Source organism: Paenibacillus jilunlii, assembly GCF_900102965.1.
Lineage (GTDB): Bacteria > Bacillota > Bacilli > Paenibacillales > Paenibacillaceae > Paenibacillus_AQ > Paenibacillus_AQ jilunlii.
Map to the genome: position 1 here is coordinate 230,687 of NZ_FNGM01000005.1, position 57,671 is coordinate 288,357.

Annotated in this window: 54 protein-coding genes and 1 other RNA gene (2 of these 55 running past the window's edge); 7 read left to right on the plus strand and 48 right to left on the minus strand. The window is 51.5% G+C overall.

Annotated features, from left to right (window positions below; all coding sequences use genetic code 11):
• From BLQ82_RS11705 to bshC, 8 genes are all read right to left on the minus strand, one after another.
• On the minus strand, nt 1-1,480 hold the 5' portion of the coding sequence (locus tag BLQ82_RS11705) for a UDP-N-acetylmuramoyl-L-alanyl-D-glutamate--2,6-diaminopimelate ligase (protein WP_062527785.1). Its footprint begins 8 nt before the window's first position; the window shows 1,480 of its 1,488 coding nt (coding positions 1-1,480); the start codon lies at nt 1,478-1,480; the stop codon falls past the left edge of the window.
• Between the two features lie 35 nt (nt 1,481-1,515).
• The gene (locus BLQ82_RS11710; RefSeq protein WP_062527017.1) at nt 1,516-3,444 is read right to left on the minus strand and encodes a stage V sporulation protein D; all 1,929 of its coding nucleotides are present in this window, start codon (nt 3,442-3,444) and stop codon (nt 1,516-1,518) included.
• Between the two features lie 94 nt (nt 3,445-3,538).
• Nucleotides 3,539-5,755: a penicillin-binding transpeptidase domain-containing protein gene (locus tag BLQ82_RS11715; RefSeq protein ID WP_062527015.1), complete on the minus strand. Its 2,217-nt coding sequence runs from the start codon at nt 5,753-5,755 to the stop codon at nt 3,539-3,541.
• A 47-nt stretch (nt 5,756-5,802) separates the two neighbouring features.
• Nucleotides 5,803-6,195, minus strand: a complete 393-nt coding sequence (locus BLQ82_RS11720) for a hypothetical protein (protein ID WP_062527013.1) — start codon at nt 6,193-6,195, stop codon at nt 5,803-5,805.
• A 23-nt stretch (nt 6,196-6,218) separates the two neighbouring features.
• Nucleotides 6,219-7,172, minus strand: coding sequence for a 16S rRNA (cytosine(1402)-N(4))-methyltransferase RsmH (gene rsmH, locus BLQ82_RS11725; RefSeq protein WP_062527010.1), 954 nt, complete (start codon nt 7,170-7,172; stop codon nt 6,219-6,221).
• A 39-nt stretch (nt 7,173-7,211) separates the two neighbouring features.
• Nucleotides 7,212-7,649: a division/cell wall cluster transcriptional repressor MraZ gene (mraZ, locus tag BLQ82_RS11730; protein ID WP_020427850.1), complete on the minus strand. Its 438-nt coding sequence runs from the start codon at nt 7,647-7,649 to the stop codon at nt 7,212-7,214.
• 215 nt (nt 7,650-7,864) lie between these two features.
• On the minus strand, nt 7,865-9,136 hold the full coding sequence (locus BLQ82_RS11735) for an adenosylhomocysteinase (RefSeq protein WP_062527007.1): 1,272 nt from the start codon (nt 9,134-9,136) through the stop codon (nt 7,865-7,867).
• 42 nt (nt 9,137-9,178) lie between these two features.
• Complete coding sequence (gene bshC / locus BLQ82_RS11740; RefSeq protein WP_062527005.1) at nt 9,179-10,810, minus strand: bacillithiol biosynthesis cysteine-adding enzyme BshC; 1,632 nt, start codon at nt 10,808-10,810, stop codon at nt 9,179-9,181.
• Between the two features lie 61 nt (nt 10,811-10,871).
• Here bshC and BLQ82_RS32370 point away from each other — a divergent pair, with 61 nt between their 5' ends.
• Nucleotides 10,872-11,021 carry a hypothetical protein gene (locus BLQ82_RS32370; RefSeq protein WP_163704271.1) on the plus strand — a complete coding sequence of 50 codons (150 nt, stop codon included), beginning with the start codon at nt 10,872-10,874 and terminating at the stop codon, nt 11,019-11,021.
• Here BLQ82_RS32370 and BLQ82_RS11750 read toward each other — a convergent pair.
• The 8 genes from BLQ82_RS11750 to BLQ82_RS11785 all read right to left on the minus strand — a co-directional run bounded on the left by BLQ82_RS11750 (nt 11,005) and on the right by BLQ82_RS11785 (nt 19,070).
• Complete coding sequence (locus tag BLQ82_RS11750) at nt 11,005-11,925, minus strand: ABC transporter ATP-binding protein (protein ID WP_062527000.1); 921 nt, start codon at nt 11,923-11,925, stop codon at nt 11,005-11,007. The genes BLQ82_RS32370 and BLQ82_RS11750 overlap by 17 nt on opposite strands.
• Complete coding sequence (locus tag BLQ82_RS11755; RefSeq protein WP_062526998.1) at nt 11,922-12,917, minus strand: ABC transporter ATP-binding protein; 996 nt, start codon at nt 12,915-12,917, stop codon at nt 11,922-11,924. Before BLQ82_RS11755 ends, BLQ82_RS11750 begins: the two co-directional genes overlap by 4 nt.
• 13 nt (nt 12,918-12,930) lie before the next feature.
• Nucleotides 12,931-13,860, minus strand: a complete 930-nt coding sequence (locus tag BLQ82_RS11760; protein ID WP_036706687.1) for an ABC transporter permease — start codon at nt 13,858-13,860, stop codon at nt 12,931-12,933.
• Between the two features lie 21 nt (nt 13,861-13,881).
• A complete protein-coding gene (locus tag BLQ82_RS11765; protein ID WP_062527783.1) occupies nt 13,882-14,814 on the minus strand; it encodes an ABC transporter permease in 933 nt (310 codons plus the stop codon).
• A gap of 224 nt (nt 14,815-15,038) precedes the next feature.
• Nucleotides 15,039-16,757, minus strand: a complete 1,719-nt coding sequence (locus BLQ82_RS11770; protein ID WP_062526995.1) for a peptide ABC transporter substrate-binding protein — start codon at nt 16,755-16,757, stop codon at nt 15,039-15,041.
• 150 nt (nt 16,758-16,907) lie between these two features.
• A complete protein-coding gene (locus tag BLQ82_RS11775) occupies nt 16,908-17,294 on the minus strand; it encodes a DUF3397 domain-containing protein (RefSeq protein WP_062526994.1) in 387 nt (128 codons plus the stop codon).
• A 6-nt stretch (nt 17,295-17,300) separates the two neighbouring features.
• Complete coding sequence (locus BLQ82_RS11780) at nt 17,301-18,278, minus strand: ketopantoate reductase family protein (protein WP_062526992.1); 978 nt, start codon at nt 18,276-18,278, stop codon at nt 17,301-17,303.
• A gap of 141 nt (nt 18,279-18,419) precedes the next feature.
• Entirely contained in the window at nt 18,420-19,070 is a 651-nt protein-coding gene (locus BLQ82_RS11785; protein ID WP_020427860.1) for an RsfA family transcriptional regulator, read from the minus strand.
• Nucleotides 19,071-19,413: 343 nt separating this feature from the next.
• On the opposite strand from BLQ82_RS11785, the gene BLQ82_RS11790 reads away from it, so the two are divergent.
• Together BLQ82_RS11790 and BLQ82_RS11795 are read left to right on the plus strand one after the other, a co-directional pair.
• Nucleotides 19,414-19,650: a DUF2626 domain-containing protein gene (locus BLQ82_RS11790; RefSeq protein WP_020427861.1), complete on the plus strand. Its 237-nt coding sequence runs from the start codon at nt 19,414-19,416 to the stop codon at nt 19,648-19,650.
• A gap of 169 nt (nt 19,651-19,819) precedes the next feature.
• Complete coding sequence (locus BLQ82_RS11795) at nt 19,820-20,953, plus strand: coiled-coil domain-containing protein (RefSeq protein WP_244280768.1); 1,134 nt, start codon at nt 19,820-19,822, stop codon at nt 20,951-20,953.
• On the opposite strand, the gene BLQ82_RS11800 is transcribed toward BLQ82_RS11795, so the two are convergent.
• The 3 genes from BLQ82_RS11800 to BLQ82_RS11810 form a co-directional block, all read right to left on the minus strand.
• A complete protein-coding gene (locus BLQ82_RS11800; RefSeq protein WP_062526990.1) occupies nt 20,945-22,177 on the minus strand; it encodes an extracellular solute-binding protein in 1,233 nt (410 codons plus the stop codon). The two genes, BLQ82_RS11795 and BLQ82_RS11800, sit on opposite strands and share 9 nt — an antisense overlap.
• Nucleotides 22,178-22,427: 250 nt before the next feature.
• On the minus strand, nt 22,428-22,637 hold the full coding sequence (locus BLQ82_RS11805; RefSeq protein ID WP_062526988.1) for a hypothetical protein: 210 nt from the start codon (nt 22,635-22,637) through the stop codon (nt 22,428-22,430).
• A gap of 417 nt (nt 22,638-23,054) precedes the next feature.
• The gene (locus BLQ82_RS11810; protein WP_062526986.1) at nt 23,055-24,386 is read right to left on the minus strand and encodes a PhoH family protein; all 1,332 of its coding nucleotides are present in this window, start codon (nt 24,384-24,386) and stop codon (nt 23,055-23,057) included.
• Nucleotides 24,387-24,492: 106 nt separating this feature from the next.
• Between BLQ82_RS11810 and BLQ82_RS11815 the strand changes: the two genes are divergently transcribed.
• A complete protein-coding gene (locus BLQ82_RS11815) occupies nt 24,493-25,065 on the plus strand; it encodes a YhcN/YlaJ family sporulation lipoprotein (protein ID WP_062526984.1) in 573 nt (190 codons plus the stop codon).
• 131 nt (nt 25,066-25,196) lie between these two features.
• On the opposite strand, the gene BLQ82_RS11820 is transcribed toward BLQ82_RS11815, so the two are convergent.
• The 6 genes from BLQ82_RS11820 to BLQ82_RS11845 all read right to left on the minus strand — a co-directional run bounded on the left by BLQ82_RS11820 (nt 25,197) and on the right by BLQ82_RS11845 (nt 30,871).
• Nucleotides 25,197-25,652: a PNPOx family protein gene (locus BLQ82_RS11820; RefSeq protein ID WP_062526982.1), complete on the minus strand. Its 456-nt coding sequence runs from the start codon at nt 25,650-25,652 to the stop codon at nt 25,197-25,199.
• Between the two features lie 70 nt (nt 25,653-25,722).
• Nucleotides 25,723-26,811 carry an LCP family protein gene (locus tag BLQ82_RS11825; protein WP_062526981.1) on the minus strand — a complete coding sequence of 363 codons (1,089 nt, stop codon included), beginning with the start codon at nt 26,809-26,811 and terminating at the stop codon, nt 25,723-25,725.
• An 84-nt stretch (nt 26,812-26,895) separates the two neighbouring features.
• A complete protein-coding gene (locus BLQ82_RS11830; RefSeq protein WP_062526978.1) occupies nt 26,896-27,192 on the minus strand; it encodes a YlaH-like family protein in 297 nt (98 codons plus the stop codon).
• 191 nt (nt 27,193-27,383) lie between these two features.
• Complete coding sequence (gene typA, locus BLQ82_RS11835; RefSeq protein ID WP_062526977.1) at nt 27,384-29,228, minus strand: translational GTPase TypA; 1,845 nt, start codon at nt 29,226-29,228, stop codon at nt 27,384-27,386.
• A gap of 253 nt (nt 29,229-29,481) precedes the next feature.
• Complete coding sequence (locus BLQ82_RS11840; RefSeq protein ID WP_062526975.1) at nt 29,482-29,994, minus strand: hypothetical protein; 513 nt, start codon at nt 29,992-29,994, stop codon at nt 29,482-29,484.
• A gap of 217 nt (nt 29,995-30,211) precedes the next feature.
• Entirely contained in the window at nt 30,212-30,871 is a 660-nt protein-coding gene (locus BLQ82_RS11845; RefSeq protein WP_062526973.1) for a TerC family protein, read from the minus strand.
• 160 nt (nt 30,872-31,031) lie between these two features.
• Here BLQ82_RS11845 and BLQ82_RS11850 point away from each other — a divergent pair, with 160 nt between their 5' ends.
• Nucleotides 31,032-31,721: a TerC family protein gene (locus BLQ82_RS11850; protein WP_062526971.1), complete on the plus strand. Its 690-nt coding sequence runs from the start codon at nt 31,032-31,034 to the stop codon at nt 31,719-31,721.
• Nucleotides 31,722-32,005: 284 nt separating this feature from the next.
• Here BLQ82_RS11850 and thiI read toward each other — a convergent pair whose 3' ends face one another.
• From thiI to BLQ82_RS11880, 6 genes are all read right to left on the minus strand, one after another.
• Nucleotides 32,006-33,232 (minus strand): tRNA uracil 4-sulfurtransferase ThiI, encoded by a 1,227-nt coding sequence (gene thiI, locus BLQ82_RS11855; protein WP_062527777.1) that lies wholly within the window; start codon nt 33,230-33,232, stop codon nt 32,006-32,008.
• 75 nt (nt 33,233-33,307) lie between these two features.
• Nucleotides 33,308-34,459: a cysteine desulfurase family protein gene (locus tag BLQ82_RS11860; RefSeq protein WP_062526969.1), complete on the minus strand. Its 1,152-nt coding sequence runs from the start codon at nt 34,457-34,459 to the stop codon at nt 33,308-33,310.
• A gap of 126 nt (nt 34,460-34,585) precedes the next feature.
• Entirely contained in the window at nt 34,586-35,296 is a 711-nt protein-coding gene (locus tag BLQ82_RS11865) for a lytic transglycosylase domain-containing protein (protein ID WP_062526967.1), read from the minus strand.
• 218 nt (nt 35,297-35,514) lie between these two features.
• Nucleotides 35,515-35,916, minus strand: a complete 402-nt coding sequence (locus tag BLQ82_RS11870; RefSeq protein ID WP_062526965.1) for a hypothetical protein — start codon at nt 35,914-35,916, stop codon at nt 35,515-35,517.
• 11 nt (nt 35,917-35,927) lie between these two features.
• Nucleotides 35,928-36,149: a DUF1540 domain-containing protein gene (locus BLQ82_RS11875; RefSeq protein ID WP_039837010.1), complete on the minus strand. Its 222-nt coding sequence runs from the start codon at nt 36,147-36,149 to the stop codon at nt 35,928-35,930.
• A 167-nt stretch (nt 36,150-36,316) separates the two neighbouring features.
• Nucleotides 36,317-36,814 carry a YpuI family protein gene (locus BLQ82_RS11880; protein ID WP_062526963.1) on the minus strand — a complete coding sequence of 166 codons (498 nt, stop codon included), beginning with the start codon at nt 36,812-36,814 and terminating at the stop codon, nt 36,317-36,319.
• A gap of 208 nt (nt 36,815-37,022) precedes the next feature.
• Here BLQ82_RS11880 and BLQ82_RS11885 point away from each other — a divergent pair, with 208 nt between their 5' ends.
• Nucleotides 37,023-38,912 carry a S8 family peptidase gene (locus BLQ82_RS11885; RefSeq protein ID WP_062526961.1) on the plus strand — a complete coding sequence of 630 codons (1,890 nt, stop codon included), beginning with the start codon at nt 37,023-37,025 and terminating at the stop codon, nt 38,910-38,912.
• Here the strand turns inward: BLQ82_RS11885 and pdxR are convergent.
• A complete protein-coding gene (gene pdxR / locus BLQ82_RS11890; RefSeq protein ID WP_062526959.1) occupies nt 38,875-40,344 on the minus strand; it encodes a MocR-like pyridoxine biosynthesis transcription factor PdxR in 1,470 nt (489 codons plus the stop codon). The two genes, BLQ82_RS11885 and pdxR, sit on opposite strands and share 38 nt — an antisense overlap.
• 92 nt (nt 40,345-40,436) lie before the next feature.
• Here pdxR and BLQ82_RS11895 point away from each other — a divergent pair, with 92 nt between their 5' ends.
• Nucleotides 40,437-41,672 (plus strand): aminotransferase-like domain-containing protein, encoded by a 1,236-nt coding sequence (locus BLQ82_RS11895; protein WP_062526957.1) that lies wholly within the window; start codon nt 40,437-40,439, stop codon nt 41,670-41,672.
• Nucleotides 41,673-41,765: 93 nt separating this feature from the next.
• On the opposite strand, the gene rnpB is transcribed toward BLQ82_RS11895, so the two are convergent.
• The 16 genes from rnpB to BLQ82_RS11980 all read right to left on the minus strand — a co-directional run.
• An RNA gene (rnpB, locus tag BLQ82_RS11900) (RNase P RNA component class A) lies at nt 41,766-42,181 on the minus strand.
• A 62-nt stretch (nt 42,182-42,243) separates the two neighbouring features.
• Nucleotides 42,244-43,359 (minus strand): Nif3-like dinuclear metal center hexameric protein, encoded by a 1,116-nt coding sequence (locus tag BLQ82_RS11905; RefSeq protein WP_062526955.1) that lies wholly within the window; start codon nt 43,357-43,359, stop codon nt 42,244-42,246.
• Nucleotides 43,335-44,111, minus strand: coding sequence for a tRNA (adenine(22)-N(1))-methyltransferase (locus BLQ82_RS11910; protein ID WP_062526953.1), 777 nt, complete (start codon nt 44,109-44,111; stop codon nt 43,335-43,337). Before BLQ82_RS11910 ends, BLQ82_RS11905 begins: the two co-directional genes overlap by 25 nt.
• A complete protein-coding gene (locus BLQ82_RS11915) occupies nt 44,108-44,932 on the minus strand; it encodes a hypothetical protein (RefSeq protein WP_062526951.1) in 825 nt (274 codons plus the stop codon). The genes BLQ82_RS11910 and BLQ82_RS11915 overlap by 4 nt, the downstream gene beginning before the upstream one ends.
• 86 nt (nt 44,933-45,018) lie before the next feature.
• The gene (rpoD, locus tag BLQ82_RS11920) at nt 45,019-46,152 is read right to left on the minus strand and encodes an RNA polymerase sigma factor RpoD (RefSeq protein WP_020426386.1); all 1,134 of its coding nucleotides are present in this window, start codon (nt 46,150-46,152) and stop codon (nt 45,019-45,021) included.
• A gap of 40 nt (nt 46,153-46,192) precedes the next feature.
• A complete protein-coding gene (gene dnaG, locus BLQ82_RS11925; protein WP_062526949.1) occupies nt 46,193-48,013 on the minus strand; it encodes a DNA primase in 1,821 nt (606 codons plus the stop codon).
• A gap of 38 nt (nt 48,014-48,051) precedes the next feature.
• Nucleotides 48,052-48,531: a YaiI/YqxD family protein gene (locus BLQ82_RS11930; RefSeq protein WP_244280769.1), complete on the minus strand. Its 480-nt coding sequence runs from the start codon at nt 48,529-48,531 to the stop codon at nt 48,052-48,054.
• Nucleotides 48,532-48,726: 195 nt separating this feature from the next.
• The gene (glyS, locus tag BLQ82_RS11935; protein WP_062526947.1) at nt 48,727-50,805 is read right to left on the minus strand and encodes a glycine--tRNA ligase subunit beta; all 2,079 of its coding nucleotides are present in this window, start codon (nt 50,803-50,805) and stop codon (nt 48,727-48,729) included.
• Nucleotides 50,798-51,685, minus strand: a complete 888-nt coding sequence (glyQ, locus tag BLQ82_RS11940) for a glycine--tRNA ligase subunit alpha (protein WP_020426382.1) — start codon at nt 51,683-51,685, stop codon at nt 50,798-50,800. The genes glyS and glyQ overlap by 8 nt, the downstream gene beginning before the upstream one ends.
• Nucleotides 51,686-52,121: 436 nt before the next feature.
• Nucleotides 52,122-52,877: a DNA repair protein RecO gene (gene recO, locus BLQ82_RS11950; protein WP_062526943.1), complete on the minus strand. Its 756-nt coding sequence runs from the start codon at nt 52,875-52,877 to the stop codon at nt 52,122-52,124.
• A gap of 36 nt (nt 52,878-52,913) precedes the next feature.
• Complete coding sequence (locus BLQ82_RS11955; protein WP_074648172.1) at nt 52,914-53,057, minus strand: YqzL family protein; 144 nt, start codon at nt 53,055-53,057, stop codon at nt 52,914-52,916.
• Nucleotides 53,058-53,165: 108 nt separating this feature from the next.
• Entirely contained in the window at nt 53,166-54,059 is an 894-nt protein-coding gene (gene era, locus BLQ82_RS11960) for a GTPase Era (RefSeq protein WP_020426379.1), read from the minus strand.
• Between the two features lie 745 nt (nt 54,060-54,804).
• A complete protein-coding gene (cdd, locus tag BLQ82_RS11965; protein WP_062526941.1) occupies nt 54,805-55,224 on the minus strand; it encodes a cytidine deaminase in 420 nt (139 codons plus the stop codon).
• Between the two features lie 195 nt (nt 55,225-55,419).
• Nucleotides 55,420-55,815: a diacylglycerol kinase family protein gene (locus BLQ82_RS11970; RefSeq protein ID WP_062526938.1), complete on the minus strand. Its 396-nt coding sequence runs from the start codon at nt 55,813-55,815 to the stop codon at nt 55,420-55,422.
• Nucleotides 55,815-56,312: an rRNA maturation RNase YbeY gene (gene ybeY / locus BLQ82_RS11975; RefSeq protein WP_062526936.1), complete on the minus strand. Its 498-nt coding sequence runs from the start codon at nt 56,310-56,312 to the stop codon at nt 55,815-55,817. The genes BLQ82_RS11970 and ybeY overlap by 1 nt, the downstream gene beginning before the upstream one ends.
• Nucleotides 56,309-57,671: the 3' portion of an HD family phosphohydrolase gene (locus tag BLQ82_RS11980; protein WP_062526934.1), read on the minus strand. 893 nt of this gene lie beyond the right edge of the window; only the last 1,363 of its 2,256 coding nucleotides appear in the window; its start codon lies off the right edge, out of view; it ends in the stop codon at nt 56,309-56,311. The genes ybeY and BLQ82_RS11980 overlap by 4 nt, the downstream gene beginning before the upstream one ends.

The window sequence follows — 57,671 nt, forward strand, 5'->3', positions numbered from 1 at the left end:
TTCGGCCCCTTATAACTTCTTTGGCGACGACGCGGTCATCGAAATCATGAACCACTCCGCCGATCAGCTGATAGGTCTCGTGACCTTTCCCCGCAATCAATACTACATCGCTGGGGCTTGCCATTTCAATAGCTTTTCTGATGGCTTCCCGGCGGTCCACAATCATGTCGTAGCGGTCCTGGGCCACTCCATCTTCCTTCAAACCTGCTTCAATATCCTTCAGGATCAGCTGCGGATCTTCGGTGCGCGGATTGTCTGAAGTCACGAAGACGTGATCACTGTATTTTGCAGCAATTTTGCCCATCAGCGGACGTTTGGTCGTGTCTCTGTCCCCGCCGCAGCCGAAGACGGTAAGCACCTTGCCGGCGGCAAACTCGCAAACTGCCCGCAGCACATTTTCCAATCCATCCGGGGTATGGGCATAGTCTACAATCACTGCGAAGTCCTGGCCTTCGTCCACTGACTCCACACGTCCGGCCACTCCGGCTACCGACTCAAGGCTGGCCTTGATCTCCAATAGCGGCACATCCTCCAGCAAAGCGGCGGAAATCGCCGCCAGCGCATTATACACATTGAATTTGCCGACCATCCGCAGTGAAATGTCAGCCTCTCCCTTAAACGTATCCACATGGAAAAAAGTTCCTTTGGACGTGATGGAAATTTGCGAAGCCCGGACATTCGCAGGACTATCGATGCCGTATGTAATGACCTCTGCGGCAGTTTGTGCGGCAAAATAGACGCTTGCCTCGTCGTCTGCGTTCAGCACGGCGTATTTGCGCTCCTCTTTCCAGGGCGAAATTACGTTCCCGAGCCGGGAAAAAAACAGCCCTTTGACCGCGCGGTACTCCTCCATCGTATGATGATAATCCAGATGATCCTGGGTCAAATTGGTAAATATAGCGGTGCGGTAATCGGTCCCCTTCACCCGCCCCTGCTGGAGCGCATGGGAGGAGACCTCCATCACACAGCACTGTACCCCTTTTTGGACCATATCGCTTAGCGTACGCTGCAGCTCAAGTGATTCCTGTGTGGTGCCTGAGGCAGGAAAGGTCTGCCCGTCATAGCGCATCTGTATCGTTCCAATCAGGCCAGTCTTGATGTTCTGATCCTGCATAATGCGCTCAATCAGATAGGTAGTTGTCGTTTTGCCGTTCGTGCCGGTCACGCCGATCATTCTCATCCGGCTGCTCGGTGAGCCAAAAAAAGCATTCGACAATACAGCCATCGCAAACCGGCAGTCATCCACCACTATCTGCGGCAGATCAATATCAAGCCTGCGCTCACAGACAAGAGCAGAAGCACCATTCGCGGCAGCCTGCGGGGCAAAATCATGCCCGTCCACCGTAAAGCCCGGCAGGCAAATGAACAAATCACCGGGCTTGACCCGGCGTGAATCCGCCTGAAGGCCCGTAATCTCCGTTTCTCCATTCCCATATAGACGTGAAGCCGCAAGACAAGAAGAAAATTCATTTACTTTCATAGCCATCCCTCACTCTTCAAAGAAGATATCCAACATTATTTCCCATCTTCAGCACCCATATAAATCCGGATGGTCGAACCGCGTTCGACTCTGGCACCCGCTTTTGGCGCCTGGTTGATTACTGTATTGCCTGTTCCGGATCGTGCGAGTGTAAAGTTCATATTCAAATCCTCGTAAATATCCTGGACGGTGGCCCCTGTAAGATCGGGAACCGTCACAATCGGAGTTTCACCGTATTTATAGGTTTTGGGAAGCTGGTCTTTACGTTCCGGAACCTTCATGTAATGCAGGGAATCCTCTAAGATATTTTGCACGATTGGAGCTGCCACAACGCCCCCGAACTGAATACCCTTCGGATTATCCACTGCCGTATACACTACGATCTGCGGATCATCCGCTGGTGCAAAGCCGATAAACGATACAATATGTTCCGTAGGAGAATACCGGCCGTTAATTACCTTTTGTGCCGTCCCTGTCTTGCCTCCCACACGGTAGCCGTCAATAAAAGCCGGCCGGCCTGTGCCTTTGGCAACCACGCTCTCAAGGGCAGCACGCACCTTCTTCGAGGTTTCCTCCGAGATGACCTGACGCACCATCTCCGGCTCCACCTCTGATACCGTCTCCCCGGTATCCGGATTGATCCAGGCCTTGGCGACATGCGGCGTGTAGAGCCTCCCGCCGTTAATGGCCGCCGAAACCGCGGCTATCTGCTGAATCGGCGTGACGGACACCCCTTGCCCAAATGCAGTAGTCGCCAGCTCAACCGGCCCCACCTGCGCAGGCTTGAACAGAATTCCGCTTGCTTCCCCGTTCAGATCAATGCCGGTCTTGGCGCCAAAGCCGAAATCACGGATATATTTGAACAGGCTATCTTTGCCCAGCCTTTGTCCCAGCGCTACAAAACCCGGATTACAGGAGTTCTCCACCACTTCAAGGAAGGTCTGGCTGCCATGCCCGCCTTTTTTCCAGCAGCGCAGTTTGGCTCCGCCGACCTCAATATACCCGGGATCAAAAAAATGCTCATTCTGCAAATCCACCTTGCCCTCCTGAAGCGCAGCGGCCAAAGTGATAATTTTGAAGGTGGACCCTGGTTCGTAAGTCATCCAGATCGGCAGGTTGCGGTTATAGACCCCGGCGTCATATTCCTTATAAGCCCCAGGTTCATACCCCGGTCTGCTGGCCATCGCCAGAATCTCGCCATTCTTAGGGTTCATCGCAATCGCCCAGCTGCCCTGAGCCTGATATTTCACCATCGCCTGATCCAGCTCGCGTTCCATAATGGACTGGATCTGCTTGTCGATCGTCAGCTGCAGATTAAGGCCGTCCTGGGGAGCTGAATATTTTTCCGAGGACCCCGGCATCAGCCTGCCCCCGGCATCGGACAGATATGAGATATCGCCGGCGCTGCCTTGGAGCAGCTTGTCATATATGCTCTCTACCCCGGTTATGCCCTGATTGTCGATACCGGTGAAGCCAAGAATATGGGCCGCCAGATCGCCGTAGGGATAAAACCGCTTGTTGTCCTCAGCCACAACGATGCCCGGCAGCTGCAAATCACGGATGCTCGCAGCCAGCTCCATCGTAATTTTGCGGCCCCCGGGCTGTAGCTTCACCGATGACTGACTTTTGGACAGCAAAGTGATCAGCTTCATCTCGCTCATGCCGAGCAGTGGAGCCAGCGTCTGTGCTGTTTTTTCCTTTTCCTTCACTTGTACGGGAACTGCATAAACCGTCGGGGAGCTGATATTATAAGCGAGCGCAATCCCTTCCCGGTCCAATATTTCACCGCGTTTGGCGGTAAAGGGAATATTGCGGCGCCACTGGCTTTCTGCCTTGGCACTCAGTTTTTCGCCTTCGGACAGCTGCACATAGGCCAGCCGCACGGCCAGAGAGCCGAACAACACGGCCAGTCCCAGCAGCGTCCACAGCATTCTCCGGCGAGTGACGACTTTTGAAACCTTCATTCCGTTCCCCCTCTTTCGCTGCTCTAGACATGAGCTCTTATCTTCATGACTATTCAGGACAAACAGGGGTTAGAACAAGCCTATGCCGCAGGCTCTATTCTTCCGGCTTTTCTTCCTCCACAGGAGGAACAGGAATGTTCTCGCCGTATTCATTTACAGGATTGAGCTTGAGTGTAACCAGTGTCTTGCCATTCTTGAGTCCTTGGGCCTGCTCGGACACATAACCTTCGCCCTCCACGGCAATCCCCACTTTGAGCAGGCTGAGAACTTCCAGAGCGTCCCGCAGCGACTGCCCTTTCAAATCCGGGATCACGAGTTTGTCCCCCTGCTGGCTCAGCAGATAAATGCGCTGTCCTGATGCCAGTGGTGTCCCTTTTTCAGGATATTGGCTGACGACGGTTGTACCCTCGCCCACCGCTTCAAAATCAAAACCCTGATCAATCAGCAGCTGTCTGGCCGCCTGCATCGTTTTGCCGGTCAGCTCCGGCGCGGAACGTTGGGCGGGAGCAGCAGCCTTAACCGTTTTGGAAGTGCTGTCCGCAGTCTCCGTACTCGCCTTGGGCACTCCCATATAAGGCAGCGCCTGCGAGACAATCTCCTGGAATACTGGAGCAGCAACCGCTCCCCCGCCTTCCCCGTCCTGCGGCTCATCGATAATAACGATCACCGCAATCTTCGGATCATTTACCGGCGCATAGCCGATAAATGAAGACAGCACCTTGTTCCGGTCATAATCTTTACCGTTGACCTTAATCGCAGTACCGGTCTTACCCGCCACACGATAGCCTTCAATGTAGGCATGGCGTCCGGTTCCTTTGACTTGGTCAGCAACCACCTGTTCCAGGTAGCTCCCTGTTTTCCGGGCGCTTTCCTTCGAAATGACCTGGCGCACCACTTCAGGCTGGGTAACAGTTTTCTTCCCGGTATTCGGGTCGGTAATCTCCTTGACGACATGCGGAACCATCAGTTTGCCGCCATTGGCGATGGCTGCCACAGCCGTCAGCTGCTGAATGGGTGTAACCAGCACCTTGCCGTGGCCGTAGGCCAGGGTTGCATTTTCGACAGACCTGTTCGGGTCAGGATTGACAATACCAATAGTTTCTCCCGGCAGGTCAATTCCAGTTTTTTCATTGAAGCCAAAATCATCGATATACTGCAGCAGCCGTTCCGGACCAAGCATCTCAAATCCGAGCTTAACGAAGGCTACGTTGCTGGAGCGCTTCACGCCATCAAGGAAACTAATCCTCCCCCAGCCTACTCTGTTGATATCATGGAGCGCCCTACTGTACCCCTTGATGTAGATTTGACCGGATTGAAATTTTTCCTCAGGATTGAACAGCTTCTCCTCCACGGCTCCAGCCAGTGTAACAATCTTAAATGTTGAACCCGGTTCATACCTGGATTTGACGGCATGGTTATAGAATCCCCCCGCATCTTTGGTATTCCAGAATTCATTCGGGTTGAAGGTAGGCATATTCGCCAAACCGAGGATTTCCATCGTATTCGGATCGGCGGCTATGACACTAATCGTCTTGGGCCTGTATTTGTCATACGCCTTTTGCATTGCTTGTTCAATATAGTGTTGAATCGTGCTGTCTATCGTCAGCTTGAAATTACTCCCATTTACCACGGGCTGGTAGGTATCCTGGGAATTGGGAAGCTTGATCCCCTTGCCGTCACTTTGATAGGAAAGCTTGCCGTCCGTACCTTTGAGCTGCTTGTCAAAATATTTCTCCAGCCCCATAATCGCATTGCCGTCTCTGTCGGTATAGCCCAGGATATGCGCGGCAAGCGTATCTTTGGGATAATAGCGCTTCTGCTCCGTGACGTAACCGACTCCAGTCTCCCGGATATCATGCTTCTTGCCTAATTCCTCATAAAAGGCAACGACCTTATCCTTAAGCTCCTTGTTGATCTTCCAGCCTTCGTTGCGGATTTCGCGGTTCTTAAGATACTTGCCATCCTTATCCTTGGCCTCAACTAATTTCTTAAGCTCATCCTCCGGCTTGCCCAGCAGCTCATGCAGCCCATCGATTACTTCCTGCCCGATCCCCTGCTCTGCAATAACCTCAGGGCTAACGACAATGGTATACGCCGGGACATCGCTGGCCAGAACATTGCCGTTGCGGTCCTCAATCTCACCCCGTACCGCCTTGATCGTTGCGGAATGAGCCCACTGCTTGGCGGCCTTCTCCTGCCAGTACTCGCCATTCAGCACCTGCACCCAAAACACCCGGGCGACTAAAACAAGAAAAAAGAGGGTAATACACCCTCCTATAAACAGCGTGCGAAGTTTTATTCTTTTTAACATAAACCAACCTCACATACTCAATTATTGCGATTGCCGCCAATCGCTGATTAATGGTCGCCTTTAGTGGCTGTACTGCTCAGGGGAACATAGATGGTTGAATCCTCGGAAGGCTTGGTGTATCCAAGCTCTGCCGCCCGCTGGGCCACCGACTGTTCAAGCGTCTGCTTCTCCATCTGAAAGGTGGCAATATCCTTTTTGGTGGAGGATATCTTGGCATCCAGCTCCTGCGCCTGCAGATTCAAATCGTAAATATGCACATAACGCCAAATCAGGGTGGCAGCCACCAGTACAAACACGCCCAGTGTCAGCATGTACAGCAGCTTCTCCTGCAGCGGCAGCACCATTCGTCTCGTGACTACTTTCGTCTTCTCGCGGTAAAGCCTGTCTGCCTCTTCTTTTCTTTTGGGTTGAACTGCTAAGTTGCCGCGGGTATAGGCCATCTCTGACTCTCCTTTATCGTTATTTACAATTTCTCTGCAATCCGCAGCTTCGCCGAACGGGCGCGCGGGTTCAGCTCCAGCTCTTCCTCTGAAGGCACGAGCGGCTTGCGGTTAATCAGCTTCAGGGTGCCTTCCGCACCGCATACGCAAAACGGAAAATCAGGCGGACACGTGCATCTGCTTAAATAGCCGCTGAAAATCTGCTTGCAGATCCGGTCCTCCAGCGAGTGAAAGGTGATAACCGATACTCTTCCTCCGGGTGCCAGGCAGCGCACTGCTGCGTGAAGCCCTTCCTCAAAAGCACCAAGCTCATCATTCACCGCGATCCGCAGACCCTGAAAGCTCCGTTTGGCAGGATGTCCTCCCGTTCTGCGCGCAGCTGCCGGAATGCCTTCCTTAATCAGCTCCGCCAATTCTCCCGTGCTCTCCACAGGGTGTTCTTCTCTCCGCTCTACAATCTTGCGGGCAATCCGCCGTGAGAACTTCTCTTCTCCATACTGGAAAAGCACACGGGCAATCTCCTGTTCAGGCCAGGTATTGACTATTTCGGCTGCGGTCAACTGAGCGGACTGATCCATCCGCATGTCCAGCGGAGCATCGTGATTATAGCTGAATCCCCGTTCCCCTTCGTCAAACTGGGGCGAGGATACACCAAGATCGTACAGAATGCCATCTACTTGGGGGACACCGTCCTTTTGCGGAACAAAAGGGAGTTCCTTCAGCACTTGCTCGAGATCGCGGAAGTTGGTTTTCACCAAAACCACCTTCTCGCCGTATTCGGCGAGCCGCTCCCTTGCATTCTCCAGCGCCCAGTCATCCTGATCCAGACAGATCAGCCGGCCTTCGCCGCTGAGCCTCCCGGCAATCAGAGAGCTGTGACCGGCTCCGCCGAGCGTGCAGTCTACGTAAATGCCATCCTTCTTGATGTGCAGCCCTTCTGTTGCTTCTTCCTTAAGCACCGTGATGTGGTGAAACAAGCTGCATCCCTCCAGGGCAGTATTCGAATATTGTATGTGTTATAGATCGAAGTTGAAATCCACCAGTTTCTCGGCAATCTCGTTGAACGTTTCCTCTGACTGTTCGAAGTACTGCTCCCATAGCTCCTTGTTCCAGATCTCCACCCGGTTCGAAACGCCCAGAATTACACAGTCCTTGTCCAGCTTGGCATATTGCCGCAAATTCCCCGGCAGGTTAACTCTGCCTTGCTTGTCCCACACACATTCGGTCGCTCCCGAGAAAAAAAAGCGGCTGAAGGCACGGGCATCCGATTTCATCAGTGAAAGGCTTTTGAGCTTTTGCTCCATGATTCCCCATTCTTCCATGGGATAAACAAATAGACAAGTGTCGAGGCCGCGGGTCGCTACGAAGGAGGTCCCGAGCATGTCACGGAACTTGGCCGGAATAATGATGCGGCCTTTGTCATCAATGCTATGCTGGTATTCCCCCATAAACATGATTATTCCCCACCCCTAATTACCGATTCCCCACTTTGCCCCACTTTACACCACCTAAGCATAATAGATTCGCCATTAAAAATCAAAAACCTTTTTCCGGGCCGAGGTAATTTTTTCTTGTTTGTCAAGTCGGCCAAAAAATATACTCTCTGAAATGTCAAAAAAGGTGCCCGAACCATTCACATGGCCCGGACACCTTGCTTCAGTTCTATAGGTTAATCGTTCAGATTCCAGCTGTCGAGGTATTCGACCTGTGCCGGAGTCAGGCTGTCAATGGAAATCCCCAGGCTCTCCAGTTTGAAGCGGGCTACCTGTTCGTCGAGATTGTAAGGCACATTCTCAACCTTGACGCCGATGGTCTTGTAATTGTCATTCACATATTTAAGCGAAAGGGCCTGCAGCGCAAAGGTCGTATCCATAATTTCAGCCGGATGGCCGTCGGCAGCTCCCAGGTTCACAAGACGGCCTTCAGCGAGCAGATACAGCTTGCGTCCGTCTTTCAACTGGTATTCTTCGATGTTCTTGCGCACGGTTCGCTGGGATACCGATCTGTCGGACAGTTCAGGCTTATTCACTTCAACGTCAAAATGGCCGGCATTGCACATAATCGCGCCATCCTTCATCACATCATAATGCTCTCCGCGGATGACGTAACGGTTGCCTGTCACCGTAACGAAGAAATCACCGTGTTTTGCAGCTTCCAGCATCGGCATTACATGGAAGCCATCCATGTGGGCTTCCACCGCTTTAATCGCGTCCACTTCGGTAACGATCACATTGGCGCCAAGACCTTTGGCCCGCATCGCCACACCTTTGCCGCACCAGCCGTAACCAACCACAACGACTGTTTTACCCGCTACAATCAGGTTAGTGGTGCGAACAATGCCGTCCCATGCTGATTGGCCTGTCCCGTAACGGTTGTCGAACAGATACTTGCAGTAGGCATCATTAACGGCTACCATCGGGAATTTCAGGATGCCCTGCTTCTGCAATGCTTTCAGCCGGATAATCCCGGTAGTGGTTTCTTCGGCACCGCCGCGAATGTTCTCCATCAGGTCCGGACGCTCGGAATGCAGCAGCGTGGCAAAATCACCGCCGTCATCAATGATCAGGTCCGGTTTACTTTCCAGAGCCTTGATATTCAGCGCCTTAAACTCTTCCGGTGACGGATTGTATTTGGCGAACACCGTAATGCCGTCTTCAACCAGCGCCGCACATACATCATCCTGGGTGGACAATGGATTGGAGCCGGTAATCGTAACCTCGGCACCGCCTGCCTGAACAACCTTTGCCAGATAAGCTGTTTTTGCTTCCAGATGAAGGGTGATCGACACTTTCAAGCCTTTGAACGGCTGCTCCGCTTCGAACTGTTCACGGATACGGTTAAGCACCGGCATATGCTGGCGAACCCAGTCGATTTTGAGATGCCCTTCCGGGGCCAGCGTCATATCCGCCACAATACTGTTTTCCTTCGACAATGAACTCATGATGATACCTCCTGAAAGTTTTATAAACATAGGCTTTAATTATTACATATAGATCATGCGGTGGGTTCCGCTGTAATCCGCAGGGATCGACATCAGTTCATCCAGCCACGCAGGGCCGTAACGGTTCAGATAATACATTACATTGTATACTCTTTCCTGCAGTTTACCCAGCGGCAACAGTGACAGCTCAATCCGCTCCCACTGCCGGAGCGCAGCTTCATTCTGCTTCTCCATCGCATCCCGGGCCTTGGCTTGAAGGAATGAGATCTGGTCCAGAATCTTGTCTTTGTTGTTTGCTCCCAGTTTAAGCAGTCCCGCCTGAATGGAACCCAGCTGTTCAATCAGCGGCTCATACATGGCTGAGAAAGCAGCCTTTGTATCTTCAAAACGCTGTTCCAGCCCCAACTCATCCTGAGCCGCGAGCCATTCTTTTCTTTTCTCGTCCAAGCCCTCAAGAACATCGCCAAAAACAAGCTGATACTTGTCCATGTGCTTATGCAGTGTGCCTTCCACGACTGTGAATGACATGCGCGGAATAATCAGCGGCATCCGCTCACCCACTACCTCAAATGCCAGCTGCGGAATAGCCCAATAGGCGATTTCACCTTGTCCCAGAACCGTAGCCAATACCGGCAGCACATAATCCTGCATCAGCGGTCTCGTCAGCACATTGTTGCTGAACTGCTCAGGGCGGGCTTCCAGCTGTTCCAGCAGTTCCTCCCGGGAAAAGGAAACCGTACCCTTGCGGTCTGTGAACCGCCCCTCCACTTTATGCAGCAGTAGGCGTGTTCCTTCTTGGATATAAAACAGATTGGCGCTGCCAGCAGCAACCGCAGCCTGAAGCTCATAGCCACTGTCTGTAATCTGTCCTGCCGCAGCTTGATAGGCCGCCTCCAGCTCATCGTTGTGTTCAATCAACGTTTGGAACATGGGGGCTTCCAGCCTGCGCAGCTCAGGATCTGCCGAATCCAGCAGAATAAGGCCAAATCTGCCGAACAGCGAGCCCATCAATTTGGCAAAAGCTTCGCTCAAGCTGCCTGCAGCAGCTGAAGATTCGCGGATAACTTCCATAATTTGCGGTTTGAATTCACTGTCCTGCAGCAAGCCGTCCAACTGCCCAATGATGTGCTGCCAGCTCTCTTCCTCCACCTTAATACTGCTGACGGAAGAACGGAGGTCCTCCGGTTTGTCCAGCTTAAGCCTGGCAATCTCTCCTGCGCGGTTCAGGACAAAGGTATGGTTGACCTCATCCCAGTCATGATCCTCCCCGGCAATCCAAAACAGGGGAACAACACGCCGCCCGAGCTGCGCGGCTGCTTCCCTTGCCGCCTGAATGGTTGTGATGGCCTTATATATGACAAAAAGCGGACCCGTCAACAAACCGCTCTGCTGGCCGCCGGTAACAACCAGCGTACCCCGCTGCTCCAGAAGCGCCAGTGAGTCCATCACTGCCGGATGGGGGTTCCACTTCAAATTATATTGCCGTAAACATTCAGCAATCCCGGCACGGTCAGCCCGCAGCTCTTCCGTGCTGTCCAGCCATGCTGCACGTTCCGCTCTGCTCTCCTCGCTGCGGAAGTCCCCACCGTACAAATGTCCTACCTTTTCATAATGATGTATATAGTCGCGGGCGAGTGCTGATCCCCCCGGGAGAGGTTCGGGTATTACATTCATGTGCAATTGCCTCCTGTTCTATGTACTGCTATATGTAATCATTAAGCCGGATAAACTCTTTATGATTGTATCCAAAGTTAGGGGCGGCGTCAAAGACACCTTGCTGGCGAAAAATAATAGGCGAGAGCTGAACGCTCCCGCCTTAGATGATGCTGCACTAAAATATGATAATGCTGCAGAATTGAACGGTCTGCTTATGCGTATTGCTTAGCAACGAAGTGCCCTTTTGAAACTTCGACCAATTGATAATCGCTGTCATTGGTTTTTTCGCCTGCAGCATAAATCGGAGTACCCAGTTCATCATGCAGATGAATGCGTTGCTTGTTCGCTTCAACCTCCGGATCCGGGACCGGAATCGCCGACAACAGCGACTTCGTATACGGATGAATCGGGTTGGCGTACAGTTCTTCACTTTCAGCCAGCTCAACCATTTTACCAAGGTACATTACGGCCACCCGGTCACTGATATGCTTCACCATGGACAGGTCATGTGCAATAAAAAGATATGTCAGTCCAAGACGGTCCTGCAATTCCTTCAGCAGATTGACCACCTGCGCCTGAATCGATACGTCCAGTGCGGAGATCGGCTCATCGCAGACGATGAATTTGGGATTCACCGCGAGCGAACGGGCAATCCCGATACGCTGGCGTTGTCCACCCGAGAATTCATGCGGATAACGTGTGGCATGGTCGTGGTTGAGCCCAACCATATCCAGCAGCTCTTCAATCCGTTTTTTGCGCTCTGCACGGCTTCCGGCCATCCCGTGAATGTCCAGCGCCTCACCAATGATATCCGAAACCGTAAACCGCGGATTCAGCGATGCATACGGGTCCTGGAAAATCATTTGCATATCACGGCGCATAGCCTTCATTTTGCCCGGAGACAATTTGTAGATATCCGTACCATTATACTTCACGCTTCCGGCAGTAGGTTCGTAAAGACGAAGCACTGTCCGGCCGGCAGTGGTTTTACCGCAACCGGATTCCCCTACCATCCCAAGGGTTTCGCCTTCGCGAATCGTGAAATTAATATTATCAACAGCCTTAAGAACTTTTCCCTTGCCGACATTAAAATACTTCTTAAGACCTTCAACTTCAATCAGGTTCTTACTCAAACGAACTGCACCTCCTTGGCCATCGAATGCAGATTCCAGCAGCGCGCCGTATGCGTTTCGCTGAATTCTGTTGCACCGGGATCGATTTGTTCGCAGACATGCATCGCTTCACTGCAGCGAGCTGTGAACGGACAGCCGACCGGCGGTTTGATCAGATCCGGGGGAGTACCGATGATCGGGATCAGCGGCTCGCCCTTCTTTTGGTCCAGACGCGGCATCGACCGCAGCAACCCTTTGGTATACGGATGCTGCGGGTTCTTAAAGATTTCCCATCTGGTACCCGTTTCCACCACTTCACCAGCATACATGACGATGACCCGGTCACACATTCCGGCAACAACGCCGAGATCATGTGTAATCAGAATGATGGAGGTCCCCAGCTTTTGCTGCATATCTTGCATAACTTCCATGATCTGCGCCTGAATCGTTACGTCAAGCGCTGTGGTCGGCTCATCTGCGATCAGCAGCGCCGGGCGGCAGGCCAGGGCAATGGCGATCATTACACGCTGGCGCATCCCGCCGGAGAATTCGTGGGGATATTGGTTAAAGCGAGCCTCCGCATTTTTGATGCCAACTAGCTTAAGCATCTCAACACCACGCTCTTTCGCTTCGGCCGCTGACATTTTCTGATGTTTGATCAAAACTTCGGTTATCTGTTTGCCCACCTTGATCATTGGGTTCAAAGAAGTCATCGGATCTTGAAAGATCATGCCAATATCTTTGCCGCGAATACTTTCCATTTGCTTCATGCTTTTGTCCAGCAGATTCTGTCCCTGAAAAATAATCTCGCCTTTTTTCACTTTGGAAGGAGGCGTAGGAATAAGCCGCATAATCGATTGCGCGGTCACACTTTTGCCGCTGCCGGATTCACCGACGATGGCTACTGTTTCACCTTTGCCTACTTCAAAATTCATCCCACGGACAGCTTGTACTTCTCCGCCTTTTACAAAAAAGGAAACATGCAGATCCTTGACTTGCAGAATGGGTTCCATCAATATTCACCTCCTATTTCTTCAGCTTAGGATCCAGTGCATCACGTAGACCATCACCAAAAATGTTAAAGGAAAGCATGGTCAAGCTTATCAGTATCGCCGGGAACAGGAAGCGCCACGGATAATAAAGCCAGCCAGTCAGTGAATCATTGATCATCGAACCCAGTGAAGCGATTGGAGCCTGTACCCCAAGACCGAGGAAGCTCAGGAACGCTTCGGCAAAAATAGCATTCGGTACGGACAGAGTAATCGTTACGATAATAGGTCCTACAGCATTTGGCAGCAGGTGGCGGAACAAAAGTCTTTTGGAGCCGGCACCCATGGAGCGCGAAGCCAGAACAAACTCACGGTTCTTGAGCTGCATAATCTCACCGCGGACAATCCAGGACATGGTAATCCAGCCCGTAATGGTCAGCGCCAGAATGATCGTCCCTAAGCTTGGTTCCATAACGACCAGCAGCAGGATAACCACCAGCAGATAAGGAATGGAATACAAAATTTCCGATATTTTATTCATAACATTATCTACACGGCCGCCAAAGAAGCCCATAATCCCGCCATAGATAACGCCAATGAACAAGTCGATGGCCGCAGCCGCCAAACCAACAATCAGTGAGATGCGTGCTCCATACCATGTACGGACAAAGATATCACGTCCCAGATCATCAGTGCCAAACCAATGGTCGGATGAAGGCGGTTTATTGGTGCTGAGCAAATCGTTAGAGTAGTAATTATATTTTGAGAACAACGGACCAATCAGTGAAGCCAGAACGATCAATCCAAGAACAATCAATGCGGTCATTGCCATTTTATTTTGGCGCAGGCGCTCCCAGGAATCCCTCCAAGCTGAAAGACTTTCCCGCTGAATAACCTCTGCCTGCTTCTCATCAATACCGATTTTCTGAAAATCTTCCGGTTTCAGGTTCGCATCCAGCGAACCCATATTTTTGTCAGATGCCAATCTTTAGCCCTCCTTTCCTCCAGTTAGTTTGATCCGCGGATCTATAAGTACATAAGCTATGTCTGTAATAAAGCGGGCCACCATGAGCAGAATACCATAGAAAATAGTAATCCCCATTATCACGGTATAATCACGGACACCGATGGCTTCCACAAACTGTTTACCGATACCACCGATACCAAAAATCTGCTCAATAACTACAGAACCGGTTACAATGTTAGCAGTCATAGGTCCCATGTAAGTAACAATCGGCAAAATCCCGTTGCGGAGAACATGACGGCTCAAAATAGCAAACCAGCTTAGACCTTTAGCCTTAGCCGTCTTGATATAATCTGCGTGCAGCACCTCAAGCATGCTGGAGCGGGTCAGACGCGCAATAAAGGCTATCGGCTGTGCCGAGAGCGCTGCTACCGGAAGGAAATAATACATGGGGCCCTTAAACCCTGAAACCGGAAACATATGAAACTTATAAGCGAACACATACTGCAGCAATGACGCGACAACAAAGCTCGGAACCGCAATCCCTAACACCGCCAGCACCATCGCAGCGCTATCAATAAATTTGCGGTGATAAAGTGCCGCCAGCATGCCGAGAATAACACCGACAATAACCGACACGATAATTGCGACAACTCCCAGCTTTAAGGACGCTGAAAAGGTCTGTCCGATCAAATGGGTTACATCCTGATTCAGCCGTTTCATGGATACACCCAGATCTCCTTGGGCAATCTCACCTAAATACTTAAAATACTGATGATAGAGCGGCTTGTCCAAACCATATTGCTCGTATAAACGCGCTTTAATTTCCGGCGGAACTTTTTTCTCGGAAGTAAACGGGTCCCCTGGAATAGCTTTCATCAGAAAAAAAGTCGCTGAAACAAGCACAAACAGCGATACAAGCATATAGAAAAATTTATTGGCAACATAACGAACCATCCCCATCAACACCTCCCCTGACAATTTTTTGTAGACATACAATAGAATTTTATTCAAAAAACGACGATTTGTCTATTTTCTAATTTTGTAAACTTGTGAAAACATTAACAAAAAGCCGCAAATACAAAAAAAAGGGATATATATGGAATTCCACATATATATCCCGAAGTGTACAGCTACCTTCAGATGAGTAACTATTTAATTTGGATGCTTAAGACTGATTCTTAGTGCTCGAGCAGATAGCCGCGAGTGAAGTCAACAGCACCACTGAAGTCAAGAGTTACACCTTTGAGGTATTCTTTAGTCAGGGAGTTGTTAGTGTAGTAGTAGATCGGCATGATAACCATATCGTCCTGAATCAGCATTTTTTCAGCTGCTGCAAAGTCTTCTTGGCGTTTTGCCAGGTCAGAGTTTGTTTTCGCATCTTTGATCAGTTTGTCATACTCAGGGTTGGCATAGCCGGCATCATTGTTACCGCCGCCTGTTACAAACATATCCAGGAAGGTCATTGGATCATTGTAATCCGCTGTCCAGCCGGCACGGGCGATCTGGTAGTTCTGGCTTTGACGGTTATCGATAAATACAGCCCACTCTTGGTTCACAGTGTTTACAGTAATACCAAGATTATTTTTCCACATATCAGCAATTGCCAGAGCAATCTTCTTGTGGTTTTCACTTGTGTTGTAGCTCAAATCAACTGGAGGAAGAGCAGTCAGACCTTCTTCTTTCAGACCTTCGGCAAGCAATGATTTAGCTTGTTCTACGTCTTCTGTGAAGTAGCTGTCTTTAACAGTATTGCGGTATTCACCGTCAACACCAGCAATCCCCGGTGGCACTAAACCAAATGCAGGAAGCTGTCCGCCCAGGGTAATGTTATCGATCAGGGCTTGACGGTTGATTGCCATAGTTAGTGCTTTACGAATCTTAACGTTGCTGAAAGGTTTTTCGGTAGTGTTGAAATAGTAGTAATAAGTTGCTGCGATACCTTTGGAAACAAACTCATTAGGAAGCTCTTTTTTGACTATAGGAAGTTGCTCTGATGGAATTTCACCATTAGGGTTACCGGCACGGTCAAGCTCGCCGTTTTTATAGCTCAGCAATTCAGTTGCGCCACTGTTAACAATGGAGAAGTCAATTTTGCTAAGTTTAATGGAAGCTGCGTCCCAATATTTTTCGTTTTTAGTCACTTGAATGGCTTGGCCAGTAGTCCATTCAGTCAGTGTGAATGCACCGTTGGTGATCATCGTGTCTTTGTTAGTTGCCCACTTCGGATTACCCTCAATGGATTTGTGCACAGGGTAATAAGTATAGAAGGACAGCAATCCAAGGAAGTAAGGTGTTGGAGATTTCAGCGTAACTTCAAGAGTTTTCGCATCAACGGCTTTTACGCCCACTTGGCTAAAATCTGTAACTTTTTTAGTGTAGTATTCTTCAGCATTTTTCAGGTAGTACAACTGATAAGCGTAAGGTGCAGTAGGATTTGTGTTAGGGTCGAGCACGATTTTCCATCCGCGAACGAAGTCTGCTGCTTCTACAGGATCGCCATTGCTCCATTGAGCATCACGCAGGTGAAAGGTATATACCAGACCGTCAGCGGAAATGTCCCACTTCTCAGCAATGCCCGGCTCAGCTTGACCAGTTTCGTCATTCATGCGGGTCAAACCTTCATACATGGTTTTCAAAACAGTATTTGCCTGGCTGTCTTGAGCTTGCGCCGGATCAAATGTAGGTGGTTCTGAAGTCAGGTTGACTCTAAGTGTTTGGTCAGCGGCCAATTTCTCGTCACCGGTTGCGGTGCCTGTGTTCGTGCTGCCTTCATTGCCTGGCGCGTTAGTCGCCGCAGCGTTGCCGTTGTTTGCTTTGTTTCCGCCGCAGCCAGCAAGCACTGTGCCGATCACGAGAACCAATGCAATCATGAGCAATAGACTTTTACTCTTCTTCATCTAGCAGTTCCCCCTAAATAGAATGTGGTATATGGTTTATGATTATACAACCAGTGGTCAAAAAAATCTAGAGCAATATTTTCTGAAAACACATTTTTTTTAAAAGTTAAAAATTTTGTGACATTGACGCTTTACCGGAGCAATGGAACATTACATGGCTTGTGATATGTAATGGACAAGGCCTACGACCATAAAGAGCACGTACATCGTTCCCATAAAAAAGAATGACAGCCTCCAAACAGCCCGAAATAACCGTTTTCCGTCCACGTTGCCTTTGAGGCGATTCTGGGCGCCTCCAATCAGTCCAGCGGATATTAATACAATAAGTAGTATAAGATAAAACCCGAAATTCGATTTGAAAATGGTATTGAACAAGGCCGACACGGAAAAAAATAAAAATACAGTCGTAATATCCATAGCGAGCAACAAGGTATTTCTTTTTTCTTTTCTGAGACCTACCCCTATGAAATATACAATTAAAAAAGGAACAACCGGAATAACGCTTAATGAAATGAACGAATTCCGCAGCAATTCCAAACAGCCTCACCTCTCCTTCACATTCATGCCTTCTACCAACCGGCAAATCCAGCGGTGTAAAGGGACCGCGATACCTGCTCTATCTGCCATCTCCACAATACTCCCGTTAATCCAGCGAATTTCCGTTGCTCTTGAAGCCAGAACATCGGCCAGCATCGATGAAGTGTTGCCCGAGGTCGCCCGGCAAACCTCCAGTATGTCCTCCCACGCATCAACGTCATATGCGATGCCGCAGGCATCATATACATTTGCGGCCTCGCGGTACAGTTCTTTCATTAACTGTATACGTTCCCCTGAGGCCGTCAGCTCGCCGTTCTGAATTCGCCAGATCGCTGTAAGCGGGTTAATCACAGCATTGATTAGCAGCTTCCGGTAAATCATGGTATCCACTTCTTTCGACATCCATGCGCGGAATCCTGCTGCAACAAGTGCCTTAGTCAAACTAATTGCCGCTGTTTCCTCTTCCAATCCTCCTTTTGCTGCATTTGTGGTTATGTTGCTTCTTTTCCCTATAAATGTTTCCCCGGTCCCTGCATGAATAACTTCTGTGAATGATTTCCGCTTAGCCGCTTCCGTTGTCACTGCCGCCCAGACTGAAGCCTGCGGCAAGAGCTCCTGAAGCAGCTCCAGGTGCCCATTGCCATTCTGAAAACAAACCGCTTGGAGCCTAGTCTCCCGAAGTGGGGCAAGAATCTCCGGCAACGTATCGTGAAAGGCATTCTGTTTGAGCATAATTGCCGTCCAGTCCCCCGGCACCCGGATTACGGTTTCTGCGAATTCGTCTATAGGGCCTGCCCGAAAGCTGCCGCCCGCAAGATGAAGAGGAAGGTTTCCGGCCTCATAGCTTATGGTGATGCCCTGCCGGGATAATTCCCCCGCCTGTTCGTCGCTCCGGCACCACAGTCTGACCTCTGCTCCGGCGTGAATAAGCTTCCCGGCCAGCAGAAGCCCAAGTGAGCCTGCGCCAATAATATCGATTTTCATGGTGACACCTGCCGCCTTTACGCAATTTTCCTAATTATATCCTTCGTTCTCCGGCAAAAGCAAAACCGGTCCGGCAAATACAAAATACCCGCAAACACGGGCGTAAGCCACTGCATGCGGGATTTGACGAAGCATGTGAGTTTATTCAATCCGTTCCAGATTGCCGTTTGCATCCATTTTGAAGCGGGTCTTCATTTCCTCTTCTTCTTCATTAAGAAAAGCGAGCCTGCGCGCCCGGTCCATGATTTGGATAAGCGCCTTGTAATCATCGTTGACTACACGGTAATCACTCTGGGCCAGATTAACCTCTTTGGATAACCTTTCATTTTCCAGCCTAAGCTCAGTTAATTCATCTTCCTTTTCCCGCAAGTCCCTTTCGAGCATTTTGAGCTGGCGTCCTGCTTCCTGAAAGCTGCCCTTCCACTGTCTCAAAAACCGGATTACGGCATCAATGGACAATGAATTTTCACCCAGCTCCTCGCTGCGGCTGTATTCCTCTTCAATGTCTCCGAGAATGAGACCTGCAACCTGTGCGCCTCGGGCGGAAGGCTGCTTTTTCAAGTAACTCCGCTTCTGGCGTTGACTTTTGGCAATACCGATTGCATCTTCATAGCTTTTGCGAACACAGCTGTTCCAGCGAAATCCGCATGCCGCCGAGGTTCTGCCGATTTTTTCACCCACCTCTTCAAAAGCAGCAAGCTGTGTGCTGCCTTCCCGGATATGACGCAGCGTTATTTCGGCCAATATCAAATCATCTTCTGCGCTCCAAGCGTCCTGTCTAACGGCTGTCATAAAGCCTAACCCTCCTAACAACATCATGAAATAACCATCTTCATAACCGGCAGCTCCGCCGGATAGTGAATAGGATAAAAGCTGCTTACTCCATTTCTATGCCTCTATTAGAGTTCATAGAATCTATTTGATACTAAATTGTATTTCCATTTTGGCGGAACATCATACTTGTTATGCTATAAATTCTCTATTTTCATTCCTGCGCATGAAGTCTATAACAAAAATCATATTTATTCCGGATTTACAGCTTTTTTTCAATGAATTCGTTTACACCGTTTGTTTCTACAGTTATAATAAAGCTCAAATAAGGAATTTCCGGATACTACAGGGGGGGGATGATCTCTTGGACCGTATGTTTCGTGTCTTGGGTTTTTTTACGCTCGTTATTGGACTCATGGCTTTTGCCGGGGATTTGAAGGAAATGGCCCTGCTTTTCTTTTTGCAAACCGCTTTTTTCGTCATCCTGGGATATATGAAATTTACGGAGAAGACCTACATCCTGCTGTTTTGGGGATATATGATTTTGACTTTTACCGGCTTCAGCTACTGGACCATTTTTGAAATGGGCCTGCCGTTGTAAGCTCTTTTTTGCAAAACAGGAAACGGAGGCTGTTCCTTACATAAGGAATGCTTCCGTTTTTTTGTGCGAATACACTAGGTCCCGGATAGAAAAGAGGGTATGATATTTTAACAGGGCTAATCATATGAATAGTACATACATATTCTGATCCTTATAAGGTGGTGGAGTGGTGCAATCCCGCAATAATCGAAGCCGTTATACTGTTATGCTGCTGATCCTGCTCTGCTTCACAGTGCTGCCGCTGGCGCCTCCTGCTTTTTTGTCGGCTGATCCTGGTACGGGCCTGACCGCCTCCCCTCCTGTCATGCCTGACAACGAAGAAACCCGCAGGCTGCTGGAACAGACCTTATCCTCAGCGGAAATTGAACAGGAGATCGCCCGGATCAACACGGAGCAAAAGGCCCTGGAACAGCAAGCAGGTATGTTGGAAAAAAAGGCCTCTGCTCAAAAAAAGGCTATTACAGACCAGCAGGAACGGGCCGGTGCCATCATACGGTCTTATTATATGGGAGAAAGAGATGGACTCCTGGCGGCCGTACTCTCGGCCAAAAGCATCAGCAGACTGCTGGCCTTGTATGATTATTATGAAATCGTGATCGGAAGGGACCAAGATATCCTGTCTCAATATGACGAAGAGTACAAGAAGCTGAAAGCGACCCTTACTGCAGCACAGCGCAGCTCACAAGAGCTTGCCGAGCTTAAAGCCGTGTTGGAGGAGCAGAAGGCCCGTGTGGCCATTTTGAATGAAAATATTGAAAGCGGCATTCAATCCAGCAGTGATCCGGCAAGAATGAGCGCCTTATTAGAGGAATTTGCGAAGTATTGGGAAAATATCGGGATTCACGAAGTCAAAACCTATTTCAAAGCCCTGTCGTCCGCCATGAAGCACCTGCCGCAGTTCGTACAAGGCCGTGACGGCCTCCTGACCCGTAAAGGTATGACCTATAATCTGGCCTTAAAGGAAGAGGATCTGAACGAATTCCTGGTGTCGCAAAACCCTTTGTTTCAGGATTTCGCCTTTCACTTCAACAACAATGAAGTCACAGCCTCCGGCAAAAGCGGAGGATTATCGATGACGCTGACCGGACATTATACGATCCAGGAGGAACCGGTCAACGGGCTGATGTTCCATGTAGATCATGTGTTGTTCAACGGTCTGGAGCTCCCGGATACTACCCGTAAAGCGCTGGAGGAAGAATTCGATCTTGGGTTTTATCCGGAAAAAATCGTTTCCTTCCTGCGTGCTACCGAGGTAAGCAGTGCGGATGGTGTACTGCATGTGAAGCTCTCTCTTTCATTCTAAGGCCTCAGCCACCGCAGCGGTGTAACCTGCCGGATCAAGCTTGCCTGTCAGCAGCTGTGTCACTGCCGCCGAGAGTTCCGTCCAGCCGCCTGCCGATTCATGCTCAAGGTCAGCTTCATCAGTAAAGAGCAGCGCGGTGTCAAAAGGCAGCTTCACACTTTCCGGCAGCCCGGAATGGTACAGCTCATCCAGTGCCGGGAGCCGCCCCGTATTCTTCAGCCATTCCAGCTGTGCAGAGCTTGAAGTGACATAGGCAAGCCATTGGACAGCAGCCTCCGGATTGCCCGACTGTGCCGGAAGAGCAAAGAACCGGCTGTGAATTGCCTCATACCTTAACCCGCTGCTGCCGGTAAGCGGTGCTTCGGCAGCCAGTGATGAATTTCCGTGCAGCTGCCATTCCGATAACGGAAGAGCGGCAACTGCTATGGTGCCATCCTGCAGCATATCCCAGAGATCCGGATTCGTATTGCTGGTGAGGTAGAAATGGCTGCCTGCGTATTGCGTCCATTCCAGCAGCGCCGGATTAACAGACTGCAGGCTGCCGCCCATGCTCTCCAGCACAGCGGAATATCCATATGGATTGCGGGTATCCATCGCCAGTAAATATTGCCGCTTCTCCGGATGCTCCCGAATAACCTTAAGCAGCGCGTTCCACTGCTCCATGCTTCTGGGCAATCCTGTGATTCCCAGTTCCGAGAGATGCTGCGGCGAATATACAAGCACATAGGGATCAATATCAAGAGGGACTCCCCAATCATAACCATTCCACTGCATTTGCGGGATCAGTGTAGTTAGCGGAGCACTCCCGGGAACACTCTGGTAAATATCAACCGGAAGCAAGTAACCCTGAGTAGCCAAATCCGTGATGCTCCGCCCATCCGTCATTATAATATCCGGACTGTTGCCAATCGTCAGATCTTGCTTCAGAACCCCGTCTGCCTCTCCGCTGCCCACATTACTTAGGATAACTTGAGTTCCGCTGAACAAGCTGTAATTGTTGCTGATCCGCTGCAGTTCATTAAATTCCTCATCGCTTAAAGACACCCGGATATTCAGACTTTGAATCCTGTCTTTATCACCGGAAGCGGGACGCTCCGATTGATTCAGCTGCTGCTTCAGCGGATGGGTATCTTCCCGGGTATCCAGCTCCATGCTGGGGGACAGGCTTGTCAGCGACAGCAATAAAATAGCAAACAGCAGCCAGTAGTTTCTCCTTCTCAGCACGTTCCTTCTCCTCCCGCCTATAACTCGTCTTCCCCATTTTACCAGAAGCCTCCCTGCTTGTCTGCCGGGTTGAAAACGTTCTCTTCTATTATATAGGTGTGAACGGCGAGGACTTCAAATTTTGCGGCATTGGGCCATTCCAAGAAAGCTTTGGACTTCCGATCGCTGTTATCCTCAGATTTCCTGATTTGAATTTACCGCCGCCGCGGTAGAAATCCGAGGATAGCATATGCTTTCGAGGCGAGCTTTCCTACGGAAAGCTTTCAGGCGAACGCTGCCGCTTCTCCAGTTCCAAACTTTCTTTCCATTCTTTTGCCGCCAAAAAAATCACCCCCCGCCGTTCATTGGGGGCGGCAAAAGAAACAGCCGGGAGTGAGTTCTCCCGGCTGATTGCTGAAACCAGATCGGCCTGCAGACTTGAGATAGCCTGCAAACCAACATACATCGTATATACTGGCATATGCCGCCAACAATCTATTGCACTTTATACACTCAAATTTGCAAAAATCTGCCCCATTTTGATTTCTATTGCACTTTGTACACTAGATTTCCCGGATTTAACCCAAAGAGGGAGTATTTCTTAAAATCTGTTGCACGAAATACAGCAGATTGTGTTGAGACAGCTATTTCTCCCTCATTCTGTTGTATAAAGTGCAATCACACTAACTCTGGTTCTAGTTACGACTAAGCTTAGCGACTGGGCTAGCGCGACTGAGTTAGAGCGACTGAGCTGGAGCGGCTGAGCTAGATTGAGCTAGAGCGACTGTACTGGAGCGGCTGAGCTAGCACGACTGTGCTGGATTAGCTGTGCTAGAGCGGCTAAGGCGAACGATAGTATCTACATGGGTGGAACTAGCTCTATAAGCCAAAACCTGCACTACAGCAGATCAGCCGCCAGCTGGGCCAGGTGCGAACGCTCGCCCTTTTCAAGGGTAATATGGCCGCTGATGCCCTGCTGCTTGAACTTCTCCACAATGTAGCTGAGCCCGTTGCTTGCAGCATCGAGATAAGGATGGTCAATCTGTTCCGGGTCGCCCATGAGGATCACTTTACTGCCTTCCCCGGCCCGGGAGACAATGGTCTTCACCTCATGGCGGGACAGGTTCTGGGCCTCATCGATGATGATGAATTGAGACGGGATCGAACGTCCGCGGATGTAGGTGAGGGCCTCCACTTGAATGCTGCCCAGTCCCATCAGGATTTTATCGATATCGCCGGACTTCTTCGTATCGAACAGAAATTCCAGATTATCGTAAATCGGCTGCATCCAGGGACGAAGCTTCTCGTCCTTCTCACCCGGCAGATACCCGATATCCTTCCCCATTGGAACGACCGGACGGGCGATCAGCAGCTTCTTGTACTTATGCTCATCTTCAACCTTGAACAGTCCGGCAGCCAGGGCCAGCAAGGTTTTGCCAGTTCCCGCTTTGCCGGTAATGGTCACCAGCGGGATATCATCATTCAGCAGCAGTTCCAGCGCCATCCGCTGCTGGGCGTTGCGTGCACTGATTCCCCATACCGCATCATTTCCGAGATAGAGCGGCTCCAGGCGGGACGCGTCGCTATTGACTTTGAGCAGAGCCGACTTGCCGGTGCCAATCTCATCCTTCATGATAACGAACTCATGCGGGTACAGCGTGTAAGACAAGGCCAGTTGTTTGACGGACAAAGAACGGTGGCTGTAATATTCATCAATCAGCGAAGGATGTACCATTAGCGACTGATACCCTGCATACAGCTCGTTCAAATCACCGGTGCGGTCGGACAGATAATCCTCCGGTGTAATGCCTAGCACATCCGCCTTAATGCGGACGAGCACATCTTTACTCACGAGTACCACAGGACGCGGTTCAGCCTTTTCATTCTCCTCATGGAGATAATTAAGTGCGACAGCCAAAATCCGGTTGTCATTGGACACTTCGCCGAACATTTCCTGTACCTTAACGAAGCTGCGGTGGTTAAGCTCTACCTTCAGCGTGCCTCCATGCTCGAGTACCACACCGCTATGCAGGTGGCCCAGTTCACGAAGTCCGTCTAATAAGCGCGACACGGTGCGGGCGTTGCGGCCGATTTCATCGGCATTACGCTTCTTGGAGTCGATTTCTTCCAGGACTACAGCCGGAATGACCACTTCATGCTCCTTGAAAGCAAAAATCGAATTGGGGTCGTGCAGAAGCACGTTGGTGTCTAGTACAAATATCTTTTTCATGTTATCCCCTCCACAGCGCCTGGTTTGATTGATCATACATAACTCCATTCAGCAAGGGCAAGCTAAGATAAAAAACTGATCTATTGGCTGAAAGGAGTACGCACATATGAGAAAATCAATGTGTCTGTTGCTGGTACTGCTGCTGCTGACAAGCTGCGGTATCGCTAATAAAGAGTCATCACCCTCTCCTCAGGATAATCAATCGGCAAAAGCTTTGAGCAGCCAGGGGAACCGCGAAGTGCAGAATTTGGCAGATGGAAGTGATGCAGGCCTTACGCCTCAATCACAGCCCGGACAACCTTCGGACGCTGGAGATGAAAGCGATGTTGCGCTTAAAGACCATTTTGAGCAGTTGGCCAGTAGAGTTCCCGGTGTAAAGGGCGCTCACTGTGTAGTCATGAACAACGTCGCCGTAGTTGGTATTGATGTTGACGGAACACTTACCCGGTCACGGGTAGGAAATATCAAATATTCCGTGGCTGAAGCCATCCGCAAGGACCCGAGAAGTGTAAAAGCACTTGTCACTGCCGACATGGATGTCTCCAGCAGACTTGCTGAAATGGGACGCCATATCAGCAAAGGACACCCGGTATCCGGATTCGCCTCCGAGATGGCCGACATTATCGGCCGCATTATGCCGCAGCTTCCGGAAGATACGAAACCTCGGGGCAACCAATAGCCGGCAGAACCTTCGAACCTTTGGATGCAGAAACGGTTAGGCTATTCCTAAAAAGGCATCCGGTACTGCAAATAAGGATGATGGATAAAAGGAAATACATCCTTATAGTTAAAAAAAGCCTAGTGAGATCATCACTGGGCTTTTTGCATGGCAGCAAACACCTGTCCGTCCAGCTTCTCAGCCGCACGTGCATCGTATACCTTAGCATATTTTGGGGCGGACTCCAGCTGAGCGCCATAGAACAGCGCATTGCGGACCGCTTCAATTTCAACATCAAAACAGCACATTTTGAACGGAACATCGGGCAGCGGGTCCTGCCTCACCAATGCACGCCCGTTGATTGCATGCACGGTTCCCTCGCCAAACACCGTTATGGTCACGAGCGGATTAACTTTCATATTGTTCACAAGTCTGGAGCGGTGGTCCACTGCAAGACGCACTGTAGAAGGGCTCACTGCATAGATCCAGGAAATAGCGGTGGACGTAGGCCCGCCGGATTCCGCATCCACAGTGTTCAGCAGAACAAAAGTCTCTGACTGCAGCATGGTTAGCAGGGTTTCATTAAGCTGTGCAACGGCTTCGGACATAAGTACAGGCCCCCTATGACGCTTGAATGCATTCAATTTATTATATTATATCACATGCCCGAACTTGCATTCAATTTTGAGAATCTGCCGTGCCGCCGGGTGCAATACCCGCAATCCGGTCATGAAGGCTTTGCTTCGCGGCCTCAAGCTCTTTATCGTTAATATATACATATGGACTGCGCCAGGTTCCGGTCACCGGCTTAAATTCAATATTCTCTTTCGATATTTTCCAATAGGCAGAGATTATATTTTTGATCTGCGCATTTTCGATATCCGTCTTCATGTTGTCATCCACCGCGTCCAGCACTTTGCCAATCTTCAGAACGCCGCCCAGAGACTGCATCTGTCCGACTAAAGAATTCAGCACCTCATTCTGGCGTTTGTTGCGGTCAAAGTCGTCGGATGCCTTCGTTTTCGGACTGCAGTTCGACTTGCGGTAGCGCACGTAGTCGAGTGCATCACCCCCATTCAGCCGGGCTGGACCCTTGGTCAGATTGATATCCGTACCATCCACACTATCGGTATAGCACATATTCTCACTGATATTAACATCTACGCCGCCCAGTTCATCCACAACATCACGGAAACCTTGAAAATCAAGCACGGTCGCATAATCTACGTCGATATCCAGATACTTGCCCATCATCGTCTTCATTTCGTCTTCGGCAAGAATACCTGAGGTCTTCTCCTTGCTCTTGAAGCGGGCATAAAATGCATTGATTTTGGTTTTCTTGTATCCGCTAAGCTCCACATACGTGTCACGGGGAAGTGAGACCACCGTAGCGGACTGTGTTTTGGGATTGAGGGCCACAACCATAATAACATCCGTTAGATTGGAGGGATGTTTGGGCCGGTTGTCCGTCCCCAGCAGCAGTATGGTGATGGGCTTCTCTGCAGCGGAATGGCCAGCCTTAACGGGCTTATCCACGCCAAAGCTTCCATGATCAAACTTCCAATACAGATATCCTGCATATCCCAGCACGGCCAGAATGGCAATAATCAGAAGGGTTAATACCATTTTCCCCATTCTCGCCAATGCTCCGCGTTTCTTAACTTGTTTTTTCTTTTGTACGGTTCTGGCCGCGCTGTTCGGCTGCGGTCTGCCATTTCTTGGGTTGCCGCCGGATCTTGGCGGCAAACTTCCTTTACTTGTACTCATAATGAAATAAGGTCCTTTTCGTTTCAACTGGTATTAGATGGCTTGCTCTTTCTATTAGACGAAATCAAGCTGCAAAAGTTGCGGTTACTGCTGTTTGCCCGCTGCCGCCGCCTTGCGTTTCTGCCGGGCCTCCACCATGTAGCGGACTCTCACCAGCAGCATAAGGCCTACAGCCACTAGCAGACACTGAATAATCGGCAGCTTGTCATGCTGGAAGATGAGCAGCATTCCTGAGCCGAGCGCCATCATAAGATAGAGGACAATCTCCTTGCCGATCGGCAGCTTCTGATTCACTCGGAAAACACGGTTATACACATAAGTCAGCAAAATAAAAATGACAATATAAGCCACAACAGGATGCTCTGCGAACCAGCTCTGCACAGCTCGTCACTCCCTCCGGGAATAAGTTCGCTTACATTATATCATCCGCCGGGACATTATACCGCAATTAATCCTAAGAATTTGATATATCCACTTCAGGAAAAAAGAACAGCCGCCGGATGTTATCCGGCGGCTTATACGAGCAAAGAATCGGTTCAAGCTCCAAAAGGGAACACCCTACGCCTTAAAACTTAGGCTTGGCTGGCTTGCGCAGCTTTGCGCTGCTTTTCTACACGTTCACGTTCGCCCTTGTTCAGGATTTTTTTACGCAAACGGACAGATTTAGGCGTGATTTCGCAATATTCATCATCGTTCAGGTACTCAAGCGCACCTTCCAGTGAGAACAGGCGAGGCGTCTTCATCTTTACGGTTTCATCCTTCGTCGCAGAGCGGACGTTGGTCAGTGCTTTTTCCTTGCAGATGTTGACGATAATGTCATTATCGCGGGTATGCTCGCCTACGATCATACCTTCGTAAATTTCAGTACCCGGCTCCAGGAAGAGGATACCGCGGTCTTCAACCCCCATCATGCCGTAGAATGTGGTTGTTCCGGTCTCGCTGGATACCAGCACGCCTTGATGGCGTCCGCCAACCTGTCCGCCAATCAGAGGAGCGTAGCTGTCAAAGGCGTGGTTCATTACACCATAGCCGCGTGTCAGCGTCAGGAAGTACGTGTTGTAGCCAATCAGGCCGCGTGCCGGGATCAGGAACTCCAGGCGCACCTGTCCGGTCCCGTGATTGATCATATTGACCATTTCCGCTTTGCGGGTACCCAGGCTTTCCATTACGGCGCCCATGCTTTCTTCCGGAATATCAATCATCAGACGCTCAAGCGGCTCCATTTTGACACCATCGATTTCCTTCACGATAACCTCTGGCTTGGATACCTGCATTTCGTAGCCTTCACGGCGCATATTCTCAATCAGAATCCCCAGGTGAAGCTCACCGCGTCCGGACACGATAAATGCGTCAGGGCTGTCAGTTTCCAGCACACGCAAGCTCACATCGGTTTCCAGTTCTTTGAAGAGGCGTTCACGCAGCTTGCGGGAAGTTACCCATTTACCTTCTTTGCCGGCAAAAGGACTGTTGTTCACGAGGAACGTCATTTGCATCGTCGGCTCATCAATCTTCAGAACAGGCAGCGCTTCAGGATTCTGCGGATCAGCAATTGTTTCACCGATGTTGATATCCTTGATCCCGGCAATCGCCACAATGTCACCTGCGCCCGCTTCGTCGGTTTCCACCCGCTTCAGGCCCTGGAAGCCAAAAAGCTTCTCAATGCGGGCTGTTTTGCTCTTGCCGTCACGCATGATCACAGTAACGGATTGGCCTTGCTTGATTACACCGCGGTTCACACGTCCGATCGCGATGCGTCCCAGGTATTCGTTATAATCCATCAAAGTAACAAGGAACTGCAGCGGCTCGTCTACTTTTTCAGTTGGAGCAGGGATATGCTCGGTAATGGTTTCATAAAGGGCAAGCATGTTATCGTCCTGCTTCTCAGGGTCCATGCTGGATGTGCCGTTCAATGCGGAAGCATACACAACCGGGAATTCCAACTGGTCATCACTGGCTTCCAGCTCAATGAACAGGTCCAGCACTTCATCAATAACTTCCTTCGGACGGGCTGCAGGACGGTCAATCTTGTTCACGACAACGATAGGTGTCAGGTGCTGCTCCAGCGCTTTGCGCAGAACGAATTTCGTTTGCGGCATGCAGCCTTCGTAAGCATCTACAACCAGCAGTACACCGTCAACCATCTTCATGATGCGTTCCACTTCACCGCCGAAGTCGGCGTGTCCCGGAGTATCTACAATGTTAATCAGGAACTCTTTATAGGTAATAGCTGTATTTTTGGCTAGGATGGTAATTCCGCGTTCCCGCTCCAGATCGTTCGAGTCCATGGCCCGTTCTTGAAGGTGCTCGTGCGCACTGAAAATCCCGGACTGCTGCAGAAGCTGATCGACGAGTGTAGTCTTGCCATGGTCAACGTGGGCAATGATCGCAATATTGCGGATATCTTTTCTTGAATGCATGATTTGTATCCAAATCCTCTCATTTATCAAATTAAAAATGTTTAAATTTATAGCTTGTCGCGGCAGTCTCACAAAAGAAGCGCCAGGCAGAAAGCCGACGCTTCAACATATCCTTAATATTATAGTGAAAGCACTATGAAAAGCAAGTCTTTTTATGAAAAAACGCTTTCCAGCTCCGTTTAATTTTGCTAAAGTTGCATTCGGGCAAATTTCCTGTTACCTCTTTCGTCCGGTTCTGCCTGAAATGTCTGGCTTACCAGCCTCCGTTCCACTTGTTGCGGCCTCCCGGTTTGCCGCGTCCGAAGATCAGCCAAGCTCCCGCTGCAATCAGTATGGCCCCCAGTACATAGAGCGCTCCCGTTCCAAGCATGCTGAAGACCAGCAGCACTACACTAAGCAGACCCAGAATGACGGCTGATGTGGTAAGTCCGCCGTTTCTCCCCGGGGAATAGATCGAATATTCGTATAGCCCGACGGCGATGCCCAGCAGCAGCAGCGGCCACAGATGAGACATCAGTCCCCAGCCCCAGGTGTTGCACAAACCCAGAAGCAGCCCGTATACGGTCAGAATCCCAGCGGGCAGCAGCACCGATGCCGGAGCCCGGCGGCTGAAGAAAAGCACATGCAGGAACAGGCCGGGTACCAGAATCACAAGCGGCCACAGCGCCCGCCCGAGAAATCCGAACACCCCCAGCTTTCCGAACAGAATCACTATGCCGGCGGCGAGGATAAATATACCCAGTTTTGCATCGTTTTTGGAAGACATATTTCACCCATCCCTTCAAAAATTCACGTCTTTTCTCTCAGCCCCGTCACTGAACCACACAAGCACGTGACAGGATTCTCTTTATATTTTATCTGAAAAATAAATAAAACACCATCATTCTTCTTTGTTTTGGGCAGCCATGCCAAAGAGGCTGGGCCAAAGCTGCGGCAGCTCTGGTTCAGCCTCTATTCATTCCCGGATTTCACATTCCCGGATTTCACTTTGCCGATAAAGGCCTGCGCTTGAATACACCCGACAGAACCACGATGATTCCAAGCAGCAGCGGCAGCAGCGAATGAAGGGACGGCAGCAGGAAGGAAATCACCGCACCAAACTTGGCGTCCTGAAGCAGCATATCCCCCGCCGTGTAGGCGAGGATATAGGCGCCAATATAGGTCAGGACGGGAAGCCGGTGCAGCCAGCCCACAATGATTCCGCTGCCCCACACCACAATCGGAATACTGAGAGCAATACCAATTACAACCAGAGCGAGATCGCCTTTGGCGACACCTGCGATGGCCAGCACATTATCCAGGCTCATAATAAAGTCTGCCAGCAGAATGGTGCGCACGGATTTCCATACGGTTGAGCTCTCTTCCACCCGGATGTTCTCTTCTTCCTCCAGCAGCAGCTTGAACGCGATCCATAGCAGCAGGATTCCCCCGCCGGCTTCAATATAAGGGACCTTAAGCAGCAGCACTGCGGCAAAGGTGAGCAGGCAGCGCAGCGCGACAGCACCGGCGGCTCCCCACCAGACCGCCAGCTTGCGGTGATGCTCCGGCAAATTTTTACTGGCCATAGCAATGACCATTGCGTTATCTCCGCTCAGCACAAGATTGATCATCAGGATCTCACCAAGCAGCAATAAAGATTCCATGGACCTCAGCCTCCCCGAACTGCATGTATTTACATGTATGTCCAAGCAGGGCAAGCTATGCTACAGGCAGAGGCTTTTTTCCAAAGGGGGAATGTCCGGCGCTTTTTTAGCGTATACAACACTATACAGTTCAGAAAACTCTAATAGGAGTGACCCACTCTTGAACACATCCGTTCCGGATTTCATATTGCCGCTGCTGAATATTATCTTTCTGGATCTGATTCTGGCTGGTGACAATGCCATTGTCATTGGCCTTGCTGCGCGGAATCTACAAGGCCGGACACAGAAAAAAGCAATCCTGCTGGGCACAGGCGGGGCTGTGGTACTGCGGATTATTGCCACTATTCTGGTAGTTTGGCTGCTCAAGATTCCCTGGCTGCTGCTGTTCGGCGGCCTGCTGCTCATTCTGATCGCCTATAAGCTGCTGACCGGAGACAGCGGCGGGCCCGATATCCAGGCAGGCGGGACGTTATGGGCGGCGGTGCGGACCATTATCATCGCTGATGCGGCCATGGGGCTGGATAATGTGATCGCAATTGCCGGGGCAGCCAACCACAATATTGTACTGGTTGTGCTGGGACTGCTGATTAGCGTGCCGATTGTAGTCTGGGGCAGCACCCTGTTCATTAAGCTGATGGGCCGGTATCCCTGGATCATCTATATCGGCTCCGCTGTGCTTGGGCTGACCGCTTCCAGCATGATTACAGAAGAAAAGCGGATTGCCCCTTTTGTGGAGGAGCATCCGCTGCTGCGTATTCTTTTCATTATTCTGGTGATCGGCGGAATCCTGGCGTCAGGTCACTGGAAGCGGGTCCGGGACCACCGCAAGGCAGCACATAGCGGCACATAGCGGCTGACTGACCGGCTGGTGAAGAACAAAACGGCTAAGCCTCCTTGACTGGATAGATTTCAGTCCAGCATCCTGTTCCCCGCAGGTGAAGTGGAAAAAGGATAACTAATTTAGCTCATTTCGCTCTTAACTGAGCAATATAGCCCAATTAAGTTACCTTTTTCCACTTTTTCTCACAATTGTTGATTTGTGGGGGAAATAAGGCCCCTTTTTCCAACTAGCACTGCTCACAAAAAAGGGGTACTCCATTGACCGCCATGGTCTGGAGCACCCCTTGCTTCAGGTTAGAACCATTCTTCCTGCAGCCCGGCTTGCGCCGGTACCACATCGCTGGGCTTCTCATCCCCGTATGGGGTTATGGTGACCGTTTCCGTACCGGCGACCGCTGCATCCAGCAGAGCACTGTAACCAGGAAGGGTCGCTTCGATCTTGTCGACGATCCGCAGATTGGGATTGGTCGTCGGTGATTTTGGGACAAAGAGCGTACAGCAATCCTCGTAAGGGAGGATGGAAAGGTCGTAGGTGCCGACCGTTTTGGAGAGCTCCACGATTTCGCTCTTGTCCATCATTACGAGGGGCCGCAGCAGCGGAAGCGGGGTCGCACGGCCTATGACGTTCATGCTGGACAGCGTCTGGCTGGCAACCTGCCCCAGACTTTCGCCTGTAACGAGGGCAAGTGCCCCCTCCCGCTCAGCCAGCCGTGTGGCAATCCTCAGCATGGCCCGGCGCATCAGGGTAATTATCAGGTTATCCTGCCCAATTCCTGTAAAGGAGGTTTGCACCTCAGTAAACGGGACAAGATGGAGTTTGATGACACCAGCATACCGGGACAATACCCGGGTCAGATCAACGACTTTTTGCCTGGCCAGCTCACTGGTATAGGGAAAACTGTAGAAATGGACACATTCCACTTCAAGTCCCCGGCGCATGGATGACCAGCCTGCTACCGGACTGTCAATACCGCCGGACAGCAGCAGCATCGCTTTACCGTTGGTACCGAGCGGAAAACCTCCGACACCGGCGATATTTTCACAGAAAATGTACGTGTGCCCCTCGCGGATTTCAATCCTAAGCTCCATCTGCGGCGACTTCACGTCCACAAGCAGCCCCGGATAGCTCTGAAGCAGCGGTGTAGAGATCAGCTTGTTCATTTCGATCGAACCGTAAGGAAACTCCTTCCATACCCGGCGCACATTCACCTTGAAGGTTGTGCCGGCCGGTGGAGCAGCAATCCGAAGAAAGTTTTGGCTGACAGCCAAAATATCATCAAAGTCCGAAAGCGAAACCTTAACGGGACTTATCGAAGCAATTCCGAAAACATTGCGCAGCACATCGGCCAGTTCTTCTGCAGGCTCACCGTTCAACTGTACGTAAATGCGGCCGAACTCCTTGCTTAACGTCACCTTGGGAAAAGGCCTGATCATTTCTTTCACATGGCGCAGCACGGTTTTCTCAAACCGGGAACGGTTTTTCCCCTTTAAAGTAAACTCTCCGAACCGCAGCAGCAGCATGTCTGCATATTCGATACTTCTTGTGGTGCCTGGCCCAGATTCGTCCGCGAACCCGTTCTCTATATCTTTCATCCGTTATTTCATGCCTCCTTCAGCTTTCTTCAATGACTGTACAGCAGCCAGCAGGGCTTGTTCAAGCAGAGCTGCATCGGCTTCAGTATGGATGTCCCCGAGACTGATCCGGATGCCGCCCAGAGCCGCCGGGACATCTCTGCCCATCGACAGCAGGATCCGGCTCGGTTCAGCAAGCCGCGAAGAACACGCGGAACGGGTCGAGACCGTCATTCCGAGCTCCTCCAGCTTGCGCGCGAGCACCTCGCCCTTCATGCCAGGGTAGGAGAAATGAACAATATGTGGTGCGCCGTCCTCCCGGCTGTTCAGGACAAGCTCAGGCATAGCCGCAATAAAATGCAGCAGCCGGTTGCGGAGCGGAATCAGCTGTCTGCGCAGGTCTTCCCGCCGTTCTCCGCTCATTCGCACAGCCTTGGCGGAAGCAACAATTCCCGCTACATTTTCGGTTCCGGCACGGTTTCCATGTTCATGGGAGCCTCCCGTCAGCAGCGGGAATAATGCAGTCCCTTCCCGGACCACCAGTATTCCTGTGCCACGCGGACCACGGATTTTGTGCGGCGACAGACTGTACAGCTCGGCCTGCCACTCCTTTAGCCGTGTCTCCAGTTTGCCATACCCCTGCACTCCATCGACATGAAACAGCGTCCGGCGGTTCACGGCTTTGATTCCTTGGCCAATCTCCCGCAGCGGCTGCACCGTTCCAATCTCATTATTGACATGCATGACACTCACAAGCACGGTATCCGGCCGGATGGCAGCGGCTATATCCGCCGGGTCCACTATCCCTGTGCTTGCAGGTGCGACAAAAGTTACCTCCCAGCCCAGCTCCCGCAGCTGCCGGCAGCTCTCATACACCGAAGGATGCTCCAACTGTGTTGTCACGATATGCCTTCCTCTTCCCTGATACTGCAGGGCGGCGCCTTTGATGGCCAGGTTATTGCTCTCGGTGGCTCCCGAGGTAAACAAAATTTCGTGAGGCTGTACAGCAAGTGCGGCTGCGCATACCTCCCGCGCACGCGTGATGAGCCGCTCCGCTTCCATCCCGGCGCGGTGCAGGGAAGAAGGGTTGGCATAATGCAGCCTCATAATTTGTTCCACTGTCTCCACGACTTCATCGTACGGCGGGGCAGCAGCAGCGTAATCCCAGTAAAGCATATATCGGAAGTCTCCTTTGCGTCTTCTGCTTGTTCACCTTGCAGGCATCCCCATAATGGCGAAAAAGGATCAAACGGTCCTTTGCCACCTCTGTGGTTAAAGGGTATACCCGTTTGATCCTTTTTATTATACCGCGTATTTGGCGCGGGCGCGTTCTATTTTGCCGATATAGGCCTGCGTCTCCTCCGGAAGCTGCGACAGATTGGCCATCAGCTCCAGGTCATTGCTTACTCCAAGCTTGTTCACCCGTCCGGGTCCGGCATTGTATGCGGCAAGCGCCATGTTCTCCTGTCCATTATACCGTTTCAGTTGATAAGACAGATAACGTACTCCGCCGTCGATGCTCTGAGCCGGGTCAAAGGGGTCGGATACGCCCAGCCCATTCGCCGTTCCATCCATCAGCTGCATAAGCCCTTTGGCTCCGGCTGAAGACACAACATTGGGATTGAAGGAAGATTCCGTGTCGATGACAGCTTTGATCAGATCAACGGGAACTCCGTATTTCGCGCTGGCATTTTGAATCAGCTCTTCATAATCCGTAGGTTTGGTCTCCGTTATTTCCCCGGAAATGGCGTTGTAGGCTTCATCCATTCCTCCAAGCTGCTGCCACAGCAGTCCGCTTAGGGAAGAGCTGTCAAGCGAAGCTGCCGGACTGCCGGAGTTTCCGCTGGTATTCTGGAGCGCCAGCTCCTGCAGGAGTGCGGCAAATTCTGCCGATGAGCTTCCTGTCACTTCCGGTTTTCCGTTATCCGTCCCGTTGTTAACTTGGGAGGAACTTCGCAGGTTAATCCATTTCAGCTGCCCGGTTCCGGTTCCAGCTGCGGGGTTGATCGCCATGCTGAGCATTCCTTCTTTCAGGGGTTGTTTTAAATGTGTATAGTGAACTGAACTTGATAAGTGATATTCGGGTTTGGTCGTGAAAAATTAAAATACGCCTTTATTTTACAATTTTCTCGGAGCAATTGCTATATACGGACAGGCAAAAACAGACTTCAGACCTGCATAGATAGGTCTGAAAGCCTGTTTTGAATCTGGATTTACGGCTGCTAAGGCGTCTACCGGGCAAAAGGAATCATGACAAAATAGCTGAGTGTAGAGACAATCCCCAGTCCCATGGCCCAGGCACCGGCTGTTTTTTGCCCCCTGGCATATGCATAATAGCCAAGGACTGCAGCAATGGGTCCCATAATAATCGACCAGATAAATAAAGAAACTACTCCAAAGCCTAAGCCTACATAACCAATGGAGCGGCTTTCACTGCTGGTCCCTGTCTCTGTATTGGCTTCTGCCCCATTGATTTGTCCTCTGTGCACATGACTGGGCAGCGGGCTGATTTCAGCGGCGTATTCCTCATTATGCGCTTTGTCGCGGCGGGGGTAATCTACACGGCGCGGACGCAGGACAATTTTTCTGCGCTGATAGCGGTCCAGATTGGAGTCATCACTTTGCTTGTCCATAGCGCGTCCCCCTAATCGTTAGGCTTGAACGTCAGACAACAGGTAGCAGAAGAATTACCGGCGTAATCGTGATGGCCCCGCTCAGTCATTTCTTCGGCGTATTCTTCCTTGAAGGCGTTGCCCGAATGCTTGTCGATTTCAATGAGTATTTCGTCTGCACGGCACAAGTTCTGTTCTCCCCAATAATGACAGTTGCTCACACTGCATTTTACAAGCGTTTTTGCGGTTGTCATAGTTATCACCTCGGCTTCATTATGTCCGCAGTAAGCGCCCCCTATGCTGCACAAGGGTTTCCAATTCAACGTCACAGGCTTCCTTAGCGGCGAAAAACAAAAAAAGACCGCATCCGCCATAACCATGGCAAATGCGATCTTCTGGAGCCGGAGCAGCTGAACTCAGGTTATACCTGATTCTGCATGCGTTTTTCGGTCAAATAATCATTTTCATAATAACTGAGGTCATCCCGCAGTTCTTCATAAACCTTGGTAATATCCAAGATAATATCCCGTGCCGGACGGACCGGCTTTTTGCGGAAACGGATCGCATCCTGGCCCGTGTAGGCATAACGTCCGTCTTCGGAATAACTTTCATTTTTGGGATAAAAGAAGTTGTTTACACCAAAGTGGTATACGTTATAAAGGGCTTTTTGCGCAAATGCATCATCAAAAGTGGCACGGCGCAGGGCAACCCCAAGTTTCTCATATGACATTTCCGAGAACACCAGCAAATGGCGGAGATCGGACAAAAAGCCCTGATAAAAGAGCAGCGTTTCCTCATCATCCTCTGTGACCAGTTGCGGCAGCGCATTTTGATTCAGGAATATTTCCATTTTTCCGATTACGGATTTAAGCTTTTCTCTCGTCGTTTCACACAATTTCTGCACATTGGCTGCTGACATGGCGATTGCTCCCCCTTATTAGTCCTAGCTCTTGTAGTTGTAATCCATACAATCACAGCGAGGCATTTCCAAGTGCTTTTACATCGTAAGCACTTACTTTCTGATATTAACATAAAACCTTGGACGACGGTATCCTTTTCTCAAATGCATAAAACCTGCGCGCTCTCCTAAACCTACAGCTATACAATGCCATGAAGGAGCGGAGAATATGTCACGCAAAAATGCAATGATAGCCGGTTTGATTACCGCCGCTTTTACTATAGCCGTGTTCACGTACACGCTTCGGCCGGATGGAGGTCCAGCGCTGAGACAAGCCGCCGTACCGAACCCGTCACAGGAAAAAACCATTAAAAAAACGGCCCTTACCCAGGATGTCAGCTCCACCGACCGTCTGAACAGAACAGATGTCAGCAGGCATTTGCGGACCATGTTATCCGAGACGGATGGCAAAACGCCCGAGGATATTTCAGCATATGCCAAACAGCTGCAGCAGGGACACGGACATATTGCCATGCTGATGTGGATTGATTTCCGCACGAAGCAGTCCAGTACGTTCAAATCCTCTTTTCCTGAAGGAAGCGACCGGGAGAATAAACAGCTGCTGAAGTACCTGAGCACCGCAAAAACGGCCATCCAGAGGCATCAAAGCTACGAGTCTCCTTCCTTTATCATCGGCAATAAAAAATATTATTTCACAGCCCAGCGCGACCGGGAGGGACATTATGGGGTCATCGCTTTGATCAATCAGAAGATTCTCGACCGGGTGGCCCAGCATCAGCTCAAAAACCTGCGGCTGATCCCCTATCCGAAGGAAGGGACATACCGGGTGGAATCCATTCATGCGGATACCCTGAAGGAGCTCACCGTCAAGACCGGCCACGATAATGAGAATGCCAGCCATTATTACGAAAATGAGATCGTCGTCCGCTTCAAAAACGGCCATCCCACCGCCGGACAGCTGCAGACCATCGCCGCCGATATCCGCTGCAAGAAGCCGCGCAAGCTGGGCTACGCCTACATTTTCCGCTCCGGGAAGATGAATTACACTCAGCTAAAAGCTTATTTTGACCATAAGTGGCACCCGCAATATACAGAACCCCACTATATGTATTTAACCAATGATACCGTGGGCGAAAATACCGGAGCTGCAGTAATTACGCCAAATGATCTGCTGTTCTCTACTTACCAATGGAATCTGCCGGCTATCGAAACCGAACAGGGCTGGAATCTGTCCAAAGGCAGCAAAGAGGTCATTGTAGCGGTCGTGGATACCGGTGTGCAGGCCAGCCATCCTGACCTCAAAGGCCAGCTGCTTGCCGGATATAATGCCATTACGAACACTTCGCCGCCGGATGACGACGTAGGGCATGGCACCCATGTTGCCGGAATTATCGGTGCACTGACCAATAACGGAGAAGGTGTGGCCGGCATCAGCTGGTACAACAAGATCCTTCCGGTAAAAGCGCTCGACAACTCGGGGGCAGGAACCACCTATTCCGTTGCCGAGGGGATCATCTGGGCAGCCGACAAAGGCGCCAAAGTCATTAACCTCAGTCTGGGCAATTATGCCGATTCACAGTTCCTGCATGATGCGATTAAATACGCCTATGACCGCGATGTAGTGGTTGTGTCCGCTGCCGGGAATGACAACACGGAGCGTCCGGGGTACCCTGCCGCCTATCCGGAAGTGCTTGCAGTCGCAGCGACCAGTGCCAATGGCGAAAAAGCCTCCTTTTCCAATTACGGCGACTATATTGATGTTGCCGCTCCCGGGGAGAGCATCGCCAGCACCTACCCTGATAACCAGTATGCGGCGCTGTCCGGCACCTCCATGGCCAGTCCTCATGTTGCGGCACTGGCCGGACTGGTACGTTCCCTGAACCCTGCTCTGACGAATAAAGAAGTCATGGCGCTGATGACCTCCAATGCCGTGGATCTCGGGGACCCCGGGCAGGATAAATATTACGGCTGGGGCCAGGTAGATATCTACAAGACGCTGCAGGCCGCAGGCGGAGGCGAGGTTCCGCTGCAGCTGTTCCCGCAGCATGTCGGCCGCCAGCTCAAAACCCTCCGGCAGAGCCTGGAGAACGGCTATTAAATGAGCGGAGGTGCTTGTCCAGGAGGCTCAGGAACAGCCGTAGTCCCCGCTCCATGTCTGCTTCCGTCATTTGCGAATAGCACAGGCGGATATGCCGTGAGGGCAGATCCCCGGCGTAACACACATCTCCGGGGAGAAAAGAAATGCCCTCCTGCTCCGCCAGCTCATGCAGCTGTGCAATGCCGGAAGCCGATGGAAGCTGCAGCCAAAGGTTCAGCCCCCCTTCAGGCAGAACCCAGGTCACACCCGGCGGGGCGTACTGCTTCAGCAGCCTGGCCGCCTTCTCCATGCGCCTCCGCAGAGCAGCCCGGAGCGTACGGGCATAGTCCTCGTACTTGCGCGCAATGAACGGAAGCACCGCACCTTGCGTCAGCAGCGGACTGCCCAGATCACTGGCCGACTTGGCGGCAATCAGTCTGGAGAGGATATTGCCCTCGGCTGCAACACAGGCAATCCGGCAGCCCGGGGCGATCACTTTGCTGAAGCTTTTCATATATACCACATGCCCGTCCTCATCCATCGATTTGATCGGAGGGGGTGGGGGCGTGCGGAAATACAGGTCACTGAACGGATCATCCTCTACAATGAGACAGCGGTAGCTGCGGGCAAGCTCCAGCAGCCGCTGTCTTCTTGTCATGCTCATTGTGACGCCGCTCGGATTCTGGAAGGTTGGGTTTGTATAGATCAGTTTGGGCGGCCTGGCATCGCATAACCTGGTCAGCACATCCACACGCATCCCCTCATGATCCATCGGCACGAAAATCATCTCTGCCCCTCTTCCGGCGAATACGTCAATCGCGCCGGTATAGCTCGGAGCTTCCAGGTAGACGGTATCTCCGGGACCGACAAACGTCCGGGCCACCAGATCGATTCCCTGCTGTGTACCGCTGGTAATCATCAGATCATCAGCGCTGAGATGAATGCCGCGCGGCTGCAAATGCCTGCGCATGATCTCCCGCAGCTCCGGGTCGCCCTGGAAATTACCGTAGGATGCCATCAGTTCGGGCTGGCCTGTTACCAGTTCAGCCATAGTTGTACCAATAGGCTCCAGTGGAAGAAGTTCGCCGTGAATGGCTGCCAGATGGAACGGATACTTCACCTCAGAGTAACCGAAATTGCGCCAGAGCTGAGCGCGCGGCAAATAATCATCGTAACCGTCCCGCCAGTCTGCACCATTCCCGGGCCCGCTCCGCTCATGCTCCGCTACAAAGCAGCCTTTGCCCTGGCTGCATATGAGATGTCCCTTCTTCTCCAGATCGGCGTAGGCCTTGCTCACAGTGACCTGGCTTACCTTCAGCGTGGCTGCCAGACTTCTGACAGAAGGCAGGCGGAAGCCCGGCTGCAGCAGCCCGGAAGTAATCCGCTGGGCCAGCGTATCGCTGATCTGCTGCGGCAAAGGTTTGCTGCCGCTGCGAAGCAAATCGATATGCATTTTTCCGTCCTCCCAACTGTTATATTCACCGCTTTACTGTTATACCGCTATGCCGTTATGATACAACAAAAACCAAGAGCGGGGTACTTTTTATGAAGATAAATTTTTCTACAACAGCGGATCATCTGGGATCTTCAGCAGTCCGTGAAATTCTGAAGGTTACTCAGGGCAAAGACATCATCTCTTTGGCCGGAGGACTTCCCGGTGAGGAGCTGTTTCCAATGCAGGCTGTCCGCGATGCCTATGCCAGGGCACTCTCTGCTGATACTTCAGCCCTTCAGTACGGCTTGACTGAAGGCTACCTGCCGCTGCGGGAACAACTCGCCGCGAGGCTGACCGGGCAAGGCATTCCGGTATCCTCTTCCGATATGATTCTGACTACGGGCTCGCAGCAGGCGCTGGACCTGCTGTGCAAAATTATGCTGGACCCCGGCGATGCCGTGCTTGTTGAAGCGCCAACTTATCTGGCTGCGCTGCAAGTGCTTGGCTCTTACCGGGCCGCGATTCACACGGTCCAGAGCGATGAGCACGGCATACTGCCGGATCACTTGGAAGAGCAGCTGCGCATACGGCGCCCCAAGCTGCTGTATGCTGTACCTACCTTTAACAATCCGTCCGGAGCCACCTGGAGCAGAGAACGCCGTGAACAGATTGTAGATTTATGCCGGCGCTATGAGGTGCTCATTCTCGAAGACAATCCGTATGGCGAAATCGCCTTCGATGAATCCCCAGGCGCTTATCCCCCTACGCTGGCAGCGATTGACCGAAGCGGCGAAGGCGAATCCTGTGTGGTCTACACAGGAACCTTCTCCAAGATTGTTGCTCCGGGAGTGCGCACCGGCTGGATCATCGGCCCCCCTGAATTGATCCGGGTGATCGCCAAAGCCAAGCAGGCTGCTGATTTGCATTCCAGCACCATTGACCAGCGGGCACTGGCTGAACTGCTGCAGACCTTTGACCTTGAGGGGCATATCCGCCTGATTTCCCGAGAATACCATTCACGGATGAAACTGCTCTCCGGCGAACTGGCGTCCCGCAGCTGGGAAGGCACATATTTTCTTGAGCCGCGCGGCGGCATGTTCCTGTGGCTGACCCTGGCTGAACCTGTTAACGCCGCAGAGCTGCTTCCTTATGCCGTAGAGCAAGGGGTAGCTTTTGTACCTGGCGAGGTGTTCTATTCCGAGCAGCCGCGGAGGAATACGATGCGGCTTAATTTCACGCATACCCCTCCTGCGCTGATGCAGACTGCGGTGCAGCGGCTGGACGAGGCTCTGAAGATTTACTCCCGGAGTAAAGAAATTCCGCAGCAGATTCCTCAAGCAAAATAACCCATTGCATACCTAAAAGCGGCCCTCCGAGGAGGGCCGCTGTCTTATGATTACGCCAGTTCAATTCAACATTATTGCCAACAAGTTGTCAGTTAGGAAAGTTTGCCGTAAGCCGGGTTCTGTGCTCGTCGTGGTTCGAACGGGAACTACCCTCCCACCATAAGCGACAATCATCTATCTAGGCCGTACATTACTGCACAGCTCCAGCGACCAACCTAGACGCGCCTCAGGCGAAGGCTGCTTCTTCCGGTTAAGGAGAAGCTGCGTCTCATTAGGTCTTGCTCCAGATGGGGTTTACCAGGAACGAAGTCACCAGCGTTCCTCGGGGTCTCTTACACCTCGGTTCCATCCTTGCCTGTGCCGCCCGAAAGCGGCCATCGGCGGTCCATTTCTGTGGCACTATCCTTCGGCTCGCGCCGACTGGACGTTATCCAGCACCCTGCCTTGTGGAGCCCGGACTTTCCTCCCGCGGCGTCTTCACGCGCGCCGGCGATTGTCTGTCAAACTTTCCGATCAACATTGTATATTATACAGACTTGCATCCTGCGGCACAAGTGTAAATAAGAGGGAATTAGAGAAAAGCAAACGGCTCCGTGTTCACCTCAGAGGCATGTACAGCGGTTTGGTATTTATGCTCGTTCAGCTTAGCAGTGATCCACTCAGCTACTTTCACTTTCATAATCTTTTCCGCATTGTGTCCCGGATCAATCAGCGTAATGCCCGCCAGAAATGCATCCTGTGCCGTGTGATAGTCAATGTCCCCGGTCACGAGCACGTCCGCTCCTTTGAAGATGGCGCTGTTGTAATACTTCGCCCCGGAACCTCCCATTACAGCTGCTTTGCGGATAGGCCGGTTCAAATCCCCAACGACACGAACATGGTCGACCTGAAGTCCGCTTTTAACCGTCTCAACGAATTGCCCCAAAGTCACCGGCTCCTTAAGCTTCCCTACCCGGCCCAGCCCGAAACTGCGGCCCTTCAAGTCCATGGAATAAAGATCATAAGCCACTTCTTCGTAAGGATGGGCCTTCAGCATTGCCTGCACGACTTTATTCCGGATCGGCTGTGGCACAATCGTTTCAATGCGGACCTCCTCAGCACGCTCCAGCTTGCCCTTCTCACCAAGGTAAGGGTCCGATCCCTCTCTCGGGATGAAGGTTCCATAGCCTTCAATATTGAAGCTGCAGTGGCTGTAATTGCCGATCCAGCCCGCACCGGCGTTCAGGATGGCATCCAGCACCTTCTGGTGGTGGTCCTTCGGCACAAATACCACCAGCTTGGACAGCTGCTCGGTATGGATATCCTTTATCGGCGCACCCTCCAGGATGCCCAGGGCTTCCGCCATCCAATCGTTCATGCCGCCTTCGGCCACATCCAGATTCGTATGGCTGATATAGACAGCAATATCGTTTTTGATCAGCTTCTCATAGAGCTTGCCCATAGGGGTATCGGTCTGAATTCCCTTAATCGGACGGAAAATAATCGCATGGTGGGCGATGATCAGATTGCAGCCCTGTGTTATCGCTTCATCCACGACCGCTTCATTGACATCAAGCGCCACAAGAACACCGGTAATCTCCTTCTGCAGAGAACCAAGCTGCAGCCCGACGTTGTCCCATTCCTCCGCCAAATGTTTGGGGGCAAGCTGCTCCATATATCCGATTACAGTTTGTCCTTTGGCAAACATGCCAGCACCTCCACTATTCGGTTGATCTGCGCCGAGATCTGATTGCGTCTTTCCTCTGCCGAGGCCTGTCCGGAACGGGACAGCGAAGTCAGAATTCCCTGCAGCTTGGCAATCTCTCCTTGCCATTTGGCGAAGAACGTTGCATTCGGCGATTGCAGCAGCCATGGTCCCATCTCCAGCAGCAGCTCACGGTCACACACCGTTCCTCCGGCCAGCTGCAAATCACGGTACAACAGCTCATTTGTGATTCCTTCAGCAGCCTCTTCCCTGACGGCGGTCAGAATTTCATAAATCTTGCCGTCTTCCTCCAGGATATGCTCGGCGGTAAGCACCCAGCCATGGTTCAACAGCCAGCGGCGCAAAATATCCTCACCGACATTCGGCTGAAGCGCCAGTGTCTTCACGCCTTCAAGCTTGCCGAGGCTTAAGCCCCGGTCCAGAATCGAGGCAATCAGCGCGCCTCCCATCCCGGCGATGGTAATACAATCGGCTTCCCCTGGCTCCAGTACTTCAAGCCCGTCTCCGCGGCGGACGGCAATCACCTTCCCCAGTCCAGCCTCTGCTACCCCCCTGCGGGCGGCTTCGAACGGTCCCGGGTTCACTTCTCCGGCAACGGCAGAAGGTGCCCGGCCGCTCGCTACAGCCGCTACAGGCAGCAGGGCATGGTCAGAGCCGATATCAGCGACAATGCTGCCCGGCGGAATCTGCTCCAGCACAAGCTGAAGCCGGTTTGATAATTTATTGTTATTCATGAGGTCACCCACGTTATCCATTTTTTGCGGAAAATAAACAGCAGGGCAAGACCTGCCGCAATCTTCAATATCAGTATTAGCGAAACCCACTGGGGAAAATCCTGTCTCAGCAGCAAAGCGTCAATTTCAGGCATAATCCAGAGTGAGACACCTACGCCCAGGTAGACTCCGGAAACACCATTCACCCGGTGATGCAGCAGCCAGCTCAGCCATACCATCAGCACGCAGAGCGGCAGATACAGCAGCTCCAGTTCAAGAATGGAGGCATCCGGCCGCTGCTGCCCGAAGAACCCTGCATACAGCAATGCCCAAAAGGCAAAGCCGCAGAAATGCAAAAGGCTGATCCGCAGAAAAAATCCGAGAACGACCCACAGCAAGCCGCAGCCTGCAATCAGCAGTGGCCGCCAGAAATCGGGATCAAGATCATGCAGTGCAATAAGCCATAATCCGAAGCCCAGTGTCAGCACGCTTCCGGCCCCCGCCAGCACGAGGCTGATCATGTTGTTCCGGTCCCGGTAAATGTATGAGTAGCCATAACAAACAATCAGGACACAAAGTGCGGTAGCAAGTTGCAATGGCCAGGGAAAAACGCTAAAATAAAGACTAATCAAGAAAATCAAGGAAATAATTCCAAAACCAAACAGCCATATTTTGATGCTTCCCTGCTGAAGATTACGGAGCGAAATCGGATTGCTGTCCTTCACCCCGGCCTCATCATCATAGAGGTTGCTCAGGAAATCGCAATACTGCTCCGGCAAAACCTTGCTTCTTCTCCAGTACTGAATTTCTCTTAAAATAATTTCACGTTTTTCCAAATTCAACGGCTCATCCCTCTTTCGGACCTTGACTCCGGCCTAAGCTAAAAGGACCTCCTGCCACCGTGCAGCAGAAGGTCCGGTTTATGACACTATTCGAGGAAATCCTTAAGACGTTTGCTGCGGCTTGGATGCCGGAGCTTGCGCAACGCCTTGGCTTCAATCTGGCGGATCCGCTCACGGGTAACGCCGAACACTTTGCCGACCTCTTCGAGTGTTCTCGTCCGTCCGTCATCCAGACCGAAGCGCAGACGAAGCACATTCTCCTCACGCTCTGTGAGCGTGTCCAGCACATCCTCCAGCTGTTCCTTCAGCAGCTCATAAGCAGCTGCGTCTGCAGGCGCAAGCGCCTCCTGATCCTCAATGAAATCACCCAAATGCGAATCATCTTCTTCACCGATCGGTGTTTCCAGTGATACCGGCTCCTGGGCAATCTTCATAATTTCTCTGACCTTCTCAACCGTCAGCTCCATCTCGGCGGCAATCTCCTCCGGCGATGGCTCACGTCCAAGCTCCTGCAGCAGCTGGCGGGATACCCGGATCAGCTTGTTGATGGTTTCCACCATGTGTACCGGAATCCGGATCGTCCGGGCCTGGTCCGCAATTGCCCGCGTGATGGCTTGGCGAATCCACCAAGTCGCATAGGTACTGAATTTGAAGCCTTTGTTGTGGTCAAACTTCTCAACAGCTTTGATCAGACCCATGTTGCCTTCCTGAATCAGGTCGAGGAACAGCATGCCGCGTCCAACATAACGTTTGGCGATACTTACGACGAGCCGCAGGTTCGCTTCAGCAAGCCGGCGTTTGGCTTCCTCATCGCCGTTCTTGATTCGCATCGCCAGCTCTACTTCGTCATCAGCCGACAGCAGCGGCACACGCCCGATCTCCTTCAGATACATCCGGACAGGGTCATTGATCTTGATTCCGGGCGGGAGTGACAAATCGTCGTCGAAGCTGAAGTCATCATTGTCGCTGCCTTCGTTATCCTCGCTTGGCCGAAGGGTATTGACCTCTTCGTCATTCTCATTCACAACCTCGATACCCAAATCGCTCAGCTGCTCGTAGAATTCCTCCATTTGCTCGGGGTCCTGATCAAACGGCGACAGTTTCTCCATAATATCTTTGTAGTTCAATGATGATCTTTTCTTGCCTTGCTCAATAAGCTGATCCTTAACCTGATCCAGAGTAAATTCCGCTTCCAGTTCAGTGTGCTGATCGTTCGCCATAATTCGACTCCCTCCTCCCTAGGTACATCCTGTCAACTGCTCATTGTCTCTCTAGGGCTATAATCTCACTTGCTATTTGTGCCGCACGCAAAAAGTCGCCCGACTTCTCAGCCTGAATCATCTCTTCGCGTTTTTGTTCCATCCCGCGTTGCACGGGGTATTTCCGCACTTCACGGATACAATCATCCAGAACCTGTGTATTCCAGTCCGGAGGAGTGTCCATCATGGAAATCGCGGTTGCGGTTTTTTCCAGACGGTCATCCTGAAGCGATGATAGAAACCGGCTGATGCCGGGGGGTTTGCCTTGCGCGTAATAGGCATATAGATAAGCGGCAATTGCCGCATGATCATCAATGTTGAACTCTTCTCCGAGGCGTTCGCCTACATATGCCGCGGCATCCGGGTCCTGTATCATCCAGGACAGCAGCCGCCGTTCGGCAACATGATAAGCTGGCAGCAAAGTCGGCGTCTGCACCTGCCCTTTTTTATGCCTACCATTATTCCACCTTTTGTCGTTATTATCCCCTTCGGGAAGGTTTTTTTGCATGGACGCCCGAAGTAAATTGCAGTCCTGCTTCAAGCTATCATATGACAGCTCCAGCTCGGAGGCGATTTCGCGCAGGTAGACCTCGCGCTCTGTGGAGGAATGCAGGGAGGCAATAATCTCCAGGGCCTCCTTGACATAGGCTATTTTACCGTCTTCCTCTAGCAGTATATGGTTTTTTTTCAGATATATAAGCTTAAATTTAATGGATGAAACCGCTGAATCAATGACTTGCTCCTTGAACCGCTCTCCCCCATGGCGGGAGATGAATTCATCGGGATCGAGTCCGCTGGGAAGCACAGCCACCTTAACCCGCAGGCCGTTATCCTCCAGCATCGGGATCGCCTTCATTGCAGCAGCTTGTCCCGCCTTATCGCCGTCATAAGCCAGAACGATCTCATCACCCAGACTCTTCATTAGAGCCACATGTCCCTCTGTCAGAGAGGTCCCCATGGTAGCCACACCGTTATGCACACCTGCTTCCCAAGCCGAAATGACATCACCATAGCCTTCAAAAAGGACGATTTGCCGCGTTTTGCGGATGGATGCTTTGGATTGGTGCAAATTGTACAGAATCCGGCTTTTGTTAAACAGTCTGCTCTCCGGGGAATTCAAGTATTTCGGCTGACCGTCTCCAAGAATTCTTCCGGCAAAAGCAATCACCTTCCCTGTACGGTTCGCAATCGGAAAAATGACGCGTCCGCGAAAGCGGTCAATATACCCTTTGCCTTCACCTCTGGCCGACAGCAGTCCGCCCTTCTCCATCTCGGCGAGATTAAAGTTCCTTTTGTCCAGGAACTGGAGCAGTGTATCCCAGCGGTCCGGTGCATAGCCGATCTGGAACTGGTCGATCATTTTGCCGCTGAAGCCCCGGGATCTCAAATAATCCATGGCGGCAGTGCCGTATTCCGTATTCTTCAGCAGAAAATGATAAAATTTAGCCGACAGCTCATACGCCTGAATCAGCCGGTCACGCTCAGGATCAGGAGGGGAGAGGACGCCTCCGGTTCCCTCGGGAACAGGGATATCACTTTCTTCCGCCATTATTCTGACTGCTTCGGGGAAGGATAACCCTTCGATTTCCATCCTGAATTTGATGGCATTGCCCCCCATGCCGCAGCCAAAGCAATGAAAGACCCCCCGTTCGGGGGTTACAGTGAAGGAAGGGGTTTTCTCCGAATGAAACGGGCAGAGGCCCCATAAATATTTCCCCTGCTTGGACAAATGGACAACCTTACCGACAGTATCGACAATGTCATGCCGTGCGAGGACACTCTCGATCACTTCTTCCGGAATATTACCTTGTCCGCTAGCCACTCAACCACCTTCATCTCTTAACAAATAAATATAATTCGCTATAGCTGGACATTCTCCTGCAAAATCATTAAAAGTTTTGTCAGTTTATGTTGAAAATAAATTTTCTCTTCCGCGGTGATCGCTTTTGGCCCCTTGGAATAATGACCTCGCCTTCGCTCCACGGCTCTGGCATGCCTGCTTTCCAGCATAAAATCCATGCCCAAATCATCATATTCCTGTCCGCGGTTAGACAAAACCCTGCAGCGTTTGCCCAGCGCCAGCGCGGCCAGGCCGTAATCCTGCGTGACGACAATATCGCCTGCAGTAATGTGATTCGCAATGTACAGGTCGGCGCTGTCAGCCCCGCGATCCACTTGAACGACCGTGACGCCTTCCTCTCCCCTCAGCACATGATCGTATGAAGAGACCATGATTACCGGGATACCGAAGCTCCGGGCTGCGGCAATAATTTCTTGCTTCACCGGACAAGCATCCCCGTCGACCACGATCTTCCTTTCCTGCGGCCTTTCCATGCTCATCACCAATTTCCCGTGTAATATATATACGCTTTGCCAAACTGAAATCCTTCTTTACAAAGCATAAATACGGAACGAATGTCAACTTACGCATTGGCACCGTTCCGTATATTTATACCCTAAACCATCGATCTATACCATAAACTGCACAAAGTCATAAACTTTAGGGGATACAGACATCAGGATCTCCTAAAGAGACTACCACACCAGCTTGCCAAAATCGGCAAACGCTTTGGAATCGGCATCGATGCCGGCCAGCAGCGCCAGGCGGTTCGCACGGATTTGCTCATCATCGGCCATAACCATTACGGAATCGAAAAATCCGGTAACTGCATCCTTCAGACCGGACAAGATCCGCAGAGCTTCCTCCGCATTTCTGGCACGGAGTGCTTCCTGGTACGGCGCGTGTATGGCCTGCCAAGTCTCATATAGCTTACGCTCCGCTTCTTCCTTCAGCAAAGAAGGTACTACGGCCGTTCCTTCTGCGGCTTTGGCCGCCAGATTGCTGACCCGTGTCAGTGAATCCACGGTGATTTTGAAATCAGCCTGATTGTTAACAGTGTCCATAAGCGCACGGCTTCTGCCCACTACTGCCACGATGTCATCGAACCCTGCAGCAATAACCGCATCCACAACATCATAACGGACATTGTCGGATAACAGGCGTTTTACGCGCAGACCGAAGAACTCGTACAGGTTTATACGCAGATCAGGAGCAAAAGGTTTCTCTGTGCGTAAATTTTCATGCACCTCCAGGGCAGCATCAAAAATTTCCTGCAAAGAGACCGTCAGCTTATGCTCAAGGACCATCTGCACAATGCCTGCCGCCTGCCGGCGGAGGGCGTAAGGGTCCTGCGAACCGGTCGGGATAATGCCGATGGAAAAGCATCCGACAATCGTGTCGATTTTATCCGCGAGGCTGACCACAAGGCCCACTTCCGAGGCAGGAACAGCGTCACCGGCAAACCGTGGCTGATAGTGCTCGAAGATTCCTCTTGCAACCGCTTCGGATTCACCGGCTTTGCGGGCGTAATCCTCGCCCATGGTACCTTGGAGCTCGGAAAACTCATTCACCATTTGCGTCACTAGATCGAATTTGCAGATATCAGCCGTCCGGCTGGCTTCAGCAGCTGCCTTTTCGGACAATCCCAGCTTCACCGCCAGCCGGTCAGCTACCGCACGAATCCGGCGGACCTTGTCTCCGACGCTGCCCAGTTCCTCGTGATACACAATGTTCTCGAGCTTGGCCAGCGCATCGCTGATCTCCAGCTTCTGATCCTCTTCATAAAAGAACTTCGCGTCCGACAGACGGGCACGCAGCACCTTCTCATTCCCCTTGGCGATGACATCCAGCGACTCCGCATTACCGTTGCGGACGGTGACGAAGAACGGCAGCAGCGCACCCGCTGCGTCAAAAACCGGGAAGTAGCGCTGATGCTCGCGCATCGAGGTAATCAGCACATCCTGCGGGATATTGAGGAACGCTGCATCAAAAGTACCGAACAGCACTGTCGGAGTTTCTACGAGGAATAAGACTTCCTCCAGCAAATCCTCTTTGATGGCAATCGTCCAGCCTTTCTCTTCTGCCAGCTTGTTGATCTGGCTCAGAATCAGCTCTTCGCGTTCCTTCACGTCCACCAGCACATGCTGGCTGCGCATCGTTTCCACGTACTCCGCAGGTTCGGAAATCACCGCTTCCGTTCCCAGGAAACGATGGCCCCGGCTTACATTTCCGGCCTTGACGCCGGTGATTTCCAGATCAATAACCTCCTGGCCGAACAGGGCCACTAGCCAGCGGATCGGACGGACGAACTTGAAATCGTATGCTCCCCAGCGCATATTTTTCGGGAAGGTCATGGCGCTTACAATGCCGCTAAGCCCTTCTGACAACAATGAAGAGGTATTTACACCGTCACTGTTTTTGGTGGCATAGATATACTCCACTCCTGCCAGCTCTTTAAAGGTGAACTGCTCCGGCGATACCCCCTGGCTGCGGGCAAAACCGAGTGCAGCCTTGCTCCATTCGCCGCTGGCATCCAGTGCAATTTTGCGTGAAGGGCCCTTCACTTCTTCGCTGATGTCTTCCTGTTTTTCGGCGGCATCCTTCACCAGAACTGTAAGACGGCGCGGTGTGGCATAGGCGCTGACTCCGCTATGGGAAATGCGGGATGCTTCCAGCCATTTGACGGTTCTATCCTTAAGCTGCTCCATTGCAGCCCGGATGAAACGCGCCGGAACCTCTTCGAGACCGATCTCAAACAATATATCTTTAGACAAGGTCAGCACCTTCTTTCTTCAGCAGCGGGAAGCCGAGCTTCTCGCGTTCCTCGAGATATGTCGCCGCTACGGTGCGGGCTAGGTTGCGGACCCGGGTAATAAAGCCCGTTCGTTCGGTCACACTAATGGCTCCGCGCGCGTCCAGGAGGTTGAAGGTGTGCGAACATTTCAGCACATAATCGTAAGCCGGGAACACCAGATGCTGCTCCATCGCTCTGCGTGCCTCCTCTTCATAGGTGTTGAAGAGGGTGAACAGCATTTTGACATCGGAGACTTCGAATGTATAGGTGGAGTGCTCTACTTCCGGCTGATGGAACACGTCACCGTAGGTCATGCCGCCCACCCATTCCAGGTCAAACACATTCTCCTTCTCCTGAATGTAGGAAGCCAGACGCTCCATACCGTAAGTGATTTCGACAGCCACCGGACTGGTCTCAATGCCGCCGACTTGCTGGAAATACGTAAATTGTGTGATTTCCATTCCATCCAGCCATACTTCCCAACCGAGGCCCGCGCAGCCCAACGAAGGGTTCTCCCAGTTGTCTTCAACAAAACGGATATCATGCAAAAGCGGATCTACGCCAAGCGCCTTCAGACTATCCAGATACAGCTCTTGAATGTTGTCCGGCGACGGCTTAATAATCACCTGGAACTGGTGATGCTGATACAGACGGTTCGGGTTCTCTCCGTAACGGCCGTCTGACGGGCGGCGTGAAGGCTCCACATAAGCCACCTTCCACGGCTCCGGGCCGAGCGAACGCAGGAAGGTCATGGGGTTCATGGTTCCTGCACCTTTTTCCGTGTCATACGGCTGGACGAGAATACAGTTCTGGGCAGACCAGAACTGCTGCAGCGTTAAAATCATCTGCTGAAAATTCATACTACCGACTCCTTCGCTTCACAAGTTTAACTGCGCCTCTTGCCATGGTTCATCTTGCCTGTTGTGCGATGGAGGCGGTACCTTCTATCCCTGCGGTGTCTCACATGAGATCCTTATTGCTGACCACAAGGCAAAAAAGCTCCCGCCCCCATGCCTGATATACAGACATAGGGACGAGAGCCTGAATATACTCCCGCGGTTCCACCCTACTTGATTTCATCAGTAAATGACGAAATCCACTTTCATTCGCCGCCTTCGCACTCCCGGGTGCCATGTTCATGAACGTTGTCCTGCCAGGCTTCCACTCTCCCCGGCTCGCTTAAGGGCAATGCTGTTCATTACTTTCCCGATCACTGCACGTTTCTCCGTCTAAGGAGCTATAACGGCATACTATAAAAAGAAACTGAACCTATAGTAACGGATTTTTTGCATTTCGTCAAATATTGTATTTATCTAGCTGGTCGAGGAAATTCTGCGACTTCAGCTTCAGCCCCAGCTGATGGTCCATAAAGGCCCGCATGATCTTTTTGAGTTCAGCACGGGTGCCCTCCTTCACGTCCACATTGCCAAGCCGTGTGAGATCAAGCGCAGCGAACAAGCGCAGCAGCTTGAGTGCGCGAGGAGAAACCTCCATGGCAGGAGGATCATTATGCCTGCAGCTGCGGCAGAGCACGCCTCCAAGTCGGGGACTTATCCGCAGTTCCTCGTCCGGCTTGTCCAGACCGCAAACAATACAGTTGTCCAGCTGCGGGCCGTACCCTGCCGCCTGCAGAACTTTCATCTCAAAGACATTTATAATGATGCCGGGCTCCTTGTCTTCCTCCAGGGCATTCAGACAGGCTGTGAGCTGGCGGAACCAAAAACTGCCGGTCTCCTCATCATGAAGCACACGGTCAAGCAGCTCGCAGGCATATGAAGCATAAGCGGCCTTGACCAGATCCTCCCGCAGCGGATGGTGGGACTTCGTAATTTCACCGGCATTCAGTGTTCCGAGTCCCCCATTGTTGCGGAAAAACACATATTCCCCGGTAGTGAACAGTTGGATTAGGGCAGCATGGCGGCTTTTAACCTTTTTGGCGCCGCGTACCAGGACGCCTACTTTGCCGGCGTTCTCGGTGCAAAGCGTAATAATCGCGTTCCCCTCGCCGTAGTCCATGCTGCGGATGACGATCCCTTCCACCCTGTATAGCATGCTTCTTCCCCCAACCACTCGGCAAGCAACCAGTCCTTATTGCGCTTCTTCATCCAGGACCTTCTCTTCCTCCGCAGGCAGCTCTAGGCTGCCTTCAAACGGATCTGCAGCTTGTTTGTACAGCAGATATGCATCGACATCCCCAGTTATTGCAAAATACTTCCACGAAAAGTCTCGCATTCGTATTCATCCTTTCTTCGGAAACACGATGTCTCTTCAGAAATAGGATGTGCGATAGGCCAGGATCTATCCTTGCAATTCCTGCCAGAAAGCCGCAGCTGACGGATCTTAAAGGTCTTTGTGGAAGCCCAAATCACGCAGAACGCGTTCCTGGTTGCGCCAGTCTTTTTTCACTTTTACCCATAGTTCCAGAAAAATCTTCGAACCCAGCAGGTTCTCGATATCGGTACGGGCCCGTCTGCCGACTTCCTTCAGCATGGCCCCCTGCTTGCCGATAATAATCCCCTTCTGGGAATCGCGTTCGACAAAAATAACGGCCGACACATGTACAACTCCATTGGATTCAACGCGCATGTCCTCGATGGCTACCGCAATGGAATGCGGTACCTCCTCGCGGGTCAAATGCAGGATTTTCTCGCGGATCAGCTCCGCACAGACGAACTGCTCCGGATGGTCGGTAATCTGATCTTCAGGATAATACTGCGGGCCTTCGGGCAGGTATTTCACTACCTGATCCAGCAGTGTATTTACGTTGCTGCCGAGCTTGGCGGAAATCGGTACGATTTCGGCGAACTCATGCAGCTTATTGTATTCGGTAATCAGCGGAAGCAGCGCTTCCGGCTCGATTTTGTCAATCTTGTTCATCACGAGGATGACCGGTGTTTTGACGTCCTTGAGCTGCTCGGCAATATAGCGGTCCCCTCCGCCCATGCCTTCAGAAGCGTCCACCAGAAACAGCACGGCTTCCACCTCATGCAATGTGCTCATCGCTGTCTGGTTCATATAATCGCCCAGCTTGGACTGTCTTTTATGGATACCGGGCGTGTCGAGGAATACAATCTGCGAATTATTCGCGGTGTATACCCCGTGGATTTTATTTCTGGTGGTCTGCGGCTTGTCCGACATGATGGCGATCTTCTGTCCGATCACCTGGTTCATGAGTGTCGATTTGCCTACGTTCGGTCTGCCGATAATGGCGACAAACCCTGATTTGAATTTCATATGATCTTCCTTCCTTAGCTAACTTCAAATTCATAAAGCTTCTTAAAAGCTTTTTTCGATCCCCCTAAAGTGTTTCGATCCCCCTAAATCCCCCTTAGCCAAGGGGGACCCCACGGGCCCCGGCCCTCTGGACACCCGGAACTTGGCGTGTGAGCGGCTGTAGGTGCATGGTGAGAATAGTTGGTGGATGGAGCGCTTACGTTCCTTGCGGAACACGCTTAATTGCGGCTTGTAATTTACTCAACTGCTAATGAACACATGTGATTATATAACTCACGGAGCGGGAATAACTGTAGACTTTTAGCAGCCGCAGCATCTTCTTACTTATTAGAGGCCAGCTTCGTAAAGCAGAAACAGCTCGCATAAACCTCCATTTGAGTGTCCAATTCTTATTCTGCTGCACTTTGTACATTAGAATTCGCATGTTAAAGGCTGATTAACAAATCTATTGTATTCTCTGCAATTGATTTATTCAAAACAGGCATTTTAAGCTCATTTCCTGGAAATCTGCTGTACAGAGTGCAACAGATTGTAATTTCCGCTTGAAACGAGTCCATTCTGTTGCAGAAACTGCAATAGAACTGCAAATAGTATGTCCGTTTGAGCACAGAGGACCCTGAGGGGGTATGCCGCTCGAGCATTGAGCGTCCCTGTGTTAGCATGCTCGCTCGAACATTGAGGGTCCCTGAGTTAGTATGCCCGCGTGAGCTTAGCGAGTCCCTGAATCGACATTGCGATTCCTGACTTACTCGGGAGCCTGCCCCTGTTCCAGATCAGTGGGGCCAAACGCGCCGGGGAGCAAGTCCCGCACGGTAGTCTCCTGAATATCGCCTCTCAGGTTGCCGAGAATGACCTTCATATCCGGTGCGCACAGCTCGACCATGACTTGGCGGCACACGCCGCAAGGGGACACCGGCCCGTCCGTATCGGCAATCACCGCAATTGCTTGGAACGTTCCAGCCTTATGGCCGTCTGCGATGGCGCGGAACAGTGCGGTCCGCTCTGCGCAGTTGGTCGGGCCAAAAGCGGCATTTTCAATATTGCAGCCATGATGAACATGACCGTCCTGGTCCAGCAGGGCCGCGCCGACACCGAAACGGGAGTATGGGATATAGGCTTTCGCCCGTGCTTTGATCGCTTCCTGTAAAAGAAGAGCAGATTCCATTGTTGTCCTCCTAAAAGTTTTATGAAGCTATGCTACATGTTCTTGCTACGCAATAAAACTCGCTTCGGAAGCATAGGCTTAAGTTTTATGAAGCTATGCTGCATGATGGAGTGAAGCTTTCCGCAATTGAAGACAATGAAAGACGGAGCGCAAAACGCGGGTCCGCCTCTCCCATAAGCTGAAGTTGTAAACTGATTATGACATAAGTCCGGTGATCCAGTCCATCACAGGATGATAAAATACGTAGATTCCCACGATGACGGCAAAGACCGCCGTGAGCAGTACAGCCCCTGCGGCGGTGTCTTTCGCTTTTTTGGCCAAGGGATGAATCTCCGGAGAGACCAGATCGATCGTCGCTTCAATAGCTGTGTTCAGCAGTTCGGCGGCAAGAACGAGCGTAATTGCGAGCAGCAGCAGCATCCAGCTTGACGGAGGGAGTCTAAGGATGACGGCGGCTGCAAGCACGAGTACAGCCAAAGTGCTGTGCACCTTCATATTCAGCTCGGACTTGAATGCAGAGGCAATTCCATGCGCCGCATACCGGAAAGAATGCCAGAATTTTTTGTGGCCTACCGCCGTATTCTTGACCATTAGCGTGTCAACCCAACCTGAGCCAGCACCTTTTCCTGTTTGAACATCATTTCGGCTTCCGAAACCGCATCCTGATGATCATAGCCCAGCAGATGCAGGAAGCCATGCACGAACAGGAAGCCTAGTTCCCGTTCCAGCGAATGGCCGTATTCCAGCGCCTGCTCCTGCGCCCGGGTTACGGAGATGATGATGTCGCCCAATACATAAGGAACATCCTCTCCTTCTTCACCTTCATCAAGAGCATATATAATTTCAGGCTCGTCTTCTCCGGTTTCGTTCATGGCAAAAGAAAGTACATCCGTCGGACGGTCAATTCCACGGTACTCCAGGTTTAATTCATGAATGCGTTCGTTATTGACAAAAGTAAGATCCACTTCGCCTTCGTCAATCCCTTCCGCTTCTCCGGCCTTTTGCAAAATACTCTCCAGCAGGGTGATCAGCTCATCGCTTATAGGGTGTTCTTCCTGTTCGTTATTCCAGACGATTGCCAGGCTCATGTTGTTACGGCCCCTTCCTCTTTTTTCGGTTTTTTCACATCCTCGGGATATTCGATCCGTGAATGAAAAATCCCCATTACCGTTTCTTTCAGCGTCCGCGCGATGATATCCAGCTCCTTGATTGTCAGATCGCATTCATCGAACTGATGATCATCCAGACGGCTCTTGATGATTTTTTCAATCATTGTCTCCACCTGTACGACTGTAGGCTTACGGAGCGAGCGGACAGCTGCTTCCACACTGTCGGCGATTCCGACTACGGCCGATTCCTTCGACTGCGCCTTCGGTCCCGGATATCTGAAGTCCTCTTCGGTAAAGTCGGGCTCCACACCTTTTTCCTCAGCAAGCTTCAGTGCTTTATGATAAAAATAATGCAGGAATGTTGTGCCGTGATGCTGTTCGGCAATATCCCGGATCGGCTTCGGCAGCTTATACTCCTTCAGCATTTCCACCCCGTCCCGGGCATGCGCCACAATGATTGACTTACTGAGCATCGGCTCAATCGAATCATGCGGATTCTCCATGTTGTTCTGGTTCTCTATGAAATAAAACGGCCGCTTGGTCTTACCGATATCGTGATAATAAGAGCCTACCCGGCAGAGCAAGCCATCTGCGCCAATCGCCTCCGCCGCCGCTTCCGACAGGTTGCCGACCATCACGCTGTGATGATAAGTTCCCGGTGTTTCCGTAAGCAGCTTGCGCAGCAGGGGATGGTTCGGATTCGACAGCTCCACCAGCTTCAGCGCCGACAAGATCCCGAAGGTGGCCTCGAAGAAAGGCATCAGACCGATGACCAGCACTGCGGTCAGCAGACCGCTCGCAAAAGAGAAGCCAATCGCATATAAAGCCTGCGTCTGGTTCCAGACACCCCCGCCCAGCACATTCAGCATAAATACAGTCACGCAGCCAATCAGGGATACCATGATCCCGCCTTTCAGGAGCGTGGAGCGCTGCCCTGCCCGGTGAGTGGCAAAGATGGCGACATAGCAAACGATAAGTGCAAAGAAACCGAAGGTGAAATCAAAGACGGTGTTCTGCTGCACATTCAGCATAATGCTGGCAAGAATGCTGAATAAAATGGAACAGAAATAGGCCAGCGTCATATCCAGCAGCATGGTAATCAGCATCGCGCCAATCGCTACCGGGGCCAGGAAACCTACATATGCACGTACATCCGTCTGCAGAAACGCAGCGAGCTTGACTGCAATAATCGTAATTACAAATACCAGCACCAGCATAAGCAGCTGGGAGTTATTATACTTGAAGCCGGAAGCTCCGCCTGAGTAACGGATGAATGTAAACAGGCCAAAGGATAACAAAGCAGAGAGAATCAGCAGGCCAAATTGCGGCCAGTAGTTG

Coding starts and splice junctions, on each gene's coding strand:
- BLQ82_RS11780 (WP_062526992.1), bottom strand. CDS start 18,278: ATGAAAATCGATATTATTGGCGCAGGCTCACTTGGGCTTCTGCTGGCC.
- BLQ82_RS11845 (WP_062526973.1), bottom strand. CDS start 30,871: ATGGAATCTTTATTGCTGCTTGGTGAGATCCTGATGATCAATCTTGTG.
- BLQ82_RS11765 (WP_062527783.1), bottom strand. CDS start 14,814: ATGGTTCGTTATGTTGCCAATAAATTTTTCTATATGCTTGTATCGCTG.
- BLQ82_RS11815 (WP_062526984.1), top strand. CDS start 24,493: ATGAGAAAATCAATGTGTCTGTTGCTGGTACTGCTGCTGCTGACAAGC.
- BLQ82_RS11885 (WP_062526961.1), top strand. CDS start 37,023: ATGTCACGCAAAAATGCAATGATAGCCGGTTTGATTACCGCCGCTTTT.
- BLQ82_RS11955 (WP_074648172.1), bottom strand. CDS start 53,057: ATGCGAGACTTTTCGTGGAAGTATTTTGCAATAACTGGGGATGTCGAT.
- BLQ82_RS11880 (WP_062526963.1), bottom strand. CDS start 36,814: ATGTCAGCAGCCAATGTGCAGAAATTGTGTGAAACGACGAGAGAAAAG.
- BLQ82_RS11785 (WP_020427860.1), bottom strand. CDS start 19,070: ATGACAGCCGTTAGACAGGACGCTTGGAGCGCAGAAGATGATTTGATA.
- rpoD (WP_020426386.1), bottom strand. CDS start 46,152: ATGGCGAACGATCAGCACACTGAACTGGAAGCGGAATTTACTCTGGAT.
- thiI (WP_062527777.1), bottom strand. CDS start 33,232: ATGCTGCTGCTGCGGTTCGGAGAGTTTACTTTAAAGGGGAAAAACCGT.
- pdxR (WP_062526959.1), bottom strand. CDS start 40,344: ATGCATATCGATTTGCTTCGCAGCGGCAGCAAACCTTTGCCGCAGCAG.
- BLQ82_RS11825 (WP_062526981.1), bottom strand. CDS start 26,811: ATGAGTACAAGTAAAGGAAGTTTGCCGCCAAGATCCGGCGGCAACCCA.
- BLQ82_RS11710 (WP_062527017.1), bottom strand. CDS start 3,444: ATGAAGGTTTCAAAAGTCGTCACTCGCCGGAGAATGCTGTGGACGCTG.
- glyQ (WP_020426382.1), bottom strand. CDS start 51,685: ATGAATTTTCAGCAGATGATTTTAACGCTGCAGCAGTTCTGGTCTGCC.
- BLQ82_RS11970 (WP_062526938.1), bottom strand. CDS start 55,815: ATGGTCAAGAATACGGCGGTAGGCCACAAAAAATTCTGGCATTCTTTC.
- recO (WP_062526943.1), bottom strand. CDS start 52,877: ATGCTATACAGGGTGGAAGGGATCGTCATCCGCAGCATGGACTACGGC.
- BLQ82_RS11715 (WP_062527015.1), bottom strand. CDS start 5,755: ATGTTAAAAAGAATAAAACTTCGCACGCTGTTTATAGGAGGGTGTATT.
- bshC (WP_062527005.1), bottom strand. CDS start 10,810: ATGAATGTAATACCCGAACCTCTCCCGGGGGGATCAGCACTCGCCCGC.
- BLQ82_RS11810 (WP_062526986.1), bottom strand. CDS start 24,386: ATGAAAAAGATATTTGTACTAGACACCAACGTGCTTCTGCACGACCCC.
- BLQ82_RS11760 (WP_036706687.1), bottom strand. CDS start 13,860: ATGGGTTCGCTGGATGCGAACCTGAAACCGGAAGATTTTCAGAAAATC.
- typA (WP_062526977.1), bottom strand. CDS start 29,228: ATGCATTCAAGAAAAGATATCCGCAATATTGCGATCATTGCCCACGTT.
- cdd (WP_062526941.1), bottom strand. CDS start 55,224: ATGGAATCTGCTCTTCTTTTACAGGAAGCGATCAAAGCACGGGCGAAA.
- BLQ82_RS11840 (WP_062526975.1), bottom strand. CDS start 29,994: ATGTCTTCCAAAAACGATGCAAAACTGGGTATATTTATCCTCGCCGCC.
- BLQ82_RS11805 (WP_062526988.1), bottom strand. CDS start 22,637: ATGCCAGTATATACGATGTATGTTGGTTTGCAGGCTATCTCAAGTCTG.
- BLQ82_RS11755 (WP_062526998.1), bottom strand. CDS start 12,917: ATGGAACCCATTCTGCAAGTCAAGGATCTGCATGTTTCCTTTTTTGTA.
- BLQ82_RS11735 (WP_062527007.1), bottom strand. CDS start 9,136: ATGAGTTCATTGTCGAAGGAAAACAGTATTGTGGCGGATATGACGCTG.
- era (WP_020426379.1), bottom strand. CDS start 54,059: ATGAAATTCAAATCAGGGTTTGTCGCCATTATCGGCAGACCGAACGTA.
- BLQ82_RS11860 (WP_062526969.1), bottom strand. CDS start 34,459: ATGCTTTACTGGGATTACGCTGCTGCTGCCCCGCCGTACGATGAAGTC.
- BLQ82_RS11720 (WP_062527013.1), bottom strand. CDS start 6,195: ATGGCCTATACCCGCGGCAACTTAGCAGTTCAACCCAAAAGAAAAGAA.
- BLQ82_RS11910 (WP_062526953.1), bottom strand. CDS start 44,111: ATGAATAACAATAAATTATCAAACCGGCTTCAGCTTGTGCTGGAGCAG.
- BLQ82_RS32370 (WP_163704271.1), top strand. CDS start 10,872: ATGATTGTATCCAAAGTTAGGGGCGGCGTCAAAGACACCTTGCTGGCG.
- BLQ82_RS11870 (WP_062526965.1), bottom strand. CDS start 35,916: ATGGACAAGCAAAGTGATGACTCCAATCTGGACCGCTATCAGCGCAGA.
- mraZ (WP_020427850.1), bottom strand. CDS start 7,649: ATGTTTATGGGGGAATACCAGCATAGCATTGATGACAAAGGCCGCATC.
- BLQ82_RS11875 (WP_039837010.1), bottom strand. CDS start 36,149: ATGACAACCGCAAAAACGCTTGTAAAATGCAGTGTGAGCAACTGTCAT.
- BLQ82_RS11770 (WP_062526995.1), bottom strand. CDS start 16,757: ATGAAGAAGAGTAAAAGTCTATTGCTCATGATTGCATTGGTTCTCGTG.
- BLQ82_RS11895 (WP_062526957.1), top strand. CDS start 40,437: ATGAAGATAAATTTTTCTACAACAGCGGATCATCTGGGATCTTCAGCA.
- BLQ82_RS11820 (WP_062526982.1), bottom strand. CDS start 25,652: ATGTCCGAAGCCGTTGCACAGCTTAATGAAACCCTGCTAACCATGCTG.
- BLQ82_RS11905 (WP_062526955.1), bottom strand. CDS start 43,359: ATGTTTGCCAAAGGACAAACTGTAATCGGATATATGGAGCAGCTTGCC.
- ybeY (WP_062526936.1), bottom strand. CDS start 56,312: ATGAGCCTGGCAATCGTCTGGAATAACGAACAGGAAGAACACCCTATA.
- BLQ82_RS11865 (WP_062526967.1), bottom strand. CDS start 35,296: ATGGCGATCAACCCCGCAGCTGGAACCGGAACCGGGCAGCTGAAATGG.
- BLQ82_RS11930 (WP_244280769.1), bottom strand. CDS start 48,531: ATGAGCATGGAAAGGCCGCAGGAAAGGAAGATCGTGGTCGACGGGGAT.